Genomic DNA, 43,888 nt, shown 5'->3' on the forward strand with positions numbered 1-43,888 from the left:
AGATGCGCACCAGGTCCGGGTTGTCCTGCAGGAAGGACTCGGTGACCGAGATGATGTCGAAGCTGGTGATGCCGGCCGCGGCTTTCTCCTCGGCCGACAACAGCGGCTGCCCCACTTCGCGCATGGCAGTGAGCGAGTTCTCACCGAAGCCACAGGCCATCACGACGCTGCCGTCCACCAGCGAAACCGCGGCATCCGCCGGGTCCTGGTCGACGATGGTGATCGCGTTGGCGTCGACGCCAAGGGTCTGCAGCGTCATGCGAAAACCGAAATCGGCCATGGTGTTCAGCGGCACCGCCACCGTGCGGCCTTCGAGTTCGTTCGCGTTGCGCTTGCCGATGCCGGCGTCGTCGCGCACGATGCAGTCGTCAGCGGCGCCATAGGCAACCGCAACGCCGACCATCTTGATCGGCGCGTTCGCGTTGACGGCGTTGGCAAACGGCGTGAGACCCTGGCTGTAGGCAATGTCGATGTCACCGGCGAGCATCGCCTCGGTCATGGCCCCGCCGTTGCCGAAGTTGGTCCAGATCACCTCGACGCCCATCGCGTCATCGAACGCGCGTTCGACCTTGGCTATCTGATTCGGTGTGGCCCACTCGAGAAAGTACGCCACATTGACCCGGTCGGTGGCCAGCACCGGGGCCGATGCCATGAGCACACTCAGGGCACCCAGCAGGTGCCGACTCGTTCGATTCGCTTTCACGTTCATCCTCCTGATTGATCGCGGACGCGCTGGTCGTCGGCGCAGGTGCGCCAGGACAACCCGGGCACGATCCACCCAGCGACGCCGGCCGGTCCGTGCCGGGCGTTGCGGGTGGGTGCGATCCCCATCAGGGGCTCGCTGCGGGCCCGTGCGCGGGCCCGACTGTCCGGGCTGGCGTGTCACACCGCGCTAGGGCGACACGCTCTCGACACAGGAGGCAATAATCTCGCCGATCAGACGGCAGTCGTCCTCGGACACGGTCAGCGGGATGCGCAGATCGAAGAGGGTCGACAGCACGCGGCCGGTTTCTGGCAGGGTCTGCGTGGCCATGTACCGCCACGAGCTGTGCTGACTGGTGTACCCGTGCGGCTCCTCGGCACCGAACCACTTGAGCTCGACACCGCGTTCGCGCGCGGCCGCGACCAACGCCTGACACGCGTCGCGGTCGAAGCTCGGCAGCCGAAACTGCAACGAGCTGCCGACAAAATGTTCGGCGTCGGGCCGGGTGCGCAAGCGCAGCGTCGGGTCGCGCTGCAGCACCGCTTCCATCGCACGGTAGCGCCGCGCCCACCGGTCGACCTGGGCGTCGAGCGCGGGCAGCTGCGGTCGCAGGATAGCGGCACGCAGCTCATCGAGGCGTCCGGAGCAGTTGGGCATCTCGTACCGGGCCCCGGCAAAGGCCGTGGCGTCCGGTCCCGCGCCGTGGCGCTCGTACAACATGTACGAGCCGGACAAGACGGTTGCGCGAGCCAGCAAATCCGCATCCCGCGTCACCAGCAGGCCGCCTTCGCCCGAATTGATGTGCTTGTAGGTCTGGGTGCTGAAACACGCAGCAAGCCCGAAGTTGCCGCTGCGCTCGCCGTTCCAGCGGGCCCCCATGGTGTGCGCACAGTCTTCGATCAGGTCGACCCCGTGCGCGTTGATGAGGGCCATCAAGGCGTCCATGTCAACCAGGTGACCGCGCATGTGCGACAGCATCAGCACACGGGCACCGGACGCCTGGATCTTGCGTTCGAGGTCTGCGAGGTCGATCACGGTGTCGCCGTCGCACTCCACCAACACCGGCTCACCGCCTGCGTGCACGATCGCACCGGGGACCGGTGCAAGGGTGTAGGCGTTGGTCAGCACGCGCTGGCCGGCCGTCAGCCCGTAGGCCTTGAGCGCGAGGAACAGCGCGTAGCCACCGGACGTGCACGCCAGGCAATAGGGCGCGCCCTGCCAGGCCGCAAATTCACGCTCGAGCGCCGCTGCCTCGCTCTCGGCGTCACCGGTCTGGTAGCGGTGCAGTCGGCCGTTGCGCAAGAGGGCCACGGCGCGCTCGATTGCCGCGTCGGGCAAGCCCTCTTGCCGGGTCAGGTCTCCATCGAATCGGTGCATGGCGTCTCCGATCGAACGCCGATGCTCACTGGTCCAGGAGGTTGGCGGCCATGAGTTGACGAACGAGTTGCTGCGCATTATCCACGTTGAACTTGTGGAACACACGCGCGCGGTGGATCTCGACGGTGCGCGGGCTCAGCCCGAGCTGCCGTGCGACGACTTTGTTGGCGTGGCCGGCACAGACGCCGTACATCACGTCGCGCTCACGCGCCGTCAGGCTGTCGAGGCTGCGCTGTGCGTCCGCGGTTGCGTGTGCGGTGGCACTGGCCCGCTCGGCCTGCTCGCTCGCCTCGGCGACGACATCGAGCAAGTCGCTGTCGTTGAACGGTTTTTCCAGGAAGCTGAAGGCGCCTTTCTGGATGGCCTTGACGGCCATGGCGATATCACCGTGGCCACTCATGAACACCAGCGGCGTGTGAACGTGCCGCGCGCGCAGCTGCTCGTGCGCCGCGAGCCCGTTGGTGCCGGGCATGCGCACGTCCATCAGCACCACTGCATGGGCGCTGTCACTGCCGTCGTAGCGCGCGAGAAAATCGTCGGCGCTGTCATACTCGCGGGTCGAGTAGCGCTCGGCCTTGAGCAGCAGCGCCAGGGCGTCGCGGATGTCGGCCTCATCATCGACTATGTGCACCGTCACGGACGGCATCGGATCGGTCATGTGTGTCCCCTAACTGGCGATCCGCTGTTGACCACGCTGGTCAGCCACCGGCAACCGCACGCGCGCGCAGCAGCCGCTGCTCACATCGACGAAGTTGAGGTCGCCGTCGTGCGCTTCAACGATAGCACGCGAGATGCTCAATCCGAGGCCGAGACCGTTCGGGCTTTCCGAACGGAAGGGTTCGAACACCGCGTTGCGCGAGCCGGAGGGCAAACCCGGGCCATTGTCGCGCACGTCCATCAGCGCGCTGCCGTCCTGCAGTCGGATCCGCACGGTGATGCGGGGCTCGTAGGTGTCGGCCTGCACCATGGCCTGCATGGCGTTGCGCACCAGGTTGACCAGCACCTGGTGGATCTGCACGCGCGACACGCTGACCAGGATGCGCTGCTTCGGCGCGTCGAGCATCAGCGCCACGCGGCTCTTGCGGGATTCGAAGGCCAGCAGCGAGAACACCTCTTGAACGAGCTTGTCGAGCGCCTGGGTTTCGCGCTCCGCCGGCGACTTGCGCACGAATTCGCGCATGTGCTGAATGATTTCGGCCGCCCGCTGGGCGTTGTGGACCGTGCGGCTGATCGCACCACGTGCTTCGGCGGCGTCCGGGTTGTCCCGCAACAGGCGCTCACTCGCCTGGGCGAAGGTGATCACCGCTGTGAGCGGTTGGTTGAGCTCGTGCGCGAGGCCGCCGGCCATCTGCGCCATGTCGCTCAGGCGGCCGAGGTGCGTGAGGTCGTCCAGGTGCTGACGGGCCTCCTCCTGCGCAACACGCTGCGCACTGATATCGTTGCCGACCACGATGACCGAGACCAGCTCGCCCTGCTCGAGGATCGGCGAGAGCTGCCACTGCACCCAGGTACCGTCGTTTTCGCTTTGCAGCTCCACACGCGAACCGGCGCGCAGTGCACGCCAGACCTGCGCCGGGGTCTCGCCGGCCTGATCACACAGCCAATTGAGTGCCGCCGCTCCGCCGCCCTCCAGGGTGGGCAGCCAGCGGTGCGTGTTGGGCGTGGCAAAAACGGTGTTGCCCGCAGCGTCAAGCTTGCACACACACTCCGACTGGTTCTCGACGATCAGCCGGTAGCGCGTCTCACTTTCACGCAAGCGCATCACGGCGTCGCGCCGCTCGGCGAGCGCCGAGGTCAGCAGCAGTGTGGTGCAGGAGAGCAACCCGAGGTTGCCGTGCAACAGCAGCAGGTTCTCGACAGTCGAACCGCGCGTGAACGGCCCCATACCGGCAGCTGTGGCCCAAAGGGCAAAGGCGGCGTGTACCGCCAGCAGGAGCGCCAGCCAACGCATCGAGACCTTGAACGCGGCCCAGAGCAGGATCGGGTAGGCGACAAACGCGAGCGGCAGTTCCATGGCGAAGCGCTCGGGCAGCAGGTCGTCGAACACCACGGCCGATTGCACCACCACCACAGCGAGGGTGATCCACTCGTACCGGCCCGGCCACGCCGGGGGCTGCCGCAGCCCTTTGGCGAGTGGCACGATCAGCAGTATTGCGATCGCTTCCGTGGCCCAGCACACCCACCAGAACAGGCTCCACTGCGCGGTGGGCATGCCGTCGAGCTGCCACATCAATCCGATCGACAGCCCACCGGAGATCCCCGGGGCGACGAACACCGCGAGCGCGAGAAACCAGAGCACCTCCGAGACCGATCCGAACAGCCGCTTCACGCCGGCGGCACGCATGAGTGCAACGCCGATCATGCCGGTTGCGCAGGCGCCGACCACACGCCCGGCGAGCATCGACGCAGTGTGGTCCATGAGCCACCCGTTGACCAGCGGCCCGGCGAGCACGACCGGTACCGCGAGTCGCCAGGGCAGCCACCACATCGCAAGCAGCGACACGGCGCCGATTGGCCAGAACAGCATTTGCTCGTGGTGCTGGAGTGCGAGTTGATCACCTGCCCAGGCGCAGACCACGGCCAACAGGGCGAGAACGGCCGCAAGCCCGGCCTGACCGGCGGCGCTGGGCGGGGCGGGCTGAGCTTCTGTGATGTTCATGTCATCAGTGTACCGGTGGCGTTCAGCCACGCCATACGCGCGACTACGGCAGAGGGCTTAGACCGGCCCGTTGGCTGGAGTTCTTCAGGGGAACTCCTTATGCTCCCACCCTTGCTGAGCGGAGACCGGGCCTTGAGCGACCTGTACAGGCAGGAAATCCAGCGCCAGAGTGGCGCCATCGACCTCGGTTTCTGGCGCCGACCCGTCGGCGTGTCCGTGCCCGACGACGAGCTCAGCTTTCTGCTCGTGCCCGATGCCGTCGAGGCCGCCGCGTGTTTCGAACTCGCGCGCCAGGTGCACGCCTGGCAACACGCGCACCGAAACGACGACAACCGCATCGACGTCGCCCTCATGGTCACGATGGGCGGGCTGCTGCCTAGCGTCCTGCTCTACGACCACCTGGTGCAAATGCCGGACCCCAACCAGCCAACCTTGGAGTTCGGCACGGTCGGCGTGTCTCTGTATGCCGGTCCAGGCGAACGCCTGGACAAACCGATTGTCGACCACCCCGTCTCGGTACCGGTTCAGGGCCGGACCGTGCTGGTCATCGACGACCTCGGTGACTACGGCGGCACGATGAACTTTCTCTCGCAGCAGCTGCTCGAAACGCACGGCGCGCAACGGGTGCTGTCGCTGATGCTCTACATGAAGCCGGCCGCGCTGGAAAACCTGCAGGCCACGTTCTGGTTTGGCGAGACACCGCAGGACACCTGGATCATCACGCCGCGCGAACAGGTTGAGACACTCAGCAAGCGCGTGCCCGTCTGGCGAGAGCGGGGCGCCAACGAGGCCGAGTGCCGCCGGCGCCTGGTCGAGATCATCGGCTACCCGCCCGCAATCGTCGACTACTACCTGCCGCGCGCCTGGGCCGCTGCCGATCTGCGTCGCATTTGAGTGCCGCGGGACTCAGGGGCGGCTGCAGCTCTCGCCGTCCAGCGCTTCCATGGTGGTCAGGGCGGACACCATCAGCACGCCATCGTAGAAGCTGCCCGTGCCTTCGGCCGCCGGCGGCAGGCGCCGGGCTTGCACGACGGCAAAGACGTCATCGTATTGCATGGTGGCGATTTGTCGGTACTGCGCGTCCAGGTCGGCAAACACACCCGGTTCGGCTTCGACCCAGTACAAGCTCGACCCGCCGCAGGGCCGAAAGAAGGCCTCACCCGGCCCCCAGGAATAACGGCCGGAAAACGCCAGGTCACGCGTGCCTGTCGAGGCCGACGCAATCGGCTTGGCCGGTTCGATTGCAGCCACCTGCGTGCCCTCGAGCAGCGCGTCGGTCTCCGCCATCAACGCCGCCATGTCGGCTGCGTTGGACTCACCCGCGTCCGCAACCTGGGTGGTGCGTGCACCGGCGATGGACGGTTGGGCGTACAGTGACTGGAACGCGGTGCCACCGGACAGCAGCAGCCTTCCCGGGCCAAAACCGTCGACCGTGTCGATGCCCCACTGACTGGGGCTGTTCGGGTACTCGCTGCCGTTGAAGCCGACGCGTGCCATGGTCAACCTGGACCGGCCGGGCAGGCGGACGTAGATGTCACGCCAGCCGTCATTGACCAGGTCACCAAGGGCGATCGGGCCGTTGACGAGCGAGAGTTTGCTGACCAGGCGGACCGCGTCGTCCTCGCCGACGAAGATCATCGCAGTGCAGCTGTCGCCCACGCACCAACTCTCGTCGGTCAGCAGCACCACCACATCGAGATCACCGTCGTTGTTGAGGTCGGTGTAGGCGAAGTGGTGCTCGGTGAAGTCGAGATCGGTGTCCTCGCGCGTCGCGAAATGCGCCATGACCGCGTTGTACAAGCGCGAGCCCGGGCCCTCTACCACTGCGGGATCGCGTTCAGGCGCCGACGAGGGCCCACCGGCGCAACCGCCGAGAATCAGTGCCAACCCCGTCGCAATGAGTCGTGATTTCAAAGATGACACCCGATCCACCGTGGTTGCTCAGAGTATAAGTAAACCGTGCCATGCACAGCGCGACGGTCGTTACCGACTGGTAGCGGCAGCGCGTCCGACAACCTGATGCAAACGCGGCACATGCCGTTGCAAGCGGGTCGGCCAAGCTCAGATCAACCCCTCGAACAACTGTACCTCCACCCAGTCCCCGGGGCTGATTGCAGCTTGTTCAGGCGAGAGGACGATGAAACAGTTTGCCTGAACCATCGAGCTCAATCGACCCGCCCCCTGGCGCCCGGTGCTGTGGACGATCGGCTCGCCGTCCGCCCACGTCATCACGCCGCGCTGGTACTCGACCCGACCCGGTGACTTCTTCAACGCCGACCCGCAGCGCACGGTGACGGTCGGCGACATGAGCTCGCGGCAGCCCATCAACCGTTTGAGCGCAGGCAGCACGAACTGGTAGTAACTGACCAGGGTGGCGACCGGGTTGCCGGGCAAGCCGAAAAAATGCGCGTCGCCAACGCGCCCGCTGGCGAGCGGGCGACCCGGGCGCATGGCGACACGCCAGAAGGTCACGCGCCCGTGCGCTCTCAACGTGGCTGCGACATGGTCGGCGTCGCTCACCGACGCACCGCCCGTCGCGACAACCGCGTCGGCGTCGCTCGCAGCCGTGTGAAACGCGGCTTCGGTGGCGGCGGCATCGTCGACCACGATGCCGAGGTCTCGCACCTCGACACCGAGCGTCTCGAGCGCCGCTCGCAGGCTGTGCCGGTTGCTGTCGTACACCTGGCCGGGCTGCAACGGCTGACCACTCTCGACCGACACGAGCTCGTCACCGGTGGAAAAAAACGCCACACGCACCCGCCGTCGTGCACAAACCGACCGCACGCCCAGCGACGCGAGATAGCCGATTTCGGCTGGCATCAGCCGTGTGCCCGCGGCCAGCGCCACGTCACCGGCCCGGGTGTCCTCACCGGCCGCACGCACGTTGGCGAGCGCGCGCTCGCCATCGAGGACCTCGAGCACGCCGCCGTCCACGCGCACGCGCTCCTGAATGACCACCGTATCGGCCCCGCGCGGCATCACGGCGCCGGTTGCCACCTTGACCGCCTGTCCGGCCTGTACGGTGCCCGAGAACGGCCGTCCCGCCCAGGCTTCGCCAACCAGAGTGAAGCGGCCGATCCCCCCGCGCGGCAGGTCATCGGCGCGCAACGCAAAGCCGTCCATCGCCGAATTGTCGTGGCCGGGCACATCGATCGGTGCGATCACGTCCTCGGCGAGCACGCGCCCCAGCGCATCGGGCAGCGGCACGGCGTCGACACCCGACACCGCCGCCATCCCTGCCAGCATGGCGGCACGCGCCTCCGACACGGGCATGAGATCGGGGATGTCGCCGGGGTCGGCACACGAGGGCTGCGGTGTAAAGGGCTCGGTCACGCGGACGCCATGTAGGCGGCGATGAAATCGTCAAAGCTGCCTTCGGAGGCGGCCTCGGCACGGTCGCGCGCCTCGAGCGACGCCAGCACGTCCTGGTCGAAGGCCGCCTGACGGGCCGCGGTGAGCTGCGTGGCAGCGTGGGTCAGGTGGTGCGCGTCAGACAGACCGCGGGCAAAGTCGAAGAACCCACAGCGCTGTTCGCGCATGCCGATGAGGATTTGCCCCGAAGGCGTCAGATTGGCGTCCCGTACCTTTTCACGTTGGTGGCGCAGCGACGCGGTGTGGGCCGGGCCAAGCAACTCGGCGCACGGTTCGACCGCGTCCAACAGCGCGCCGGCCATGTCACCCAGGCCGCGTAATGCACCGGCGCAATCGCGCAAGTGCAGAGACGGGTCCCGTCCCCGGTTGGCCACGAGGTCGTTGTTGCTGTCGATACGCTCGCGGTCGGCGGGCGTGAACAGCGGGCTCTCGTGCACCAGACAAAACAGCGAAAAGGCCTCGACAAAGCGCAGGGTGTCGATGTCGATACCGGCTGGCGCGAAGGGGTTCACGTCGAGGGTGCGCAATTCGACGTAGGCCACACCGCGGCGGTCCAGCGCGGAACTCGGCTTCTCCAGCCTTTCGGTAATCTGTTTCGGTCGCGTGCCGCTGTAGTACTCGTTCTCGATCTGCAGCATGTTGGCGTTGAGCTGTTGCCAGCGGCCCTCGCGTTGCACGCCCAGCGCCTCGTAGGCCGGCCACGGTGTGGAGATCGCGTCGCGCAGACTGGCGACGTACCCCGCCAAGCTGTTGTAGTCGGCACGCACGGGCGCCTTGTCGCTGTTGCGGTAGCCAAGATCGCTCATCCGCAACGTCGTGCCAAACGGCTGATACACGGTGGTGTTGTCGAAACGCTCGAGCCCGCCGGTCTCGCCACCGAGGAAGCTGGTGCAGATGGCCGGCGACGCACCGAACAGGTAGAGCAACAGCCACCCGTGGCGCTGGACGTTGCGCAGCAGGCCAAGGTAGCGCGCGTCGATTTGCGCCCGCCGATCGCCGTCCTCGCCGGCGAGCAGGCAGTCCCACACGGCATCGGGCCAGGACAGGTTCACGTGGATGCCGGCGATCACCTGCATGGACTTGCCGTAGCGCAAGCCCAGACCCTGTCGGTACACGTGCTTCATCCGGCCCACATTGCTGTCGCCGTACTCGCCGATGCGCACGCTGTCCTCGCCCTGAAGCACACACGGCATGCTCGTCGCCCACAAGCTCTCGCGGTTCAGCTTGCCCACCGTGTAGGCGTGCAGATCAAGCAGAAACGCCAACGCCTCGTCAGCGCTGGCGCAGGGCGGCGTGACAAACTCCAGCATGGCCTCGCCGAAGTCGGTCGTGATGTGCGGGTGCGTGAGCGCGGCGCCGAGTGCGCTCGGGTGGTCGCGCTGCGAAATGGTACCGGCTATGCTGGTGCGCAGGCTCTCCTTTTCGATTCCGGTGAGGCGGCCGTCCATCCAGTCGTCTCGACGTTCCGTGAGCGTGGCGAGGGCGGTATTGTGGTGGTCGAGCACCGAGCAGACTCCTGAGGCGGGCACGCGACGACCGAGGCAGCCGCGAATGCCAAGGGTAGCCACAGCCCGGGGCCCGCGCAACACACCCGCTCACCGCCAGGACGGCGCACCCGCGATGACAGCAACCCCGGTCAAACTGCACGCCAAGGTCGACGGCGATGGCCCGGACATGGTCCTGGCCCACGGTCTGTTCGGCTCGGCAGAGAACCTCGGCGGCATCGCGCGGCGACTGCGCGCGCACTTTCGCGTGCATGCACTCGACATGCGCAACCACGGCCGCTCACCGCACACGGCGACACACACCTACACTGCCCTGTCTGCCGACATCGGCCGCTACCTCGACGATGCAGCGCTGATCGACGCACACCTGGTGGGACACTCGATGGGGGGCAAGGCGGTGATGACCCTGGCGCAGGCCGCCCCCACGCGTGTGCGCACGGTTTCGGTGATCGACATCGCACCGAAACCCTACCCCCGTCACCACGACGCCATTCTCGACGCTCTGCTGTCGTTGCGAGACCACCCTCCGACGACGCGGCAGGACGCCGACCAGCGACTCGCTACCGCGGTGCCTGACGCACATGTGCGGCACTTCCTGCTCAAGAATCTGGTGCGCACCGACGCGGGACCGTTCGCGCTGCGGGTCAACATCGGCACGCTCAGCGCGGACTACGACGCGATCGCTGGTTGGCACACGGTCACCCCGCCCTGCCCGGTGCCGGTGAGTTTCATAGTCGGTGGCGCGTCGGACTACATCCAGGCCGGGGACCGGGCCGCGATCCTCGCACAGTTCCCGAACGCGAGCTCACGGGTCATACCCACGGGCTCGCACTGGGTTCACGCGGAAAAACCGGAGCTGGTGGCCGGCGTGATCGCCCGTTTTGCCCAGAGCGGCACACCGGGCTGAGGTCGGCGCCGAGCGGCTCAGCCGCCGTCGGGGCAGCGCGCCCGAAAAACGAAGCGGTTGACGCAGAAGAAGTAGCTGTCCCGTGCGCCCCGAGCGTCCATTTCCGCTATCAGGCCGTCGGCCTCGTCGGACGACAACGCGCCCCGTTTCACCGCCATGCGTGTGAGATCGCGCACCATCGTCATAGAAAAGCCGTCGTCGTCCCAGCGCGTGTTCACCAACGGCACGGCTTCGACCGCCTCGAACACCAACCCGGCAGCCTGCAAGGCGGGCTGGAGCACCGGGGGCAACTGCGGACTCGGCACGGCCGCATCCCAGGCCGCGAACACCCGGCGCACGCGCTCGACGTCGTCGGTTGCCATGACCACTCCGCGCCAGTCGGTCTCCACAATCGACACCACGCCGCCCGGGCACAACACCCGCTTCACTTCGCTGAGGGCTGTCACGGGCTGTGCGACATACAGCAGCACCTGCGCGAGTGCCACGGCGTCAAAACGGTCATCGTCGAACGGCAGCGCACACACGCTCGCCTCGTGGATATCCAGGTTCGCCCGACCGGCGCAGCGACTGGCAGTCGCCTCGACCATCGCGGCGCTCTGATCGCAGGCCGTCACTCGGCCCGACGGGCCGACCCGATCACACAGCGTCTCCGTGAGCAAGCCGACACCGCACCCGGCGTCGAGCACGCGGTCGCCCGGCTTCAGCGCCAGGTGCGCGAGCATGCGCTCGCGCTGGTGGACAATTTCCGGCGTGAGGTAGCTCTTTTCCAGCGCCGCCACCGCGTTCTTGTCGAAACGAACGGACACCGGCAGTGCTGGTCAGGATTCGACCAGCGAGGGAAAGAGCAGCCGACACTCGTCGGCAAAGAAGCGGAAGCGGTGCCCACCGATTTCGAAGGTGTCGCCGTCGCGCAACGCGCTGCGGCGCACGGTGGTGCTGCCAACGCGGGTGCCGTTGGTGCTGCACAGGTCCTGTATCACGTACTGGCAAGCCCGTGCCGACACGTGAACGGGCTCGATCACCGCGTGCTTGGCACTGACGGTCTTGTCCTCGAGCTGGATAGCGGCCTCGCGGCACCGTCCAATCAACGCGCGCACGCCGTTCAACGTGTACTTGCGCACCGCCATTTCATCCTGCAACAAGACGACTTCAGCCACGATCCACCCTGTCTTACACCCATGCCAGAACCGGTCGCCAGGGTCGGTCTGCTGCGGGGGCAAACACGCCGTGGCGAGACCCTAACCATAGTGCATTGACGCGGCTTTGTTGCCGAAATGCTGTGTTCGGCTCGAGCAACTCTTTATACTCCGGCCCACACCCCGGTGGAACCGAGACATGGCAGAATCCCTGCGCGAGCAGCTTGTCAAGGCGGGCTTGGCAACGCGCGAACGGGCCGATCGACTCGAGCAGCCCAAACGCCACAAATCCAAAAAGCAAGCTCAGTCCAAGGCGAAGCGCCGCGGTGGTAAACGGCCGGATGGTCGAAACGCACAACGCAAACCCGGCACAGGCGGCAAAGCGCGTGGCGCACAGGCCAAAGCACACCCGCGCACCGTCGCCGATGACCCGGCACTGGCCGAAAAGCGCCGGATCAAGTCGGAGATCAAGGCGCTGATCGAAGCGGCCAGTGTCGCCGATTTCGTCGGCGAGCTCAGCTTCAACTTCCTGATCGGCGAGCGCATCCGGCAGATCTTCCTGACCGAGGCTGCACACAAGTCGGTTGTCTCTGGCGAACTGGCCATCACCCGACTCAACCGTGAGACCCACCTGATCCCGCCGGACGTCGCCGAACGCGTCAAAGCCCTCAACCCGAACTGGCTGATCGTGCACAACGGTGAGGCCTCGGGCGATGCGGCACCGCCAGCCGATCCGGACGACCCCTACACCGCTTACACCGTGCCGGACGACCTGCACTGGTAGGGCGCGTGAGCACCCAGTCGCTGTTCTGGTACGACCTCGAGACCACCGGTCGCGATCCGGCCCGCGACCGAATTCTGCAATTTGCCGGGCAGCGCACCGACCTCGAGTTGAACCCGGTCGGCCCACCGGTCAACCTGCTGTGCAAACCCCCGGTCGACGTGCTGCCCGATCCGGAGGCAATCGCGCTGACCGGCCTGTCGGTCACGCAATGCGAGGCCCGAGGCCTCGGCGAGTTCGACTTTGCCAAGTCGGTCCTCGCGGCGTTCGAGCCAGCGGGGACCTGTGTGGTCGGCTACAACAGCGTGCGTTTCGACGACGAGTTCCTGCGCCACCTCTTCTACCGCAACCTCATGGACCCCTATGCGCGGGAATGGCAGGACAAGCGTTCGCGTTGGGATCTGATTGACACGGTGCGCCTCTGTCGGGCACTGCGCCCCGAGGGCATACACTGGCCAACCGACGACAACGGCCGTGCAACGAACCGCCTCGAGTCGCTCAGCACCGCGAATGCCCTGCAGCACACCGCTGCACACGACGCGCTCTCGGATGTCGAGGCCACCCTCGCGGTCGCCCGGCTGTTGCGCGATCGACAACCTCGCCTGTACGACTATGCTTTCACGCACCGTGACAAACACAGCGCGCGTCAGCTGCTCGCACCGCACAACCCGGAGCCGTGCCTGCATATCAGTGGCATGTACGGAGCCGACCAGCACTTTTGCGCCATCGTCGCGCCGATTGCCGAGCACCCCACCAACCCGAACGGCATTCTGGTCGCTGACCTCCGCCACGCTGCGACGCCCTTCCTCAATCTCGATCCGGACGCCCTGCGGGCACGCTGGTTCGCCAACGCGGACACCTTGGGTTCGACGCCGCGGTTTCCGGTCAAGACCGTCCACCTGAACAAGTGCCCGGTGCTGGCGCCGTTGTCGGTCCTGCGCACGTCGGACGCAGCGCGGCTCGGCCTGAACACGGCGGTGGCAGCCAAGCACCTCAGCGGGTGGTTGACCGACACCCTGCGTGACACCGTGCACGGCGTACTCGCCGCCCCGGGTTTCACACCCGCGGACGACCCGGAGTTGCAGTTGTACTCCGGTGGGTTCTTCTCCGGCAAGGACCGCGCGGCGATGCAGCGCACGGTCGACGCCGCCGGGGCCAACGTGCCGCCCGCTCGAGACACCGCCTTCGATGACCCGAGGCTGCCGGTGTTGCTCGAGCGGATGCGTGCGCGCAACTGGCCGGCCACGCTCTCGGCGGCCGAGGCCCAACGATGGCAGGCGTGGGTTGGGCGGGTGCTCGACGAGCCGAGTGTTCGCACGGTCAACCGCGCTCGCTTCGTCGCGCGTGCGCGGCAGTTGAAAACCGAACAGCCCGAGGTGGGCGGATTGATGGACGAGCTGCTGGCGCACTACGCGCCTGTGCTCAACTGAGGCCGATACCGTCGGGTTTGCGCCGCTGATCGAGCTTGTTACCGGCACGCAGCACTTCGACCAACACCGGGCGCAGGGTGTTGGTGATGAAGAAGGACATGATCACCATACCTAACAGGTAGCCGAATTCCATGCTGTTCTCAAACCACACCACCATCGGCACGGCCAGCGCCACACCGCCAAGGCCGTGGGCCAGCGCACTGCGTGCGAGCCGAGCCACGTGGTGCATGTACACCGTTTGCCGGTAGGTGCCGCAGACGCTGTTGCTGGCGAAAAGGATCAACGCGACCATGATCGCGAACCACATTGCCGGCGGGTTTCGCGATTCCCAAACCACGACGATGCCGACGCAACACGCAAGCAACACGGTCAACTCCAGGCCCACCAGTGCTGCACGGCGCCCGACAGACACGTGCACGGCCTCACCGGTCTCACGGAGCGATTTGTTTACCACGGGTTCTGAGATATCGGCCTGGCCGTCGGTGCTCACGGGCGTTTCCAGAAAAATGCGGGGCACCCACGTCAGCGGCCGTCGTGCGCTAAACATAAGTTGATCGAGACCGCGTACGGTGAGTACCGTAAGTGTGCCAGCTTAATCTGACGTGCGTGTTTTTTTATCCAATTGGTAAGCATGACGACTGAACCCACGGCCCAATCGCTCGGCTTCTTTCGAACGCAGGAACACGCCTGTCCCTACCTGGCGGACGAGCAGGCCACCAACGTCCTCGCCGACCCAGCGTGGCCGATGGACACGGCGGCCTACGCCGTGCTGCTGGCCAACGGTTTCCGCCGAAGTGGTGATCACGTGTACCGACCCGGCTGTGCCCGTTGCACGCGGTGCATCCCGGTGCGCATTCCGGTGGCCACCTTTCGGCCGTCGCGCAGCCAGCGCCGCAGCCTGAAGCTCAATGCGGACGTCGAGTGCCGCGTGGTGAAGCCGTCCGCGACCGACGCCTACCTCGCGCTCTACAAACGCTACCTGGACGCCCGGCATGTCGGCAGTGACATGGCCTCGGCCGACAAGCCACAGTTTCTGAGTTTCCTCGGCAGCAGCTGGTGCGAAACCGTGTTCGTCGAGATGTGGGTAGAGGGCCAACTGGTCGGCGTCGCCGTCACCGATCAGGCTGGCGATGCGCTGTCCGCTGTGTACACGTTTTTCGACCCACTGCACGCCCGGCGAGCGTTCGGCACACTGGCCATCCTGTTGCAACTTCGCCTCGCGAGTGAGCACCGGTTCAAGTGGCTCTACCTCGGCTACGCCATCCTCTCGCGCCAGAACATGGCCTACAAGACCGCGTTTCGCCCTCAACAACACTTCATCGACGGCGTTTGGCGCGAGCCCCGCGCACCCTGAGGGCGGCGGCCACGCCACCCGATCAACCGGGTTTCGAGGCCGTGTCCCGGGGGTCGGGCCTGGGTGGGCGGGTCGCGTCGGTGATCTGCGCGAGGTAGGTGTTGTAGAGCGCGGTCTCGGTGCTGATCTCGGCGAGCTGGGTAACCAGCGGCCGCGCCGCCGCCCACTGGCGTGTGCGCAACAGCGCCATCGCCTGTTCGTGCTGGGCCAGTTCGTCCTTGAGCGCCTGGCTCAGTTGATCGCGCCGCCCAACGGGCTGGTACACCCGAAGCGCACGCTCGCGCCCTTTCAACCGAATGGTGCCCAGTTCCCGAAACGCCGTGGCGCGGTCACGCTCGGCAGTCGCTTCCGACACGATCACCCCGACGGCGAATTCGCGCGTTGCGCGCTCGAGTCGCTGCGCGACGTTAACCGAGTCACCGATCACCGTGTAGGCCTTGCGGTGGTCCGAGCCGAGGTGTCCGACAAAGGACTCGCCGGTCGAGACACCGATGCCGACGCGGATCGGCGGTAACTGCACCAACTGGAAATCGCGCGCCAGCGTCTGCATCTCCACCTGGATGTCGCGTGCGGCCTGCACCGCCTGCGAGGCGTGGTCCCGGCTGGACACGGGCGCCCCCCAGAATGCCATGACGGCGTCGCCCATGTACTTGTCGATCGTGCCCCGGTGGCGAATGACCACGCGCGTGACGACGTCAAAGTACCGGTTCAGCAAGCCCGTCAGCTGACTCGGTGTCAGTTGTTCGGCGATGCCGGTGAAGCCCTTCATGTCGCAGAACAGCACCGAGAGCTCACGCACGGTCTCGGGTTGCTGCAGCGCACCCGGATCGTTCGCGACCTGGCGTGCCACCTCCGGCGGCACGAATTGCTCGAAGGCGTCGGCGAGCTGGTGCCGCTCGAACATCGCTCCGGCCATCTGCACGGCGCTCGAAACGAGGAACAAGGCGCAGACCGAGAACACCCCGAAGCGCAGCAGCGAGAGGTCGCCAGAGCCATGGTAGAGCACCAGCACGACAAAGAGCGCGGCGAGGCACGCGAGAAAGGCGCTGCTTTTGCGCGTGATGCAAAGCGTCACCGAGAACGCGATCAGCAGCAGCTGCAATGGCCAGAAAGCCCAGGCCGCCTGGGCGGGCGTCAGCGTGGACACCAGGTCACGCGTCGCCAGTGCCCCCCTGAGCCATTCGATCGTGCCGCTCTCGCGCGAGCTGGCCGACACGTTAACACTGAGCTCGAGCGTCAGCAGGCCGTTCGCTAGGTAGAGCAAGGTGATGTAGGCAATCGCGAGCGCCAACGCACAGTTGGCGCTGTAGCGGTGCCAACCTACATAGGATGTGAAATGGGCGTACACGCTGCTCTCCCACCGGCGGGGGCGGGACCAATAAGCCTTCCCACACCATGCACACCACAGGCCAACGCGCACCGGGCACACGCCCGGACCGGGTGGTGGCTTCGCGAGACCTGCCGATCGGCGTCAGTCCTGAGCCGCGCGGAAGCGCCCCTGCTGGCGCTGGCGGGCCAGCCAGTGCAGCGCGATCAGCGTCATGCTGTTGTGAAATCGCCCGGCGTCGAGATCGGACAACACGGCCTCGACGGGCGCGATCAGGGTCCGGATGTCCTCGTGCTCGTGCGCTACGCCGAAGACGCCCCCGGCGCGACCCAGGTCGGTCGGTGCGAGAAAGAGGTGCAGCGTTTCATCGCAGGCCCCCGGGCTCGGTTGGTAGCAAACCATCGGCACGAGTTCATCGAGGTCCAGACCGGCCTCCTCGCGCGCCTCGCGACGGGCCACCGCCTCGAGCGACTCACCGTCCTCGACCACCCCGGCAAGGGTCTCGACCTGCCACGCCCCGCCGGGCATGTGCACGGCGGCCGCGCGAAACTGCTCCACCAGCAGCACCGAGTCGCGCCGCAAGTCGATCGGCAGGACCGCCACGGCCTCGCCCCGCAGCATGAGTTCGCGCTCGACCGGGTCGGACCAACTGCCGTCGAAACGTTCGAACTGGCCGCGCCAACGAATCAACTCGATAAAGCCCCTGTACAGCGACGCACGGCCGAGTTCCCGCCACTTCACCGCCTCACCTCATTCGTCCGCGGGCGGCGCCAGTACACGCCGCGCACGTTCGAGGTCGCGCGGCGTGTCGACGCCGGGACCCGGCACACGCGGCGCCGTTGCCACCGCGATCCGCTCACCGTGCCAGAGCACGCGCAGTTGCTCGAGGGATTCCACCTGCTCGAGAGGCGAGACGCTGAGTTCGGAGAAGCGCGCCAGGAACGCAGCTCGAAAGGCGTAGATGCCGAGGTGACGTGCGGCGCCGTTCGGGACAGCACCTGCGGCTGCACCGGGCTGCCCGGGGATAGGCGCACGACTGAAATACAAGGCGTAACCGGATGTGTCAGCGACGACCTTCACACAATTGGGATCGTGGTACCACTCCGCGTCATCGAGCGGCACACTCAGGGTCGACATCACCGCGAGGGGGCTGGCCGCAAGGCACTGCGCAACCGCGTCGAGGTTCTCCGCCGCGGTGTCCGGTTCGTCTCCCTGCAGGTTGACGACAATGTGGTCGCTCGGCCAGTCGCGTTGCCGGACGACCTCGGCCACGCGTTCAGTGCCGCTGGCGTGGTCCGATCGGGTCATGCAGACATCGGCCCCGAACCCTGCACAGGCGCTCTGGATGCGCGAGTCGTCGGTTGCAATCACCACCTCGTCGGCACGGCTCCGCACCGCCGAACGCCAGACCCATTCGATCAGGGGGCGTCCACCGATGTCCGCCAAGGCTTTGCCCGGCAGCCGCGTGGAACCGTATCGCGCCGGTATCACCACACTGTAGCGGGTCGTCGCCGTGTCAGGCACGTTCGAGTCCCCGGTAGTGGGCAACGAGTTCGGTCGCGTGCCGCAACAGGGCGTCGGACCAGCCACGCGCCAGCACGGCCTCGATACGCACCGCCCACGCGTTCGGTCCCGCAAAGGCCTTGCATTTCACAGCGTCCTTTTCGGTCATCACGATCTCCAGGTCATCGTCAAACTGCAGGTCCGACGGCACGAACCGGTGGTGGTCGGCGAACGGGTGTGGCTCGAACACCCAGCCGAGCGAGCGCAGGGTGTCGAAAAACTTCTCCGGGTGCGCAATCCCGGCGACCGCGTGCACCGGCGACTCGCTGAACGCCCCGAGGCTGCGCACCTCGGCGTTGCCGTCGACCCGGTGGACGCCGCTGACCAACACATCGTAACCCGCCGCATCCCCGCTGTGGACGACGTGATCGACCGTGTCGAGGCGCCACGGCGGCTCCCGCAAGGGGCCGGCGGGCATCAACCAGCGATTGCCGAGTCCCGTGCGCGCGTCAACCACGGCAATCTCGATGTCGCGTTGCAGCGCGTAGTGTTGCAGGCCATCGTCGGTGACAATGAGGTCGACGTCGTCACGCGCTGCCAGCACTTCCGCCGCCGCCAAGCGACGCGCGGCAACCGCCACGGGACACGCGGCCCGCTGGGCAATCAACACGGGCTCATCGCCAACGCGCGCGGGATCGCTGTGCGCATCGACCAGCTCAACCGACGCCGCCGTCGAAGCGTAGCCGCGCGACACCACACCCGGGCGCAGGCCATGCGATCGAAGCAACTTGACCACCGCAATCACGAGTGGCGTCTTGCCGCTGCCACCGGCGGAGATGTTACCGACCACGATCACCGGCACACCGGGGTGTCCGGACCGCAACAGGCCAAACCGGTACGCCAGCCGTCGCAGTGAAGCCAGCCCGCCGAACAGCCAGGACAACGGCAACAACAGCAGGCCTGGCACCCCACGGCTCGCCCAGTGTGCCGGGGCCCTCACGGCGCCGTGTGCAGCCGGGCGTAGTGTCCCTGCCGTGCCAGCAGGCTGACATGGTCGCCCTGCTCCACAACCCGTCCCTGGTCGAGTACGACAATGGCGTCTGCCCGCTCGATCGTGCTCAGCCGGTGCGCAATCACCAGCGTGGTGCAGTTCTGCATGAGCGTTTCCAGACCGGCCTGCACCAGGTGCTCTGACTCGGTGTCGAGCGCCGAGGTTGCTTCGTCGAGGATCAGGATCGGCGCCTGTTTGAGCAGCGCACGCGCAATCGCAATGCGTTGCCGCTGCCCGCCCGAGAGCAGCACCCCGTCGTCACCGACCCAGGTGTCATAGCCCTGGTCGAGCTCGCGGATGAAGGCGTCGGCGTTGGCGGCACGCGCCGCGGCCTCGATGTCCTCGCGCGTGGCGTCAGTCGCGTAGGCGATGTTCGCCGCCACCGTGTCGTTGAACAGTTTGATGTCCTGACCGACGTAGGCCATGTGCGAGCGCAGCGACGGCAGGCTGTACTCGCGAATGTCGACACCGTCGATGCGAACGGCGCCACCGGTCGGCTCGTACAGCCGAGCCAGCAGGTGCGCGAGCGTGGTCTTGCCGCTGCCCGAGCGCCCGACCAGCGCCACTGTCTGGCCGGCCTGCAAGCGGAAGTCGGCGTCGACGAGCGCGGAACGCTCGGTGTTGGCGTAGGCAAAGGCGAGGTGTTCGAAGGCAATCACGTCGAAGCGGCCGTCAAAGCGCGTGCTGCCCAGATCCGGTTCGCTCGGCTCGTCGAGCAAGCTGAACACGCTCTCGCCAGCCGCGATGCCTTTCTGGATGGTGTTGTTCAGGTCCGACAGGGCCCGGAGCGGTTGGAACAACAACAGCATGGCGGTCAGGAAGGACATGAACTCGCCGACGCTGAGGTTCTCGCTCAAACCCTCCACGCTCGCGACGTACATGATCACCGCGAGGGCAACGGCAACCAGGAAATGGATGACCGGCGTGCTCGCGGCGCGCGTCACCGCCTCCTTGACCGTGAGCCGAAAGGCCCGCTCGTTGGCGGTGGAGAAGCGCTGCATCTCGTGCACCTGCCCGCCGTATATCTTGACCACGCGCTGCCCGTCGATTGCCTCTTCGGTGGTGTGGGTAAGCTCACCCATCGCGTCCTGTATGCCGTGGCTGATGCGCCGAAAGCGCTTGCTGATCCACACGATCAGCACACCCAACACCGGACCGATCAGCAGAAACGCCAGCGTCAGCCGCCAGGAGTGCCAGGCCATGAGCCCCAGCAAGGCGATGATGGTGACGCTGTCGCGGATCAGCACGGTCACGGCCTGGCTGGCGGCGTGGGAGACCATGTGGATGTTGTAAACGAGCCGGGAGATCATCTCGCCGCCGGTTGTCTGGTCGTAGTGGCTGCTCGGCAGGTCGAGGTACTTCTGGAACAATTCGGCGCGCAAGGTCGCGGTCACCCGACCACCCACCCACGCGAGGTTGTAGTGCGAGAGGAAGCCCGTCGCACCGCGAAACAGGAACAGACCGAGCACCGCGAGCGGCACCATCCACGGGTTGACACTGGTGCGCGAAACGAAACCGCCGTCGAGCAGCGGTTTCATCAACGCGGCGAAGGTGGCGTCGGTCACGCCGTAGCCGACCATGCAGACGATCGCGATGGCCATGCGTTGCCAGTGCACCCTGGCATAGCCCAGCAGGCGCCGGTAGGTCTGCGTGCCACTCGGCGATTCGCCCGGGTGCGTCATGGCGTCAGGGCGCGTCGCGTCGCAGTGTGGGCAGGGAAATGCGCGTCAGGCCGAGCTGACTGCCCGCGTCCATTGCCGTCACGACAGCCTGATAGGGTGTGCCTCGATCGGCGCGGATGACCAGCGGCACGTCGCGCCGCCCGGCGGCGAGCGTCTGCAAGGCGGCCCGCACGGTCTCGAGCCGGTTGTTCACCAGGGTCTGGCCGTTGACGCTCAACGCACCCTCGGCGTTGATTGAGACCTCGATGCGCGCAGCCTCGGGCGCGTGCTCCGCACTGGCTTCGGGCAGCTGCAATTTGATCTGATTTTCTGTCTGAAAGGTCGTCGACACCATGAAGAAGATCAGCAACAGAAACACCACGTCGATCAGCGGTGTGAGGTTCAGCTCCACCGCGGCCTGCGTGTGTTGACGAAACTTCATTGGCCCGCGTTCGACGGTGCGACGCGGCGGCGACCGGTCGCCTCGGCGCGCACCGTGCGGCCGGCCTTGCGGGTGTCGGGGTCAAGCAGCGTGTGCACCAACTGCAAGGCCTCTTTCTCCATCGTCACCACGAGATCGTCAACGCGCCGGTGGAAGTAGCGGCTGAACACCAGCGCCGGAATGGCGACGAAGAGGCCAGCCGCGGTGGTCATGAGCGCCTGCGAGATGCCACCGGCGAGCGCATTGGGACTGCCAACCCCGACGGAGGTGATGGTCGCGAAGACCGAGATCATGCCGACGACCGTGCCAAGCAGGCCGAGCAGCGGCGTGATCGCCGCGATCGTGCCGAGTGCGTTGAGAAACCGATTCAGGCCGTGCACCTCGTGTCGTCCCGCCTCTTCGATGGCTTCTCGCAACACGTCGCGGGGCACGCCCCGGTTGGCCAGGCCTGCGGCCAGTACCCGCCCGAGTGGCGAATCGGCGCGCAGTGTCTGGAGTTGCTCGGCACTGATGTGCGGTTGCAAGGCGCAGCGGCGCGCGAGCTTGCGCGCGTCCTCGGAGATCACGCGTCGGGCACTGAGGGCGTGGAAACGCTCGCCGATGATGGCGAGCGCCACGACCGAGCAGATCAGAATTGGCAGCATCAACCAGCCACCTGACAAGAGTATTTCGAGCACCGAGCGATCCTGTTGCGGCCAAGCGGACACCCCCGGCCTCGGCCCTGATTCTAGCAGGCCGCCCCGTGACAGCGCGCGGGGTTCAGACGCCTGTGCCACAGCCAGCGACGGTCCGCGCGAGCGCTCTCCCAGCGCGGCGCGGCCGGGTCTGTGAACGGCAAGGTGAAGCGCACCGCACCGTGCTGCGCCGTGCCGATCAGCGGGATACCACGGGCCCGATACCGCGCGACAACCCGCGGGTGCGGCAAGCGAAACCGCCCCGCCCGCGCGGCCGAATTGATCGCCAACGCCGGCGCGACGGTGTCGAGCAGGGCGTCACTCGAGGACGTCGTGCTGCCGTGGTGCGGCACGGTCATGACCGTGGCCGAGTCGAGACCGCGCTGCAACAGGGCCCGCTCACCGCGACGCTCGACGTCGCCCAGCAGCAACAGCGATTGCCCCCCTGCAGTGGTCGCACGCAGCACACAGGATCGGTCGTTCTCGTGGCCGCGGTCGGCGACCCCCGGGTGGAGCACGTCGAACCGCACCTTGTCCCACGTCCAGTGCACCCCGGCGCGGCAGCTGCCGTCCTCGGGCCGCAGCACCCGAGCCACCGGCATTCGAGCGAGCAGTCCGACCACACCGCCCGCGTGGTCGCTGTCGGCATGGGACACCACGAGCTGGTCGACGCGCGCGTGCCCGCCGGCGCGCACCGCGGGCGTCACCACCTGGGCGCCCGCGTCGAAGCGACCCCGGCGGGGGCCGGTGTCGTACACCAGGGTGCGGGTCGCCGTCTCGAGCACGAGCGCGAGGCCATGACCGACGTCGAGCACGGTGACCCGTAGGTGGCCCACCGGTGGCCGCGCCGGCGGCAGCGTGAACGCCATCAGCACGGCAGCTGCCAGGGCGCAGAAAGACAGCGGCCAGCTGCGCGGCAGCAACGCGAGCGCCGCAGCACACCCGAGCGCGCACAGTGCCGCGGCCGAGACCGGCGTCGGCAAGCCACTGGGCAGCGCGTCGAGCAGAGACGAGAGCACGTGCAGGCAGGTGCTCAAGATCCAGTCCACGGCCCCCAGCGTGACGGACGCAAGCGTCGGCGAAACCGGCATCACGGCGACGGCAAACAGCACGCCCGGTACCACGATCAGACCGAACAGCGGCACCAGCAGCACGTTGGCCACCGGACTGACCCAGTGCACTTCGCCAAACACCCACACGGTCACCGGTGTGAGCAGCAACCCGACCGCGCCGTTGACCCACAACGCGCCCTGCCAGCTCGGCCAGTGCCGACGCGCACGGAGGCCCGTGAGGATCACGCCGACGGCGAGAAACGACAACCAGAACCCGGCGTCGACCAACGACAATGGCCTGACCAACAGCACGGCAAAAAAGGCCAGCCCGAGACACGCCGCGCCGTCCAGCCGCCGACGGCTGAGCGTTACTGTGAAGGCCGCAGCCAGCATCACCAACGCCCGCACGGTCGGCAGCGCAAACCCGGCCAGCGCAGCGTAGCCACCGGCGAGCAGCAGCCCCACGCAGCCGGCAAAGAGGGTCGACGACACCGGTGGTGCCGTCCCCGCGCGGGCGGCTATGCGCCACACGGCCGCGGCGAGCGCGAAACCCACGCTGGCCACCATGCCGATATGCAAGCCCGATATCGCCACCAGGTGCGCGGTGCCCGAGCGAGAGAGCAGCTGCTGCTGGTTTGCGTCAATGCGGTCGCGCGAGCCGAAAGCAAGCGCCTCGACAAGGCCGCCGTGCGCCAGGTTCGCGGTCAGCGATCGCAACCGCTCCCGCAATCGCCAGCGGAATCGATCGACGTTCACGGGCTGATCGCCGAGCTGCACCAGCGCGGCGTTGGCGCGCAGCGTGCCCGTGGCGTCCAACCCCCGCTGAAACAGCCAGGTTTCGTAGTCGAAGCCGTGGAAGTTCCGGTGGCCACGCGGCGCGCGCAGCCGCAGGGGCATCCGCCAGCGTTGCCCGGGCAGGAGCGTGTGCACCGGTCGATACCATGTGACACGGGCGCGCAACACCGGCGGCAGTGGTTCTGCAGAACCCACGCAGTCGCGGAGGTCGACCACCAGCCCCAGCCGCCCCACCCCCTGCACCGGCAAGCCGACCACGTGGGCCTCGCAGACCACGTCCACGGCGCCGTCGTGGGACAGACGTGTGGTGAGCCGTTGGTCCACGGCGACCAGCACCCAGACCGCCACCAGCAACCCGACGCCAACCGGCCGGGTGCGCTCGGCCACGCCGAGGCCGACCGCACACACGGCGAGGGCGAGCAGGCCGACATCGCCGGGCAGGGCAGGCAGGCGCAGGGCGGCGACCCCCCCGACCACGGCACACAGAACGCTTCGCATCTGCGCAGCCTGACGCGGCACGTCGCTGAAGATTGCGGGCACCACGCCGTTACACGTCGTGTAGTGGCAGATACGACGCGCGGTGTGTCGACACCGAATCACATCTGCCGCGTCACGCGGTCGCCGGGGTCCCCGTCGGGCGCGTCACAGACAACGAGGCAGGCAACAGCATGAAGAAATGGCTGTGCAGGGGCGCCTTGTCGCCCACCGCATTTGCCAACCGTCGCGCGCTGACGGTGCTGCGTCCGTGGTTGCTCGACCCGTGTCTCTACTGCATCAACCGGCGGTCCGTGGCCGGCGCGGTCGCGGTCGGCCTCGCCTTGATGTGGTTGCCGCTGCCGGTGCAAACCCTGCTCGCGAGCGCGTTCGCCATTCAGCTGCGGGTCAACCTGCCGCTCAGCGCCAGCCTGGTGTGGATCACCAACCCGTTGACCATTCCGCCGATGTACTACGCAGCGTACTGTGTCGGTGCGAGCCTGACCGGCATTCGCATGGAGCCGACCGAGCGCTGGACGGACATGCTCTGGCAGGTGGACACGGTCTGGGTGCCGATGATGGTCGGGTGCGCCGCGCTGGCTGCGGTGTGTGCAGGCCTGGGCTACGTCGGCACCCACGTCGTCTGGCGCGCGCGGATCCTGCGGCGCCTCGCAGCCCGGCGTGCACGCGCACGACGCGCACACGCGCGGCGACGGGCCAGCGCACGGTCAGGCGCGCTCGGCGTCCACTGAGACCGGCTCCAACACCCCGTCAACCAGCTGCAAGCAGCGGTCGAGGCGCCCGGCCAGCCGGCTGTCGTGGGTCACGATCACGAAGGCGGTGCCCAACTCGCGGTTCAGGCTGAGCAGCAGTTCGTGCACGCGTTCGGCGTTGCTGTCATCGAGGTTGCCGGTGGGCTCGTCGGCGAGCACACACACCGGTTCGGTCACCAGTGCACGCGCGATGGCGGTGCGCTGACGTTCGCCGCCCGACAATCGCGAAGGCGTGTGCGACAGGCGGTCCGCAAGACCGACCCGATCAAGGTATTCCGCGGCCCGTCGCTCGGCGGCGTCGGCCCGCTCCCCGCGGATCAGCAGTGGCAGCGCGACGTTTTCCAACGCGGAAAACTCGTTCAACAAATGGTGAAACTGGTACACGAAGCCGAGCGTGCGGTTGCGCGCCCGACCCGCCTCCGCCGGCGACAGGTGCGACAGCTGTGTGCCGGCGACGCGCACCTCGCCCCGAGTCGGCTGGTCGAGGCCCCCGAGCACATGCAAGAGCGTGCTCTTGCCGCTGCCCGACCGACCGATGATGCCAACCTGCTCGGCACGGGCCACGCTGAAGTCGACACCGCGCAACACGGCGAGGTGGTTGTCGCCCTCGCGGTAGTCGCGCTCCACGCCGCGCGCTTCGATGACCAACGGGGATTCAGTCATGCCGCAGCGCCTCCACCGGGTCGGTTCGGGCCGCACGCCAGGCCGGGTACAGCGTCGCCCCGACCGTCAGCACGAAGGCGATCACCGTGACCCAGAGCACGTCGTCGACCTTGAGCTCGGACGGGAAGTACGAGATCGCGTAGACGTCCTCGGCGAGAAACTTGCGCCCGAGCAGCGACTCGATCATCGGCACCAGGCGTTCCACGTTCAACGCCAGCGACACCCCGCCGATCAGGCCGAGCACGGTCCCGAACAACCCGATGACGGTGCCCTGGACCAGGAAGATGCGCATCACACTGCCCGGGCTCGCCCCGAGCGTCCGCAGGATTGCGATGTCGGACTGTTTCTCGTTCACGACCATGATCAACATACTGACGATATTGAAGGCCGCGACCGCGACAATCAGCGAGAGGATGATGAACATCATGGTCTTTTCAGTCTGCACCGCTCGGAAGAAATTGCGGTGCTGCCAGGTCCAGTCGGACACCCACCAGGTCTCGCCGAGCGTGTCAGCCAGGTCCTTGGCGACGGCGCGCGCGTTGAACATGTCCTCGAGTTTGAGGCGCACCCCGCTGAGCCCGTCCATGCGCAACAGGCGCGCCGCGTCTGAAGCGGCGAAGACGGCCATGTTGCGGTCGTATTCGCCCATGCCGGAACTGAAGGTGCCGACCACCGTGAACCGTTTCATCCGCGGCGTAACCCCCACCACGCTCACCGAGGCCTCCGGTGCCACCACGGTGACCTTGTCGCCCACGCCCACGCCGAGGTAGTTCGCCAGCGAGGCCCCGAGGACCGCGTTGAAGCTGCCTGGCTGCAGCTCGGTCAAGCTGCCACGGGTCATCTGCGCCTCGATTTCGGAGACATCGGGCTCGTGCTCAGGCAGCACACCGCGCGCCAGCGCACCGGTCACCTGCTCACCGTTCACCAGCATCAATTGCGCCTCGACGTAGGGCGCTGCGCCCACCACCTCGGGGTGTTCGCGCGCCGCCTGTGCGAGCGACTGCCACTCGCGCACCGGCCCTTCGGGTTTGGTGATGGTGGCGTGAGATGCCATGCCGAGGATGCGTTCACGCACTTCGGTCTGAAAGCCGTTCATCACCGACAACACCACGATCAGCGTGGTGATGCCGAGCGCGATGCCGATGACCGAAATCAGCGTGATGAACGAGACGAATCCGCTGCGGCGCTTCGAGCGCGTGTAGCGGAGCCCGATGGACAGGGAGAAGGGTTGCTGCATGGGCAGCGAGGGTAGCGTATTCCGGCGCACGCCGCGCACCGCGACGCCGACCACGGGGTGGTCTCAGGTACACTTCGACGCTTTGTGTCTGCGGAACCCGAGTGAGCCTGAACACCGTCTTCGCCACACCCCCTGAGACCACTCGACGCTGGGGTCAACTCCACGGCGCAGCCATCCCGCTCGCGGTGGCGGAGCACGTTGCTCGCGCGTCGTCCCTCACAGTGGTGTTGATTCCGGGCGCGGCCGAGCTGTTGCGGCTCGAGAGTGCGCTGCGGTGGTTTCTTCACGACGCCCTGCCGTTGCGTGTGATTCCCGACTGGGAGACCCTGCCGTACGACCCCTTCTCGCCGCACCAGGACATCGTCTCGCAACGCATCGAGGCCCTCTATCACCTGCCGCAGCAGCGGGACGGCGTGTTGTTGCTACCGGTGCAAACCCTGCTGCAACGGCTCGCGCCTCCGGCGTTCATCCGGGGCCACACGTTGATGCTGAACCAGGGTCAGGTGCTCGACCCGGAGGCGCTGCAGCGCGATCTTGTCGAGGCGGGGTACCGCGCCGTGAGCCAGGTGCTCGAGCACGGCGAATTCGCCCGCCGAGGTTCGCTGCTCGATCTCTTCCCGATGGGCGCATCGGCCCCCTTCCGACTGGACTTCTTTGACGACGAGCTCGACAGCATCAAGCTGTTCGACCCGGAGACGCAGATCGCCACCGACAGCGTCGAGCGCATTCAACTGCTACCGGCACACGAATTTCCGCTCAACGAGGCCGGTATCACCCGCTTTCGCAAGCAGTTTCGTGAGCGTTTCGAGCACTACGGCGGCAGCCCGATCTACCGTGATGTGACCTCGGGTATCGCGCCGTCAGGCATCGAGTATTACCAGCCGCTGTTCTTTGAGGGCATGGCGACGCTCCGAGACTACCTGCCGGACGACGCCACCATGCTGGTGCTGGAGGGCTGCGACCAGGCGCTCGACGCGCACTGGGCGCAGATCACCGAACGCCACGAACAGATGCGGCACGACATCGAGCGCCCGTTGCTGCCACCCGAGGCCGTCTTTGTCGGCCTCGACGACGCGCGCGCCCTGATTGGCGATTGCACGCCGACGGACGTTGGCAGTTTCGAGTCGCAGGACGTCAACGCACACAATTTCGGTACACAGCTGCCCTCACGGTTTCCGGTCAACCCGCGCCACGACTCGCCGCTGCACCTGCTGCAGACCCACCTCGCAAGCAAGCCGGGGCGTGTGCTGTTCACCGCAGAATCGCCGGGGCGCCGCGAGGCCATCAACGACCTGCTGCGCGGTAACGGCATCACGCCAAAGCCGGTCGAGGACTGGTCCGCATTCCTCCAGAGTGAACTTCGCCAGGCGATCACCGTGGCGCCGACCGGCGAGGGGCTGCAGCTCGCCTCGGGCGAGATCGCCATCATCGACGAGTCGCAACTGTACGGCGAGCGGGCTCGCAGCAGCGAGCGGTCTCGCCGGGATCGGCGCCGCTCGGAGGCCCTGATCGCGAACCTCGCCGACCTCGCGATCGGCTCACCGGTCGTGCACATCGACCACGGTGTGGGGCGCTACCGGGGCCTGACGACCTTTGACATCGGCGACGTGCAGACCGAGTACCTGACGCTCGAGTACGCGGACGACAACAAGCTCTACGTGCCGGTGGCCAACCTGCACCTGATCGGCCGGTACACCGGCGCGGACGAGGGGTCGGCGCCGCTGCACAAACTCGGCTCGGATCAGTGGGCAAAGGTCAAACGCAAGGCGGCCGAGAAGGCGCGTGACGTGGCCGCCGAGTTGCTTGATGTGCACGCGCGCCGTGCGGCACGGCAAGGTCGCGCGGTGCCGGTGGACACCGGCAACTACACCCAGTTTGCCAGCGGCTTTCCGTTCGAGGAGACCGAGGATCAGGGCCGCGCGATCGAGGACACCTTGCGCGATCTCGAACGCGCCCAACCGATGGACCGCGTGGTCTGCGGTGACGTCGGCTTCGGCAAGACCGAAGTCGCCATGCGCGCGGCCTTTGCCGCCGCCGACGCGGGCCTGCAGGTGGCCGTGCTGGTGCCGACCACACTGCTGGCGCAGCAGCACACGAAGAATTTCCAGGACCGCTTTGCCGACTGGCCCATTCGTATTGCAGGCTTGTCCCGTTTTGGTGGTGGCAAGGCGCAGTCCGACACGCTCGACGCGTTGCGCGCCGGCACCGTCGATATCGTCATCGGTACGCACAAGTTGCTGGGCAAGGACGTGCAGTTCAAGAACCTCGGCCTTGTGATCATCGACGAGGAACACCGCTTCGGCGTTCGCCACAAGGAGTACCTCAAATCCCTGCGCGCCGAAGTCGATGTGCTCACCCTGACCGCGACGCCCATCCCCCGCACGCTCAACATGAGCCTGTCCGGTTTGCGAGACCTCTCGATCATCGCAACCGCGCCGGCACATCGGCACGCAATCAAGACCTTTGTCACCCAGTGGAACGACCAGATCGTGCGCGAGGCCTGCCAGCGCGAGCTCGCGCGTGGCGGCCAGGTGTACGTCTTGCACAACGAGGTGCGCACCATCGAGAAGGTGGCGCGGGACATCGCCGAACTGGTGCCCGAGGCGACGGTCAACTACGCCCACGGTCAGATGCGCGAGACCGAGCTCGAGTCGGTCATGCTGGATTTCTACCACCAGCGTTTCTCGATATTGGTGTGCACCACCATCGTCGAATCGGGGATCGACGTGCCAACCGCCAACACCATCATCATCAATCGCGCGGACAAACTCGGCCTCGCGCAGCTGCACCAGCTGCGCGGTCGCGTCGGTCGGTCTCACCACCGGGCCTATGCCTACCTCATCACGCCGCACCCGAAGGCGATGACGGAAGACGCACAGAAACGCCTCGCCGCCATCGAGTCCCTCGAAGACCTCGGCGTGGGCTTCACCCTCGCGACCCACGACCTCGAAATCCGCGGGGCGGGTGAGCTGCTGGGCGAGGGTCAGAGCGGGCAGATCCAACAGGTCGGTTTTACCCTGTACAGTGAGCTGCTCGAGCGCGCTGTCGCCGCGCTCAAGGCCGGCAAGATCCCGGATGTGGACACGCCACTCGGCGGCAACACCGAAGTCGACCTGCACACGCCCGCCCTGCTGCCCGAGGACTATGTTCCTGACGTTCACACCCGCCTGATTCTCTACAAACGCCTGTCGAGCGCAGGCAGCCTTGACGAAATCAAGGAGCTTCAGGTCGAACTGATCAACCGCTTCGGGCTGTTGCCGGACCAGACCAAGGCCCTGATCGCACAAACGGAGTTCAAACTGCGCTGCGACGCACTCGGCGCGACCAAGCTCGACGCCGGCGCGGCCGGTGGCCGATTGCGCCTCCACTCAACACCGAACTTCGACCCGATGTGCCTGATCGAGTTGGTACAGAAACAGCCGCAGGTCTACAGTTTCGAGGGACAGCACGCCTTGCGCTTCACCGCGGATCTGGCAGACCGGGACACCCGCTTCACTTTCGTGGACGCGCTACTCACCACACTGGAAACCCGCCCATGATCGCTCGTCTTACACCTGCCCTGCTCGCGCTGGCCCTGCTCGCGGCACCGGCGACCGCAGAGGACAAGGATTACCTGATCGAGTTGATCGCCTTCGGCCACACCGCCTGGGGCGACGGGGCACCGTGGCAACCCGGCGTCCTGCTGCCCGACACCGGGGACGCCGCGTCGCTCGACGACGATCTGCTGCCGGACGGTTTCGAACGCCTCGGCACCGGTCCGGCGTTGGCCGACACCGCAGTCTCACTTGCCGACTCGAGCCGCTATCCCCTGCTCGACTACCGCGTCTGGCGACAACCCGGTCTGCCGCGGGACGCGGGGCAAGCGGTGCGTATCAACGCCGGCACCGTGCTGAACGTGGTCGAAACCCCCGACCAGCCCGCGCGGGCCCTGGCCACGCTTGGCGAGGTCGACGACTACACCACCATGCGCATCGGACGATCTACCGCCAACGCCTTGATAACGCGGGACGAAACCCAGGTAGGTCAGCTCAACGGCACCGTCACGGTCACGCTCGGACGCTACCTGCACGTCGAATCGGCACTGGTGTTCAGCGAGACCACGGGCGAACGCAGCGTCTTTTACCGTGACCACCGCCGCATGCGCTCGCGCCGGACCCACTACATCGACAACCCGGTGTTCGGGTTGATCGTGCACATCACGCCGATCGAGGCCGTGCAGGATGAAGACACCGTCGAGCCCGTCCTGCCGCTCACCGGCGACTCCTGACGCGACCTCAGCCTGAGGCAACCCGGCGGTCCGGCAGCCCGGCAGTCCGGCGGCCCGATACCCTTGGACGCCTGGATTCGGGCCAGCTTCTTGCTGCGACTGGGTGAGGTTCTGCCCATGACGATGACACAGCGACAATCCGCATCCGGCTTCCGACGGTGGGTTGCGGTCTGCCTGGTCTTGTGCGCGAAGCCGCTGAGCGCCCTGTCACCCGACGACGCATCGCACCTCATCCTGCGCACGGGATTTGGCCCGGACGCGACGCTGTCGCGCACCCTCGCGCCACTCAACCGCAGCGACGCCGTCGACGCCCTGGTCGACGCGCTGCGATTCGACACCGCGCTTTCACCACCCGATTGGACCGGCCAGCCGCCGGTGTCGCGTCAGCTCCCGCAGGGCTTGGAAAACGCGGAACGGGAGAAACGGATCCGCGCACGCAACCGCGAACGCAGAATGCGCCGAGAAGACCTCAAGGCCTGGTATGTCACCAACGCCGCCGCCGCCCCCTCACCGCTGGCCGAGCGCCTGGTGCTGTTCTGGCACAACGTCTTCAGTGTGCGGGTCCGGGACGTGCCCGACGCCATCTACAGCTGGCAACAACACCAGACCGTGCGCCGGTTTGCTGCCGGCGACTACCGCGAACTTGTCAGGCATCTCGCACTCGATCCCGCGCTGCTGACGTACCTCGACAACCACAAGAACCGCCGCAAGCACCCCAACGAAAACTACGCTCGCGAGCTGTTGGAACTGCACACACTGGGTGAAGGGCACTACAGCGAGACTGACATCCGCGAGCTGGCCCGCGCGCTGACCGGCGCGCGGCCGGATTTCAAGACCGCCAAGTACGCGTTCAACCCGCGCATGCACGACGACGGCGAGAAGACCCTGTTCGGTCAACGCGGGCGGTTCAACCCCGCCGATGCCGTGGAGATCGCACTGGGCCACCCGCGTGCAGCACGTTACCCCGTTGAGCGACTCTGGCGGGAATTCATCAGCGAGTCGGTGCCTGAGGACGCGATCGAGCGGCTAGCACGCCACTTCATCGCGACGGATTGGAGCATCACCGAACTGATCCGCGCGTTGCTCAACGAGGACGCGTTCTGGGCGACAGACAACCGCAAGCGCCTGGTGCGTTCGCCAATCGAGCTGGTGATCGGCCTGCAGCGCGAGACCGGTATCGAGATCCGGAAACCGGCGCGCTGGGTCAAGACGCTCAAGATTCTGGGACAGGAACCCTTCAACCCCCCGGACGTGGCAGGCTGGCCGGGCGGTCTCGCGTGGATCAGCAGCAGCAGCCTCGATCAACGACAGACCTTCATCAATTGGGTCGCCCGACGCGCGGACGGCGTGCCCGGACACACGGTGGCAACCTGGCTGTCACTCGACTACCAGCTGAAGTGACTTCGACATGAAACGACGCGATTTCCTGAGTCTGCTAGCCAGCGCGCCAGCCATCGCTCACGCGGACGACGGCCGGCGCCCCGCCAGCGCGCGGCGCCTGGTTCTGATCGAACTCAAGGGTGGCAACGACGGCCTGAACACCGTGGTGCCCTACCGCGATGCGGCCTACCGTCAGTACCGCCCCGCGCTCGCGTTGTCGCCCGAGCAGTGCCTGCCACTGGACGAGACGCGCGCGCTGCATCCGGCGCTGGCGCCGCTGTTGCCGCTGTGGCGGGACACGCAACTCGCGATTGTGGAAGGGCTCGGGTACGCCAACCCCAATCGCTCCCATTTCCGCTCTATCGACATCTGGCACAGTGCCACCGACAGCGATGTCGTGTCGCGAACGGGCTGGCTCGCCAACAGCGCACTGCAGCCTGGCGACGGCATCGACGCCGTGGTCTTTGGCAACCGGCCCGCACCGGTGGCCGGGGGCAGCGCTCGATTCGTGTCGTTCGACACGCTCGATGCCTATGTCAACACGCGCTCCACGTTGACCGCGCCAGACGGCGCCGATTCGAACCCGATGCTGTCCGCGCTGAACGACACACACAGCGCCAGCAACGCCTACCGTGCGCTGCTGATCGGTCGGGGCGTGCCGCCCTCGCCTCGGGGGTTTCCGGCCACGCGTTTCGGCACCTGGATGGCAGACACCACCCGTCTGCTCCTGAGTCACACGGCCCCGCCGCTGGTCAAGCTTCACCTGCAAGGCTTTGACACCCACGCCGACCAACTCGATCGGCATGCCGGCCTGCTCGCCGAACTGGCGCAGGGTATCGCTGCGATGCGCCATGCACTTGTTCACGCCGGACTGTGGGACTCCGTCCTGATCATGACCTATTCGGAATTTGGTCGACGCGTGATCGAAAATGCAAGCCAGGGATCCGATCACGGCACTGCAGCACCGCAACTTCTGGTGGGCGGCCGAGTCAAAGGCGGTTTCCACGGCCAGACACCGTCTCTGGCGCAACTTCAGGCAGACGACCTCGTGCACACGACCGACTTTCGCTCCCTGTACCGCACCGTGTTGCAATCCTGGTGGCAGCTTCCGGTGCAGCCAAGCGTGCGATCGCGCTTCGCGTTGCTGGATTGTCTGCGTGCCTGAGCCAGGCCTCTCAAGCAGCCAGAACAGAATACAACCCTGTACCGCGTGAGTGCACACTCGATTCACCGCAGCTGTCGGACTCGTCTGTCCGTGCGATACTGCCACCATGGCTGACCCACCCAAATACCTGCGCAAACGCAGCGCCGCCCTGACCGAATCCGACACCGTCGACGGATTCCTCAAGGCCGTCGAGGCGACGCCCGCACCGCTGACCCAGGCAACCGGGCGTCTGGTCTTCGCGCTGGATGCCACGGCGAGCCGCCAGCCGACCTGGAACGAGGCAATGGCGTTGCAGCAAAACCTGTTCGTCGCCACCGACGGCATACAGGGCCTCGACGTGCAACTGGTCTTCTTTCGGGGTGATGGCGAGTGTCGCGCCACACCGTGGCACACCAGCTCCGACGCCCTGTTGCGGGCGATGCGCGCGGTGCGCTGCGCCGCAGGCCAGACCCAGATCGGTCGGGTGTTGCGCCACGTGCGCACCGAGGCGCGCGCACGCCCGCTCTCGGCGTTGGTCTACGTCGGCGACTGCTGCGAGGAACGTTTCGACCCCCTGGCCGGCCTCGCCGGGGATTTGCGCTTGTTGGGTGTGCCGCTGTTCCTCTTCCAGGAGGGCAACGACCCCGTAGCACGCGACGCCTTTGGTCGATTGGCCGCGATCAGCGGCGGCGCCTACGCCCGGTTCGATCTCGACAGCCGCAGGATCCTCGCGGATCTGCTGGCGGCGGTCGGCACCTGGGCTCGCGGCGGCACGGCCGCCGTGCAAACGTTGCAGCTGACAAAACAGTCGGCCACCATTGCCGGATTGTTGCGACAACTCGAGCCATGACCAAACTCGTACTGCTCCTCGCCATCGTGCTGGCGGTCTGGTTGACCTGGAAACAGCTCACGCGCGGGGGCCCGCCCGACCGTAAAACGCTGATCCGCTACGGCCTGATCGGCGGCGGCGTGCTGCTGGTGGCGCTGGTGCTGACCGGCCGAGCACACGCGCTGTTCGGCGCCATTGGCGCCGCCATGGCCATGGGGGTGCGCTTGCTGCCCCAGCTGCTGCGCTACCTGCCGATCCTGCAACGGGTGTTCGGCAGCGTCGCCGGCGCGTCGGGCGGCGGTCAGGGGCAATCGACCGTCAGCAGCACCAGCCTGCGCATGACACTCGACCACGACACCGGTCGCATGGACGGGACCGTCAGCCGCGGCGCTTTCGCTGGCCGCACCCTGTCGTCGCTGTCGGTGGACGAGTTGCGCGCCCTCTGGAACGCGTGCCAGGGCGACATCGACGACGTGCGGCTGTTGCTTGCCTACGTGCAACGCGAGCGCGTCGGGGAGTGGGAACCGACTGGCCACCCCGGCGGCGCGGGTGCGGCCGACGCCTCGGGCGACATGACCCGCGAAGAGGCGCTGGCCATCCTCGGCCTCGACGACGGTGCCACGGCCGACGACGTGGTGCAGGCACACCGGCGTTTGATCGCGAAGATGCACCCGGACAAAGGCGGCAGCGACTACCTGGCGAGCCGCATCAACCTCGCGAAGGACACCCTGCGCCCACGTTGAGGTGCGGACCGACGAACAGGCGCGCGGGCAACTCGGCGCGTGGCGTTCAGAACGCCGACTGGGCGTGCCACTGTTCCACGGCGTACCCGCGCTCTTCGGCGATGCGCGACATGCGGGTGGTGGGGCTCACGGCGACGGGCGTGTTCGCCCACTCGAGCAACGGCACGTCGCTGTGGTGGTCCGTGTAGGCCGACACGTGCGGGCGGTGGCCGGCGCCCAGCTCGGTGACCAGGTTCTCCAGCCGGCGGATCTTCTCCTCGCCGAAGCAATTCTCGCCGTCGATCGCGGCCACCAGGCGGTCGTCGCGCCAAGCCGATCGTGTGCAGATGACCGCGTCAAAGCCGAGCTGTTCGCCGATCGCTTCGACGTAGAAGTCGAAACTCGCCGAGCACAACACCAGCGTGTCGCCGGCCGCGCGGTGAGCCTCGATGCGCGCCCGCGCGCGCGCAGGCACGTCGGTGTCGACCACCGATTCGCCAAATGCCACGGCAAATCGGCGCAGCTCCGCGCGTTGGCTGCCCGCCACGACCGCACCGAGGGCCTTGAGCTTGAGCCAGACGTGGTCGCGCCGGGTGCGACGCGCCACCCAGTAGTGCCACGGCAGGCTGACACACCGCAGCGCACGCCACGGGCGCGCCCGCAGGCGGGTGCGCAGGAAACGCTTGTAGGTGTCGTGGGCGGTCAGCGTGCCGTCCAGGTCGAACACGGCGAGGCCAGGCACCGTCTCGGGGCGCTCAGTAGGAGCCGGTGCGGGTGGTGTCATTGCCGGGGAGCTGCCGATCGCCGTGGGTGCGGTCCGACCGCGGCGCACGGCGGAAGGTGATCAGGCGATTGCAGGTGAAATTGAACATGAACACCACACCGATCGCCAGCGCGGTGGCGATCAGGTACTGCAACTGCCAATCGTGGATACCGTGGCTGAACACGTACCGGTTGATGCCGAGGCCGATGACGGCAAAGCCGACGAACAAGGGGAACTGTTGCCAGTGGTCGTCGCTGTCGTCTCGGAAGGTCACAAAGGCTTGAAACAGGTAGTTGATCACCACCCCGACCACGAACCCGACCGAGTTGGCGTTTTCCTTGTCCACGCCGAAGACTTCGACCAGGAACGCGACAATGCCGATGTGGATGCCCGCAGCAATGCATCCGCCGATCACGTAGCAGATGAATGTCCCCTGCAGCAGACGCTTTACAAACGACACACCATTTCCTTAGACGACACGGCTTGTCACAGCTTCAATCGGGCGCTCGCACCTCTGCCCATACGTGATACCTGTCGGCAGCTGTCAGCGTAACTTTCGCAAACTCGCCCACCGAGCGGGTCTCGTGCGGGTAGATAGCCACACATCCATCGATGTCGGGCGCGTCGACATCGCTGTGCGCGACCGCCCTGTCCTCGTCCATTGCATCCACCAGCACCGTCAGCTCCCGACCGGCCCTGGCAACCAGCCGGCGTTCGCTGACGGCCGCTGCGCGGGCCATGAACCGGTCCAGCCGCTCGGCTTTGACGGCCTCAGGCACCGCGTTGGGCGACGCGTTCGCCCGTGCGCCCTCGACGGGCGAGCACGCAAAGCGTGCCGACCCGGTCGAACTCGGCGTCATCGACAAACTGTAGCAACGTCTCGAAGTCCTGTTCGGTCGCGCCCGGAAAACCCACGATAAAGGTGCTTCGAATCGCGACATCCGGGCAGGTGTCCCGCCATTTCCGTATGCGTTGCAACGTGTTTCCGCGCCGGACGGCCCATTCATCGCCTTGAGCACGGTCGGGCGCGCGTGCTGACGCGGGATGCCGGGGTACGGCAGCACCCGTCCCTCTGCCATCGGCGGGATCAACTCGTCGACGTGCGGGTAGGGGTAGACACAGTGCATGCGCACCCAGTCGGAATTCGGCGAGACGGCGTAACCCTCGGTCCGCAGCTGCGTCGGAATGCGCCTGGAGTCGACCAGGGCCTTCGGGCATCCGTGGCTGATGAAGCCGGTGCGCGGCGGGGCCTGGGGCGTGGCGGTGGTCATCGTGCGTCTGACTGGGTGGGTTGCGCCAGTGTACGCGAGGCCCCGCACAAAGACAGGGCGATGGCGCTGTCTGGGCAACCACCGAGGTGACAATCCGGTTCAGAGGCCGCCCTGCCACCCCGCTGCGGACACGCCGAGCAGCACCAGGCCCGCCCCGACGCCGGCGAGCAGGTCGTCCAGCATGATACCGAGGCCACCGTCGACCTGCCGATCGCACCACCGGATCGGCCAGGGTTTGACAATGTCGAAGACGCGAAAGAGCCCGAAGGCCGCAATCAGGCCCGGCACGGTGGCCGGCGCGAAGAGGGCCGTGAGCCACAGGCCGGCAAATTCGTCCCAGACGATCGCCGGGTGATCGTGGACACCGAGGGCCTTGGCCGTGTGCTCACACAGCGCGACACCCACCACCGCCGAGACCACCACCACCGCCAAGGCCACTGGCAGCGACACGTGCATCAGCCACCAGGCCACCGGCGTGGCTGCCAACGTGCCCCAGGTGCCGGGCGCCGGGCGCAGCAGACCACTGCCGAGTCCGAGCCCGAGTGCGCACCGCCAGTCGCGCAGGGTGTCGATGCCCGGGGTCACAGCACGATGTCGGTGGTGCCCGTGAAATGCCGCCAGCCCCGCGTAGGCAATTGCACCACCTGCGCCCGGGCACTGATCCCGCGCACACCGGGTTCGGGGTCCACCGTGCCGATCGCGGTCACGCGCCCCATGATCGGCGGGATCTGCGCCAAGCTGCTCGCGACGGCCGCCGTCGGCGGCGCCGTGAAGCACAGCTCACAGTCGCCGTCGCCGTACAGCGCGAGGTCGAGGCCCGCAACACCAAGCTCGGCCACGGCGTCGGGCAGGGGCAGCGCGTCAAGCTTGATGGACGCACCGAGTCCCGACAAGCGGGTCAGCCCGGCGACGGCCTGGTTGAGCCCGGACGACACGTTCACGCAGCTCGACGCCACGCCACTGAGGTAGTTGCCCAGCCCGATGCGCGGCACCGGCGCGCGCCAACGTCGCAGACAGTGCGCGTCGAGCGTTTCGTTCCGGCGCAACCGGTCTGTACAGTGGGCGACGCCGCCGAGTTCGCCCGAGACGTAGATGATGTCACCCACCGCGGCCCCGGTCGGTCGCATGACGCGACCGCGCTCGGCCACACCGTGCAGCTGCAGGTGGATCGACAAGGCCCCACGCTGCACGGGACCGGCAATCAGTTGCAATTGCACGGCTTCGGCGAGGGACACCAGGCGCGCACCGAAACGCTGCACCCAATCACCGCTGTCGCGCGGCACCACAAGGCTCACCGTGCCCCACGCGGGCAAGGCGCCCACCGACGCCAACTCGGCGGCGACGGCACAGAAGGCCACGCTGGCGGCGCGCTCGGCGCTCTCCCCCTCGCTCAAATGCACGCCGCCTTGCAACGCGCTCTGGGCCGAGACGAGTTGTTTCCCGGTCGGCACCTCGAGCAGGGTTGCCGCCTGCCCGTCCAGCACATCGAGCGGGTACCGTGCCTGGTCTGCCGTGCCCGCGAACAGGGCGGCCAGGCGGCTGCGGTCGGCGTTGCTCACGTCGCCTGCCGCTGCGCTTCGGGGGCGCGCACGTGTTTGGCCAGTTTGTCGAGCACGCCGTTGATGTACTTGTGGCCTTCCTCGGCGCCGAACACTTTGGCCAGCTCGACGGATTCGTTGATCACCACGCGGTAGGGGATGTCCAGACGGTGGAGGAACTCCCAGGTGCCGGCGCGCAGTACGGCGCGTTCGATCGGGTCGAGCTGGTCCACCGGGCGGTCGAGGCAGCGTTCGTACTCGGGGTCGAGCGTGCTGATCGACCCGGCCACGCCACGCACCAGTGCTTCGAAGTAGGCCTGGTCAACCGGAATGCGGCCCGGCTCGCGCGCGACGCACTGCGAGATGATGTCCGCGATGCCGTCTCCGGTCATCTCCCACTGGTAGAGCGCCTGGATCGCAAGGCGACGCGCGGCGCGTCTGCCGGCGACCGGCGAGGCCGTGCCCTCGGCCGCGTTGGTCACAGTTGGCGGACCACGTTCATCATCTCGATCAGCACACTGCCGGCTTCGCTGCCCTTGTTGCCGGCCTTGCTGCCGGCCCGTTCGATCGCCTGTTCGATGTTCTCGGTCGTCAGCACCGCGTTGACAACCGGCAGGCCGCGGCTGAGCGACACCTGCGCGATGCCGCGGTTGCAGCCGTCCGCGACGGCCTCGTAGTGTGTGGTCGACCCGCGGATGACCGCACCGAGGGCGATCAGCCCATCGTAGTCGCCGGTGGCTGCCATCTTGTCGAGTACCAGAGGCAACTCGAAGGCACCGGGCACCCGCACGACCGTGACCTTGGCAGTCGGCACCCCACCGCGTCGCAGCGCATCGAGTGCGCCGGCGAGCAGACTCTCGACCACAAACGCATTGAAGCGGGCCACGGCGATGCCCACGTTGGCGCCGTCGATCGACAGATTGCCCTCAATCAGGCGGTATTCGCTCATGGATCAGGTCCTCAGGGTTCAACAAACTCGGTGATTTCCAGGTCGAAACCCGCGAGACCGTGGAAGGTCTTCGGCGAGCTCAACAACCGCATGCGACGGATACCAAGGTCAGACAGGATCTGTGCCCCAATCCCGAGTGTCCGGTAATTGTCGTCCGGGTCGCTCGCCTCGAGTGCCGCGTCGCTGCCGAGTTGCACCTGTTGAATTCGGCGCGCGAGGTCACCCGGCTGCGCCGGCGGTCGCACCAGCAGCACCACCCCACCACCCTCGTCCGACACGCGCTTCAGCGCGTGCCTGAGCGACCAGCTGCCCGGCGTCACCGCACCGAGCGAGTCGCTCAGGAGGTCCTCGACCTGCACGCGCACCAACACGGGCTGCGACCCGTCCACCACGCCACGCACCAGCGCGAGGTGCAAGCCGTTCTCCATCACGTCCTGGTAGGCGACAACCTGAAACGGGCCATGCTCGGTGTCGAGCTGGCATTCGGCCACCCGCTCGACCGTCCGCTCGTTGGCCATGCGGTAGCGGATCAGGTCGTCGATCGTACCGATCTTGAGGTCGTGCTCCGCGGCGAAGCGCTCGAGGTCCGGCCGCCGTGCCATGCTGCCGTCCTCGTTGAGGATTTCGACAATCGTGGCGGCGGGCTCGAAGCCGGCGAGCCGCGCCAGGTCACAGCCGGCCTCGGTGTGGCCGGCGCGCGCCAGCACGCCCCCCGGGCGTGCCATGATGGGAAAGATATGTCCGGGTTGGACGATGTCCTCCGGCCGCGCGTCGGCGGCCACGGCGGCCTGGATGGTACGTGCTCGGTCGGCCGCGGAGATGCCGGTGGTCACGCCCTCGGCCGCTTCGATAGACAGGGTGAAGTTGGTGCTGAAGGCTGCACCGTTATCCCCCACCATCAGCGGCAAGCGCAACTGACGACAGCGCTCCTGGGTGAGCGTCAGGCAAATGAGGCCTCGCCCGAAGCGCGCCATGAAGTTGATGTCATCGGCGGTCACGCTCTCGGCAGGCATGACCAGATCACCCTCGTTCTCACGGTTCTCGTCGTCCATGAGGATAGCCATACGACCCGCTTTCAGGTCGTTGATGATCTCTTCGATGCTGTTCAATTCCGCCACAGGGGCCTCGCTGGCGCTCAGTAACCGCACATTATGGCACGCACTCGGGCTCCCTCCATGCGCACCCCGTGGGGTCGATGCCGATGCACGCCGCTCAGGACGAGCGCGTCCCCGCAACCGGGTGCGGCACCGCGTCTCTGAGCGGCCTGGCGCCGCGCTCGGCACGCAGTCGCCGCTCGTCTTCGACCACCTCGGCCGGGAACTGGCTCATGAAGCAGCAGCAGACGTTGTCATCGATCATGGTGCGTGGACCGTGCGGGTGTGCGATGTGCCGATACACGCCGTGGCTGTGGCTGTGGCTGTGGCCATGATCGTGATCGTGGCTGTGTTCGCCACCGGGCGCCTCGTCATCGTAGGGGTCCGTGCTGGGCTGGTACTCCGCGTGATGGTGGTGGACATCCACCTCGCCGCGCGCAAGCCGTGTGCGAAACGAGGCCATCAGGTCGTTATCGTCGTTGAACTCGCCCAACCTCGCCTCTTCCACACGCGCCACAAAGGTGTCGATCACGTGATCCTGGTCCTTGAGGTACCCGGCTTTGAGAATCTGCACGTCAGGGTGCTGTTTCGCCACCTCATCGACGTAGTTGTAGATACGGTCGATCAACCGTCCCGTAAAAAGAAAATACGGCGCGACCACCACGCGCTTGAAGCCGAGTTTGAGGGCCATGTCGAGCCCGCGCCCCACCGACGGGTAGGTCACGCCCGAATAGACGGTTTCGGCCCAACCGAAGCCGAGTTTCTCCGTCAGGATGCGGCAGAGCTTCGCCGCCTCGGCGTTGGCAAAGGTGTCCGACGTTCCGCGGCCGACGACGACCAGCAACGTGTCGTACAGGTCGCCGTCGTGCACGTGGTCGACGCCGAGGGCTTCGAGAATACGCGCTTCGAAGGCGTCGATCATGCTCGGGTGCAGACCGAGTTCACGGCCGTAGTCGATTGAGAGGCCGGGGTGTTTGTCCTGGTAGGTGGTCAGCACGGACGGGATGTCGTTGCGCGCGTGCGTCGCGGCAAAGAGCATACCCGGCACCGCCAGAATGCGATCGACACCCGAGGCCACAAGTGCGTCAAGCCCCATGTGGATGTTGGGCGCGGAGTACTCCAGGAAGCCGTATTCCACCGGCGTGTCCGGGTAGCGCCCTTTCAACCCGCGGGCCAACAGGCCGAACTCCGTTTCGGCTGCCTTCGATCGGCTGCCGTGGCCGCAAATCATGATGCCGGTCTTGCTCATCGGGGTGTTCTCACTGTGGGACCTTGCGGGGCCGTTTGGTTTTGGGGCGCAGGTAGTGGTTGTGATCGGCGTGGTACAGCGCGCTGTCCTGAAACTCGGCATCATCCCGCAACACCTCTCCAACCATCACCAGTGCCGTGCGTGTGATGCCACTTCGGTACAGCGTTTTTCGCAGCGTGCTCAGTGTGCATCGCACAATGCGCTCATCCGGCCATGTGACCTTGTACACCACGGCCACGGGACAGTCCGGTCCGTAGAGCGGCAACAGGTCCGACTCGATGAGTGCCAGATTGCGCATCGACAAATGAATGCAGAGCGTTGCCCGTGACTGGCCGAGCGTGGCAAGGTCCTCGCCGGCCGGCATGTCAGTGGATTTGCGCGCTGTTCGCGTGAGAATCACCGTCTGGCTGATGTCCGGCAACGTGAGTTCCTTGCCGAGGGCCGCCGCTGCTGCGGCATAAGCCGGCACGCCCGGGCAACTCTCGAACGGGATACCCAACGTGCGCAAGCGGCGCATTTGCTCGCCCACGGCCCCGTACAGCGAGGGGTCACCGGAGTGCACACGCGCCACGTCCTGACCCGCGTTGTGCGCCAGCTCGATACGTTCGATGATCTGATCGAGGTGCATGGGTGCCGTGTCGATGACGTCGGCACCCGCGGCCGCGTGGGCCAGGACCTCTGGCGGCACAAGCGAACCGGCGTACAGCACGCAGGGGCTAGACGCGATCAGTTTCGCCCCTCGCAGGGTCAACAGGTCCGCGGCGCCCGGCCCGGCCCCGATGAAATACACAGTCACAATTGCACTCCTGCTTTTCGGTTGTATCCGCGGGGTGTGTACACCCACGATGTGCCGTCCCCGCGGGGAATGGCACGACTCTGACTCGATCCGACCAGCACCACCGTGAACATGTCGACATCCCCCGCGTCGAGCTCACCGAGCCGCGTCACCGTGACCGATTCCTCCGCGCGACCGAGCTGGCGCGCAAGCACCACCGGGGTCGATTCCGGGCGCTGCGTGAGCAGAATCTCGCGCGCCTTCGACAGTTGCCAGTCACGTCGGCGGGACACGGGGTTGTAGAAGGCGACGACGAAGTCGCCGGCCGCAGCCGCCTGCAGGCGCCGCTCGATCACCTCCCAGGGCGTGAGCAGGTCGGAGAGCGAGATGGCGCAGAAGTCGTGGCCGATCGCAGCACCGGCCCGCGCGGAGGCGGCCTGCAGCGCCGTGATGCCGGGGGTGGTCACGATGTCGACCCGTTGCCAGGCGGGTTCGTTGCCGCGCTCGACCAGTTCGAAGACCAGCGCGCCCATGGCGTAGATACCCGGGTCGCCCGAGCAGACCAGACCGACGGTCTTGCCTTCGGCCGCCAGCGCCAGCGCCGCCCGCGCGCGCACTTCCTCCTCGCCAAGGGCGAAACTGTGCAGGGTTTTCCGCGCTGCCGCCGGCCCGAGCAGGTCGAAGTAATAGCCGTAGGCCACGAGATCCGTGCATGCGGCCAACACCTGCTCCACCGCCGGCAAGCGCCAATCCGGCTGACCTGGACCGGTGCCGATCAGGTGCAGCGTGCCGCGCGACCGACCGAACTCGACCGACTCGAACACACCGCTCTGCCGCGTTGACACCGCACAGGTAGCCCGTGCAGACTTGCATTTCTCGACCACCAGACGCCCCGCGGGCCCGACCGCTGCGAGGGCAGCCGCCTCGGCCACACCCGGCACGCCCACCTCGGCTGCGACAATCGCCGACGGGTTGGCCAGACGCGGCGCCTCGGCAGCGAGGGCCTCGCGTGAGAAAAACCGTGCCGGCAC

Annotated in this window: 43 protein-coding genes (1 of these 43 running past the window's edge); 12 read left to right on the plus strand and 31 right to left on the minus strand. The window is 66.9% G+C overall.

The features are described 5' to 3' along the window. From AAGA11_02625 to AAGA11_02640, 4 genes are all read right to left on the minus strand, one after another. Positions 1-703: the 5' portion of an ABC transporter substrate-binding protein gene (locus AAGA11_02625; protein MEM9601735.1), read on the minus strand. 275 nt of this gene lie to the left of the window's left edge; only the first 703 of its 978 coding nucleotides appear in the window; the start codon lies at positions 701-703; its stop codon lies off the left edge, out of view. Between the two features lie 189 nt (positions 704-892). Beyond that, positions 893-2,080, minus strand: coding sequence for an aminotransferase class I/II-fold pyridoxal phosphate-dependent enzyme (locus AAGA11_02630; GenBank protein MEM9601736.1), 1,188 nt, complete (start codon positions 2,078-2,080; stop codon positions 893-895). A gap of 25 nt (positions 2,081-2,105) precedes the next feature. Further along, positions 2,106-2,738: a response regulator gene (locus AAGA11_02635; GenBank protein MEM9601737.1), complete on the minus strand. Its 633-nt coding sequence runs from the start codon at positions 2,736-2,738 to the stop codon at positions 2,106-2,108. A gap of 9 nt (positions 2,739-2,747) precedes the next feature. Then, positions 2,748-4,739 carry an ATP-binding protein gene (locus tag AAGA11_02640; GenBank protein MEM9601738.1) on the minus strand — a complete coding sequence of 664 codons (1,992 nt, stop codon included), beginning with the start codon at positions 4,737-4,739 and terminating at the stop codon, positions 2,748-2,750. A 132-nt stretch (positions 4,740-4,871) separates the two neighbouring features. On the opposite strand from AAGA11_02640, the gene AAGA11_02645 reads away from it, so the two are divergent. Beyond that, positions 4,872-5,633 carry a phosphoribosyltransferase family protein gene (locus AAGA11_02645; protein ID MEM9601739.1) on the plus strand — a complete coding sequence of 254 codons (762 nt, stop codon included), beginning with the start codon at positions 4,872-4,874 and terminating at the stop codon, positions 5,631-5,633. A 12-nt stretch (positions 5,634-5,645) separates the two neighbouring features. Here the strand turns inward: AAGA11_02645 and AAGA11_02650 are convergent, their stop codons facing one another. The 3 genes from AAGA11_02650 to gshA form a co-directional block, all read right to left on the minus strand. After that, entirely contained in the window at positions 5,646-6,653 is a 1,008-nt protein-coding gene (locus AAGA11_02650) for a hypothetical protein (protein MEM9601740.1), read from the minus strand. Between the two features lie 147 nt (positions 6,654-6,800). Further along, entirely contained in the window at positions 6,801-8,072 is a 1,272-nt protein-coding gene (gene glp / locus AAGA11_02655) for a gephyrin-like molybdotransferase Glp (protein MEM9601741.1), read from the minus strand. Further along, positions 8,069-9,616, minus strand: a complete 1,548-nt coding sequence (gene gshA / locus AAGA11_02660) for a glutamate--cysteine ligase (GenBank protein MEM9601742.1) — start codon at positions 9,614-9,616, stop codon at positions 8,069-8,071. Before gshA ends, glp begins: the two co-directional genes overlap by 4 nt. 115 nt (positions 9,617-9,731) lie before the next feature. Between gshA and AAGA11_02665 the strand changes: the two genes are divergently transcribed. After that, positions 9,732-10,523: an alpha/beta fold hydrolase gene (locus tag AAGA11_02665; GenBank protein MEM9601743.1), complete on the plus strand. Its 792-nt coding sequence runs from the start codon at positions 9,732-9,734 to the stop codon at positions 10,521-10,523. Between the two features lie 17 nt (positions 10,524-10,540). Here AAGA11_02665 and AAGA11_02670 read toward each other — a convergent pair whose 3' ends face one another. Both AAGA11_02670 and AAGA11_02675 read right to left on the minus strand, forming a co-directional pair. Continuing rightward, positions 10,541-11,329, minus strand: coding sequence for a methyltransferase domain-containing protein (locus AAGA11_02670; GenBank protein ID MEM9601744.1), 789 nt, complete (start codon positions 11,327-11,329; stop codon positions 10,541-10,543). A 12-nt stretch (positions 11,330-11,341) separates the two neighbouring features. Then, positions 11,342-11,680, minus strand: a complete 339-nt coding sequence (locus AAGA11_02675) for an FHA domain-containing protein (protein ID MEM9601745.1) — start codon at positions 11,678-11,680, stop codon at positions 11,342-11,344. 178 nt (positions 11,681-11,858) lie between these two features. On the opposite strand from AAGA11_02675, the gene AAGA11_02680 reads away from it, so the two are divergent. Both AAGA11_02680 and sbcB read left to right on the plus strand, forming a co-directional pair. Beyond that, on the plus strand, positions 11,859-12,443 hold the full coding sequence (locus AAGA11_02680) for a DUF2058 family protein (protein ID MEM9601746.1): 585 nt from the start codon (positions 11,859-11,861) through the stop codon (positions 12,441-12,443). Between the two features lie 5 nt (positions 12,444-12,448). Then, positions 12,449-13,870, plus strand: a complete 1,422-nt coding sequence (gene sbcB, locus AAGA11_02685; GenBank protein MEM9601747.1) for an exodeoxyribonuclease I — start codon at positions 12,449-12,451, stop codon at positions 13,868-13,870. Here sbcB and AAGA11_02690 read toward each other — a convergent pair. Further along, positions 13,863-14,360, minus strand: coding sequence for a hypothetical protein (locus tag AAGA11_02690; GenBank protein MEM9601748.1), 498 nt, complete (start codon positions 14,358-14,360; stop codon positions 13,863-13,865). The genes sbcB and AAGA11_02690 overlap by 8 nt on opposite strands. Before the next feature lie 141 nt (positions 14,361-14,501). Between AAGA11_02690 and AAGA11_02695 the strand changes: the two genes are divergently transcribed. Next, positions 14,502-15,224, plus strand: a complete 723-nt coding sequence (locus tag AAGA11_02695) for an arginyltransferase (GenBank protein ID MEM9601749.1) — start codon at positions 14,502-14,504, stop codon at positions 15,222-15,224. Positions 15,225-15,246: 22 nt separating this feature from the next. Here AAGA11_02695 and AAGA11_02700 read toward each other — a convergent pair whose 3' ends face one another. The 8 genes from AAGA11_02700 to AAGA11_02735 all read right to left on the minus strand — a co-directional run bounded on the left by AAGA11_02700 (position 15,247) and on the right by AAGA11_02735 (position 24,227). Beyond that, complete coding sequence (locus tag AAGA11_02700; GenBank protein ID MEM9601750.1) at positions 15,247-16,572, minus strand: adenylate/guanylate cyclase domain-containing protein; 1,326 nt, start codon at positions 16,570-16,572, stop codon at positions 15,247-15,249. Positions 16,573-16,695: 123 nt separating this feature from the next. Then, complete coding sequence (locus AAGA11_02705) at positions 16,696-17,292, minus strand: NUDIX domain-containing protein (protein ID MEM9601751.1); 597 nt, start codon at positions 17,290-17,292, stop codon at positions 16,696-16,698. A 9-nt stretch (positions 17,293-17,301) separates the two neighbouring features. Next, entirely contained in the window at positions 17,302-18,075 is a 774-nt protein-coding gene (kdsB, locus tag AAGA11_02710) for a 3-deoxy-manno-octulosonate cytidylyltransferase (GenBank protein ID MEM9601752.1), read from the minus strand. Beyond that, the gene (lpxK, locus tag AAGA11_02715; protein ID MEM9601753.1) at positions 18,068-19,054 is read right to left on the minus strand and encodes a tetraacyldisaccharide 4'-kinase; all 987 of its coding nucleotides are present in this window, start codon (positions 19,052-19,054) and stop codon (positions 18,068-18,070) included. The genes kdsB and lpxK overlap by 8 nt, the downstream gene beginning before the upstream one ends. Beyond that, entirely contained in the window at positions 19,051-20,787 is a 1,737-nt protein-coding gene (msbA, locus tag AAGA11_02720) for a lipid A export permease/ATP-binding protein MsbA (GenBank protein ID MEM9601754.1), read from the minus strand. The genes lpxK and msbA overlap by 4 nt, the downstream gene beginning before the upstream one ends. A 4-nt stretch (positions 20,788-20,791) precedes the next feature. Beyond that, positions 20,792-21,208 carry a biopolymer transporter ExbD gene (locus AAGA11_02725; protein MEM9601755.1) on the minus strand — a complete coding sequence of 139 codons (417 nt, stop codon included), beginning with the start codon at positions 21,206-21,208 and terminating at the stop codon, positions 20,792-20,794. Then, entirely contained in the window at positions 21,205-21,885 is a 681-nt protein-coding gene (locus AAGA11_02730; GenBank protein ID MEM9601756.1) for a MotA/TolQ/ExbB proton channel family protein, read from the minus strand. The genes AAGA11_02725 and AAGA11_02730 overlap by 4 nt, the downstream gene beginning before the upstream one ends. A 50-nt stretch (positions 21,886-21,935) precedes the next feature. Continuing rightward, positions 21,936-24,227: a DNA internalization-related competence protein ComEC/Rec2 gene (locus tag AAGA11_02735; protein ID MEM9601757.1), complete on the minus strand. Its 2,292-nt coding sequence runs from the start codon at positions 24,225-24,227 to the stop codon at positions 21,936-21,938. A 170-nt stretch (positions 24,228-24,397) separates the two neighbouring features. Between AAGA11_02735 and AAGA11_02740 the strand changes: the two genes are divergently transcribed. Then, positions 24,398-24,955, plus strand: a complete 558-nt coding sequence (locus tag AAGA11_02740; GenBank protein ID MEM9601758.1) for a DUF2062 domain-containing protein — start codon at positions 24,398-24,400, stop codon at positions 24,953-24,955. Here the strand turns inward: AAGA11_02740 and lolD are convergent. Next, a complete protein-coding gene (gene lolD, locus AAGA11_02745; protein ID MEM9601759.1) occupies positions 24,932-25,639 on the minus strand; it encodes a lipoprotein-releasing ABC transporter ATP-binding protein LolD in 708 nt (235 codons plus the stop codon). The genes AAGA11_02740 and lolD overlap by 24 nt on opposite strands. Then, positions 25,632-26,876: a lipoprotein-releasing ABC transporter permease subunit gene (locus AAGA11_02750; GenBank protein MEM9601760.1), complete on the minus strand. Its 1,245-nt coding sequence runs from the start codon at positions 26,874-26,876 to the stop codon at positions 25,632-25,634. The genes lolD and AAGA11_02750 overlap by 8 nt, the downstream gene beginning before the upstream one ends. A 101-nt stretch (positions 26,877-26,977) precedes the next feature. Between AAGA11_02750 and mfd the strand changes: the two genes are divergently transcribed. The 6 genes from mfd (at position 26,978) to AAGA11_02780 (ending at position 35,239) form a co-directional block, all read left to right on the plus strand. Continuing rightward, on the plus strand, positions 26,978-30,415 hold the full coding sequence (mfd, locus tag AAGA11_02755; GenBank protein ID MEM9601761.1) for a transcription-repair coupling factor: 3,438 nt from the start codon (positions 26,978-26,980) through the stop codon (positions 30,413-30,415). Then, positions 30,412-31,143, plus strand: a complete 732-nt coding sequence (locus tag AAGA11_02760) for a CsiV family protein (protein MEM9601762.1) — start codon at positions 30,412-30,414, stop codon at positions 31,141-31,143. The genes mfd and AAGA11_02760 overlap by 4 nt, the downstream gene beginning before the upstream one ends. 123 nt (positions 31,144-31,266) lie before the next feature. After that, a complete protein-coding gene (locus AAGA11_02765) occupies positions 31,267-32,544 on the plus strand; it encodes a DUF1800 domain-containing protein (protein ID MEM9601763.1) in 1,278 nt (425 codons plus the stop codon). Positions 32,545-32,551: 7 nt separating this feature from the next. Then, positions 32,552-33,688 (plus strand): DUF1501 domain-containing protein, encoded by a 1,137-nt coding sequence (locus tag AAGA11_02770; GenBank protein MEM9601764.1) that lies wholly within the window; start codon positions 32,552-32,554, stop codon positions 33,686-33,688. A 106-nt stretch (positions 33,689-33,794) separates the two neighbouring features. After that, entirely contained in the window at positions 33,795-34,517 is a 723-nt protein-coding gene (locus AAGA11_02775; GenBank protein MEM9601765.1) for a VWA domain-containing protein, read from the plus strand. Then, a complete protein-coding gene (locus tag AAGA11_02780) occupies positions 34,514-35,239 on the plus strand; it encodes a molecular chaperone DnaJ (GenBank protein ID MEM9601766.1) in 726 nt (241 codons plus the stop codon). Before AAGA11_02775 ends, AAGA11_02780 begins: the two co-directional genes overlap by 4 nt. A 46-nt stretch (positions 35,240-35,285) precedes the next feature. Here the strand turns inward: AAGA11_02780 and AAGA11_02785 are convergent, their stop codons facing one another. The 11 genes from AAGA11_02785 to cobJ form a co-directional block, all read right to left on the minus strand. Continuing rightward, positions 35,286-35,960 carry an HAD-IB family hydrolase gene (locus AAGA11_02785; protein MEM9601767.1) on the minus strand — a complete coding sequence of 225 codons (675 nt, stop codon included), beginning with the start codon at positions 35,958-35,960 and terminating at the stop codon, positions 35,286-35,288. Positions 35,961-35,973: 13 nt separating this feature from the next. Next, on the minus strand, positions 35,974-36,441 hold the full coding sequence (locus tag AAGA11_02790; GenBank protein MEM9601768.1) for a GtrA family protein: 468 nt from the start codon (positions 36,439-36,441) through the stop codon (positions 35,974-35,976). Between the two features lie 34 nt (positions 36,442-36,475). Further along, entirely contained in the window at positions 36,476-37,252 is a 777-nt protein-coding gene (locus AAGA11_02795; GenBank protein ID MEM9601769.1) for a hypothetical protein, read from the minus strand. 99 nt (positions 37,253-37,351) lie between these two features. Further along, positions 37,352-37,837: a phosphatidylglycerophosphatase A gene (locus AAGA11_02800; protein MEM9601770.1), complete on the minus strand. Its 486-nt coding sequence runs from the start codon at positions 37,835-37,837 to the stop codon at positions 37,352-37,354. Further along, positions 37,834-38,811, minus strand: coding sequence for an AIR synthase related protein (locus AAGA11_02805; protein ID MEM9601771.1), 978 nt, complete (start codon positions 38,809-38,811; stop codon positions 37,834-37,836). Before AAGA11_02805 ends, AAGA11_02800 begins: the two co-directional genes overlap by 4 nt. Continuing rightward, on the minus strand, positions 38,808-39,272 hold the full coding sequence (gene nusB, locus AAGA11_02810) for a transcription antitermination factor NusB (GenBank protein MEM9601772.1): 465 nt from the start codon (positions 39,270-39,272) through the stop codon (positions 38,808-38,810). Before nusB ends, AAGA11_02805 begins: the two co-directional genes overlap by 4 nt. Beyond that, positions 39,269-39,739, minus strand: a complete 471-nt coding sequence (ribE, locus tag AAGA11_02815) for a 6,7-dimethyl-8-ribityllumazine synthase (protein ID MEM9601773.1) — start codon at positions 39,737-39,739, stop codon at positions 39,269-39,271. Before ribE ends, nusB begins: the two co-directional genes overlap by 4 nt. A gap of 11 nt (positions 39,740-39,750) precedes the next feature. Then, complete coding sequence (gene ribBA, locus AAGA11_02820; GenBank protein ID MEM9601774.1) at positions 39,751-40,857, minus strand: bifunctional 3,4-dihydroxy-2-butanone-4-phosphate synthase/GTP cyclohydrolase II; 1,107 nt, start codon at positions 40,855-40,857, stop codon at positions 39,751-39,753. Positions 40,858-40,951: 94 nt separating this feature from the next. Next, complete coding sequence (locus AAGA11_02825; protein ID MEM9601775.1) at positions 40,952-42,082, minus strand: sirohydrochlorin chelatase; 1,131 nt, start codon at positions 42,080-42,082, stop codon at positions 40,952-40,954. Between the two features lie 10 nt (positions 42,083-42,092). Beyond that, positions 42,093-42,878, minus strand: a complete 786-nt coding sequence (gene cobM, locus AAGA11_02830; protein ID MEM9601776.1) for a precorrin-4 C(11)-methyltransferase — start codon at positions 42,876-42,878, stop codon at positions 42,093-42,095. Next, on the minus strand, positions 42,875-43,888 hold a 1,014-nt coding region (gene cobJ, locus AAGA11_02835), incomplete at its 5' end, for a precorrin-3B C(17)-methyltransferase (protein MEM9601777.1). The genes cobJ and cobM, both read right to left, overlap by 4 nt.

The organism is Pseudomonadota bacterium (assembly GCA_039196715.1).
GTDB lineage: Bacteria > Pseudomonadota > Gammaproteobacteria > CALCKW01 > CALCKW01 > CALCKW01.

What these genes read in the sequence shown, in the direction of transcription:
- AAGA11_02630 (MEM9601736.1), bottom strand. Translation starts at nt 2,080, where the DNA reads ATGCACCGATTCGATGGAGACCTGACCCGGCAAGAGGGCTTGCCCGAC.
- AAGA11_02635 (MEM9601737.1), bottom strand. Translation starts at nt 2,738, where the DNA reads ATGACCGATCCGATGCCGTCCGTGACGGTGCACATAGTCGATGATGAG.
- AAGA11_02640 (MEM9601738.1), bottom strand. Translation starts at nt 4,739, where the DNA reads ATGAACATCACAGAAGCTCAGCCCGCCCCGCCCAGCGCCGCCGGTCAG.
- AAGA11_02665 (MEM9601743.1), top strand. Translation starts at nt 9,732, where the DNA reads ATGACAGCAACCCCGGTCAAACTGCACGCCAAGGTCGACGGCGATGGC.
- AAGA11_02680 (MEM9601746.1), top strand. Translation starts at nt 11,859, where the DNA reads ATGGCAGAATCCCTGCGCGAGCAGCTTGTCAAGGCGGGCTTGGCAACG.
- AAGA11_02695 (MEM9601749.1), top strand. Translation starts at nt 14,502, where the DNA reads ATGACGACTGAACCCACGGCCCAATCGCTCGGCTTCTTTCGAACGCAG.
- msbA (MEM9601754.1), bottom strand. Translation starts at nt 20,787, where the DNA reads ATGACGCACCCGGGCGAATCGCCGAGTGGCACGCAGACCTACCGGCGC.
- AAGA11_02725 (MEM9601755.1), bottom strand. Translation starts at nt 21,208, where the DNA reads ATGAAGTTTCGTCAACACACGCAGGCCGCGGTGGAGCTGAACCTCACA.
- AAGA11_02735 (MEM9601757.1), bottom strand. Translation starts at nt 24,227, where the DNA reads ATGCGAAGCGTTCTGTGTGCCGTGGTCGGGGGGGTCGCCGCCCTGCGC.
- AAGA11_02740 (MEM9601758.1), top strand. Translation starts at nt 24,398, where the DNA reads ATGAAGAAATGGCTGTGCAGGGGCGCCTTGTCGCCCACCGCATTTGCC.
- lolD (MEM9601759.1), bottom strand. Translation starts at nt 25,639, where the DNA reads ATGACTGAATCCCCGTTGGTCATCGAAGCGCGCGGCGTGGAGCGCGAC.
- AAGA11_02750 (MEM9601760.1), bottom strand. Translation starts at nt 26,876, where the DNA reads ATGCAGCAACCCTTCTCCCTGTCCATCGGGCTCCGCTACACGCGCTCG.
- AAGA11_02760 (MEM9601762.1), top strand. Translation starts at nt 30,412, where the DNA reads ATGATCGCTCGTCTTACACCTGCCCTGCTCGCGCTGGCCCTGCTCGCG.
- AAGA11_02765 (MEM9601763.1), top strand. Translation starts at nt 31,267, where the DNA reads ATGACACAGCGACAATCCGCATCCGGCTTCCGACGGTGGGTTGCGGTC.
- AAGA11_02770 (MEM9601764.1), top strand. Translation starts at nt 32,552, where the DNA reads ATGAAACGACGCGATTTCCTGAGTCTGCTAGCCAGCGCGCCAGCCATC.
- AAGA11_02775 (MEM9601765.1), top strand. Translation starts at nt 33,795, where the DNA reads ATGGCTGACCCACCCAAATACCTGCGCAAACGCAGCGCCGCCCTGACC.
- AAGA11_02780 (MEM9601766.1), top strand. Translation starts at nt 34,514, where the DNA reads ATGACCAAACTCGTACTGCTCCTCGCCATCGTGCTGGCGGTCTGGTTG.
- AAGA11_02795 (MEM9601769.1), bottom strand. Translation starts at nt 37,252, where the DNA reads ATGACCACCGCCACGCCCCAGGCCCCGCCGCGCACCGGCTTCATCAGC.
- ribE (MEM9601773.1), bottom strand. Translation starts at nt 39,739, where the DNA reads ATGAGCGAATACCGCCTGATTGAGGGCAATCTGTCGATCGACGGCGCC.
- AAGA11_02825 (MEM9601775.1), bottom strand. Translation starts at nt 42,082, where the DNA reads ATGAGCAAGACCGGCATCATGATTTGCGGCCACGGCAGCCGATCGAAG.